The sequence below is a fragment of the Alteromonas sp. AWQ4_252 genome (genome assembly GCF_056158205.1).
Genome location: NZ_JBSWSV010000001.1, coordinates 922,744 through 980,414, shown reverse-complemented (window position 1 = coordinate 980,414; position 57,671 = coordinate 922,744). Strand labels below are relative to the sequence as shown.

Below are 57,671 nucleotides of genomic sequence, written 5' to 3'. Positions count from 1 at the left end.
AGGCAATTAATTCAGCCTTCTCCTTAAGAAAAGAGTTCAAGCCGGCAATTTTCAATAACGAGCTGTCGATAATGCCATAAGCCTGATAAATATTTCCGTGATCAAGTGCTGACCTGGCTTCTTCAATGGCATTTCGCCCCAGACCTTCATGCATCAATTGAATGCAACGTTTCTCCAGCGGCACAATTTTACTCTCAAGGCGAGGATTAAGCTTTTTCGCCTCCTCTAAAATGGGTAGAGCTGAAGCAGGATGGGTTTCAATTTCAGATTCTGCGAGTTGCAAGCGCTCAAAGCCCCGCTTGTAATCCACAATATGTTTTTTTAGTGCTAAGGCTTCTTTGTCGTCTCGGTTTAGCGCCAATGCGGCCTCAATTTTTTCCTGGGCGTCTTCGTACTTGTGTTGATCAGCCAGTAACCAGGCCTGCTCGCTAAGCTGTTTTGCTTCGCTAATTTTACCCAGCCACAACTTTTCTTCTTCGAACCATTGCTTTTGTTGTGGAACCAAAGGCGATTTTGCCTGCTTGAAATAGTCCAGCCACTGCTGTGCTTGCCCTTCGCTGGCGTACTTACCCAATACCCGACCGTGCTTTTGTCGTTGCAATAAAAAGTAAGTGCCGTAAAACAAAACAACAATGAGCAAAATTGCGGCAATGTAACCCCACAAAAACGGCAAGGTTGAACGATTGAGATCGAAGCGTCGTGCCGTCTGGGAATAACTCACATCAATGGGAATACCTTTGTCTGAAATAAAGCGCTCGATATCGTTGCGCAAGTCAGACCCGGATTGAAGCGAGACGTAACGAATATGGCGGTCCATCACCTGATGTAACAGTTGTGGGCGAGCGTTAAAATCCTTTTGCAAACTGTCGGCTATATAGCCTGGTAGTTCTTTAAGATATTGGTCTATTTGTACTACTTCAGAGGGTGTGAAAGACGAAATATGAAGGTTGTAGCGGAAGCGTCTGGGAATGGCATCCAGCTTCTCAGACAATACCGCCCCCAGGTCCTGGGCGAGATAACCGGCATTTTTTGTCAACCAGTCGGAAAAACAAACGCCCTCACAATCTATTGATGTTTCAGTAAATCGCCCTTCCGTTTCAAACCCATCCACATGTGCACCGGTTTCCAGGTCAAGTAGTCGGCCACTTAAATTAAACTGCCATTTATTAACGGCTCTTCCCGGTTGTTCAATGGCGCGAATTTGATATAGCAACGCCAGGTTGACTTCTTTACCGGAACTGCGGGCAATTTGCTGAATTTTTTGATCGGTGAGGGTGGAACAATCGTCCTGAATACAATTGGGTAAACGCAGGTTTTCTTTTGAAATAACGTCGAAATCGGCTGATGTCATGGCGTTGACCAACCGACTGCTAAGAGTATGGTGTACAGGCAGCAACTCAGAAGACGAGGTGTAGGTTGTGTCGGGTAGCACCACAATTTGCCAGCGCTCCGCCGCCAACACCCGGCTCCCGGATATCATCAATAAGACAATGAGTAGTAGCCTGCCCGAACCCAGTTTTTTTATACGCTTATTCATTTTTTATTTTTACTGCCCTGCGCAACAACGTTTCCATACACAAGCACTCGTTTCTTGCTGCTTGTTTATTCGCCATTTTTTACGATAATGTTGATAAAAGCAAACTTAACTTGTGCATTTACCACTCAACACAGGTTACGTTTCCATTTTCATCGGTAACGGCCATTCCTTTACCTTCGCAATTTGTTACCTTAGGCGCAGACGGTGCCGGTGCAGGCTGCCGTTGCCTGGGTACAGGTTCCTGTGGTTGGGGCGATACAGGGGTTGCTCGGCGTGAGCGCGAGTTGCCCTCGGCAGGTGGCGTTGCCGGCGGTTGCTGCGGTGTCTCGGCTCTGCGATCCCGTTTCGAAGCGGGCAAAAACCTGCCTATCTCAGCAAATATTCGCGCAGCAGAAATACCTTCGTTAATCATCGCCTGACCTTCCTTATTTGTGATACCCGAATGGTGCAATGCAATTATGCTATCCCCCGTGGCAGTGAATACGGGCGAACCGCTTGAACCGGGTTCTGTATCAGCAAAATAATGCACCAACCCACGGTTTAAAAATTCCTTATATAACCCAGTATTTTTGAGTACTACTTCTTTCGAGCGGCCCTTGGGATGCTGGATTATTCTTACACTGTTGGCCCTCATAGTAGCCTTGTCATTTCGTTCAAGAGCAAGCCAGCCAAGTTTTTCGCCGATGGGTTGGTCGAGTCGGAACAACGCATAGTCGAGCTGTGCATTGTAAGCAACAAGCTCGGTTGCCCGGAACAGCGGCTTGCCTGAGACATGCTTTAAGTCATCCACATAGTAGTCAAAACTAAATAAATACTTCGACAGCGGAATTTGCTTACCGCCTGAAAATGCACAATGCTCGTTGGTAAGGAAGAGATCGGGCCCGACTAAGCTTCCGCTGCACATAGGTCGACCATCCATAAATACGGCACCAATGCGCTCACTTAGTTTGTATAAATCACTGGTTTGGGGGAAGTCACGCATTTTCTCGAACTCGGCAGCACCGATAACAAGTTTAGCGCCATAGTCAAAACCCAGCTCATTTTGCTTTACCGGTTCAAAAAATTCGCTTGAGGGAAAATCTGTTGCAGGCTTAAGATCTGCGGCCTGTAGTTGCCCTGCCAGGCTTGCTACACCCAGCACAAAGAGTTTTAAACAAAGATGCATGGTACAAATCCTTTTCCTTTATCGTTTTGAAAAGCGAACAGATTCTGGCGATACAGGCTGCCAAACATCACTGCTATCGGTTTGATATTCGTAGGTCAAATGGTTAAGCCGAAAACTTTTTACCGGCGTCCACTGGCTCTTTATATAAACATCAGCCTGATAATTTTCGTCTGAGACATGGTTTGGGGCATAAATTTCATCGATAAAATACGTCGCCGACTGATCACTGTGATAGGCAGTCACGTGCATTTGCGGAGGAAAACTTTCCAGCAACGCTGTGTCGGTCGCATGAGCTGGCCAGAGAAAACCGTTTTGCTCCACCAGCATTAAATTCCCCTGAGCCAAAAGCGCAAGCTGGAAGCCGTTATAATCGGGTGTGGCTGGCTCTAGTAAAAGAGTCGGCTCAGGCTCCTCTTGTTCTGTCACGTTACACCCACCAGCACCTGTCAAACCCGCCATTAGCAATATCAGCGTACTCTTACGTAGTAAACTCATCACGTTGCCCTCCTTAGCGAGGATAAAATTTATCTTTCTGTATGCTTTCAATATGTTCGTGCTGACTCAATTCAGAAAATGCTGATTTATCTACTTCCAGCAGCATTTGCCCGGTTGCTTCAAACGAAGCCAGAACGGCAATATCTTTACTTTCCAGCCAACGCGTGAATGCTTGTTCGTCTGCTCCCATCGCCAGCGTGACGATAACGTTTACCGGAGATTGACTCTCCAGCTCAGCGCATACGTCAGGGTATTGTTCGCAGGCAGAGGGTTCATCATTACTGCAACCCACAACACTCAGGGTCAACAATAGGGCCAATCCTTTACACCATTTCGTTACCATTGGAAATTGTCTCCGTTAGTTTGACAGTCTTCTGTCGTGTCTTCGATGATGATGCCACCCACCCTTGTTTCGCACACTGGCTGCTTGTCTGGTGGGGGCGACTGTCGGGAGTCTGGCGGTGTTACTGTGCCCTGCTTTTCAAGATATTGAATAGCTGCAGGTACGAATAAAGAGACGGTTTGTAACCCGTTGCGTGGGTCTGAAAATGGCTTTCCATGTTTAACAGCACGTGAAAGCTGCTCGGCGGTGGCATTGGGAAATGCTGATTTTAACATTGCGATAGCACCTGCCACTTGTGGTGCCGCCATTGATGTGCCGGATGATACGACATAGCGCCCATTCAGCCCCGAAGACTTGATTTCGCTACCTGGTGCAACTAAATCCAGCGCTGAATAACTGTTGGAATAAGTAGAAATGTGACCCACAGGGTCGATTGCCCCAACCGTAAGCACCTCTGTTATACATGCCGGGCTGGCGACTGCATCGGTAAAGCCCTCGTTTCCAGCGGCGACAACGGTTACCACCTCTTTTTCAGCAAGCAAATCAACAAAACGTTTGATAGGCGAGTCGTTGCAGGTTTGGGTAAAACGGCCGCCTCCTAAACTCATATTCACTGCAGCAATATTGTGTTTTTCAGCATTGTCATACACCCACTCTAAGGCCTGCATAATATCTGAATCTCGTGAACCCATACGCTGTCCAGCAACAGAGAATACGTTAACTGCCAATAAGTTCGCTTGTGGAGCAACACCTGTAAACTCAGCCTGGGCGCCTGCGACAATGCCCGCCACGTGGGTGCCGTGGAAGCAGCCTGTATTGCCTATGCACGGCTGACTCGCATCCACACCAAAAGCGCGCTTTTGGTTTCCTGGGCATGAATTATTGAAAGAAAAACAGGCGCCATCAAGTACCCGGTTTTGTAGAAAGGGGTGAGAGCTTTCTACGCCTGAATCTACAATGGCTACCGCATATCCTTTCCCTTTATGAGAAAAGTTGGGAATGCGTGACAAGCCAATCAATTCATAGCTGTTTGCTAATAAAGGTGTGTTAAACCTGTCTTCATATACGGCTGCAACTAAGTTTGATTGTTGTATTTGTTTAAGCTCGACTGCTGAAACGCTTTTTGCCACAGCAGGCACGTGCTTGAATTTAACTAATTCATTGAAGTTCACCCAGCCTTGTTCTTTGGTAAATTCCTGCTGAACCTGACTGATATAGTCCTGCAGGTTAAGCCAACCTCCTTCGTTACCTCGCTCCTGGGAGGCTTCGGGGTTACTTTTAAGCAAAATGATAACGGGCACTTCACCGTTTTCTGGCTGCGCCTGAAAGTCGCTGGCTTGTATCTGTTGTGCACAAAGCGCCGTAGCACTCATCACCATGCACAACACAACCCTAAGTAAATAGTGTACTACATACATTCTGCGATGGGCCGCCACCATGTTCTTATTCCTTTAGCTGCGCGTTACCGTTATACAATGCGTGTTATGAAAACCTTTGAGACAAAAATCGATTATTGAAAAATACTTTCAATATCCAGCGGTGTTGACTCGGCTTCGGGGGTTGTTGCCGGTACGCTAACCGTCAGTACGTTACCCGTTTGCTCTACAATTAAACCTTGAGGCCACCTCGCGGCAATGCCTCTTAGTGCTTTGGTGATGTCATCTCTGCCTGTTCGTGAACTCACAATGAAACCCAGCGCTTTGTAATTTCTCAGGCTCACTACACTCTTATGGTTGGCCAGTTGCTCGGCAAAATGCTGTTTATCCGCGTCAGTGAAGCGGACTACATTAACCTGATACTTAAACGTGAAGTCAGGGCGACTTACCTCATCATCGAGGATCTCCGCCAGCACCGCACCAAGCTCGTCTGCCAGCCAGCGGGAATATTCGCCCACTGACTCAGACAGGCATACACCTTCGCAGTCGAGAGGAACCATCCAGTATTCTGACGCCTCTGTGTCAAACGCGCCCAGAGATTCTCCGGTATTAATGTAAATTAACCGCCCTGCTAAACGGGCCCGTACTGCATTGGCTGTTTTCGATGGGTTTTCTTCCAGGTAAAGATGGATGGCAAATTCAACCATGATATCAACCGGCTGGTGTTGAATAGTACGCACCAGCGCAGTGAGATCGAGCCCATGATAACCCTGCTTGCTTGTCACAGTACTTCCCAGTAATTCGGAAGCGGCATAAGTAGAAAAACCACGACCGCGCATTTGATCAACAATGGCCGTGGTGACTCGTTTATAAATTGGCGCACTGGAGGCAATCGTTCCTTCTTCTCCGCCAACGCCAATCACCACCAGACTGGGCATAGGCGCAGCGCTGCTAACTTGCGACAATACAAGGAGCAGAACTAATCCAGTGGCGCACCATCCTGACAGCTTCATATTTTCTACAGGCTCATTTCAGCAGCATCGTTTAATGCTTCCATATCTGACGGTACGTCTATGCCTTGATCCTGAGAATATTCATATACCAAAGAAGTGGTTTCATACAGGGTGTTAAGGTAGTCAGGGCTGGTACGAATGATTTCAGTCACAGCGTTTAGTTGCATCATATTGCGGTCGATCATTTTTACGTTCATGGCATTATTAGCCAGGCTTTTAGAGTAAGACGGCGCGACTTCAGTAACGTCTTTTGCCTGCTTAACCCCGATGTAATAGGGTACAAAACCCGTTGCAAATAAAATACGGTTCTCACGACTCAATTTGTCTTCTTCGGCTTTCTCTGCTGCCAATACGTCTTTAGCTTCCTGGCTCAGCGCGTTGATGCTGTCCAGCACGTCGCTGTCTAAGGTATCGCCGTTTTCCAGCGCGGTGCGCTTTTCTTCCATTTCGGCTGCCAATTCAGCTTTACCAACAGCTCTGAGCCAGATTTCCTGGGCAGTCATGATGGACATCAACGAGGTAACATAAGCCCCGAGTAACGGGTCCGCTACCGCCAGTCCCGGCGAGATAGTAAATCGCTCGGCCAGGTTGGCTTCGCTAACGTTAGTGTCACTCTCACCGGTAATAACCACCAGCGTTTCTTTAATCATGGTTTCGGTAGACTGGCAGCCCGCCAAACAGGACAAGCCCAAAACAACTGCACCTATTTTAACTTTCAACATGTTCCCTATCCTCTGAATTACAGCATTTGTAAAAAGTGACTTTTTATTTTTCCCGCTAGTTTTCTTGATGCGATATTAATTCCCGCCTGGGTCGCTATTTGTTTTGTTTCGCCTTCACCTAAAGTATTTGAAACGTTAAGTGTGGTTTTGTCATTAGTGTATGCATCGATAATGACAGCCGTGCTATTCAACTTTACCTGATGGATATCCGGCCTGAGTGTATCTATGCCGCTGAATATCAGGGTGTGAGTCACAATAGCACTGAAAGCTTTTGCGCCACCGGCCTTAGCTTTGGCTGCGGCGTTTAGAGGCGCTGCAGCCACGTTTCCCCTGTCGACATATTCTTTTTCCATTAAAGCGTAATTAAACATGCCGCCAGTGCGGTCTGATAGTTCATCATATTGTGTAGAAACCTCAATATTCCCACCTCCCAATGCTGCTGTTAGTGGGAGGGAAAAAGAGTTGGACGCGGCTGGTAAGCGTTTTTCATTCACTCCTACAAACTCCACCACAACTAAAGTGATAGCCTGTTGCGAAGACGCCAGTTTTTGTAAGCGCTTTTCAAAGTCTGATTTCTTGAAACTGGCTACCACATCTGTCACCCATTGACCTTTATCGTCATAGCCTTGGTCTACCCGATAGTCGTTTATCAGTTTTGCGATGTTCTTTTGCATCAGTGTTTTGGGAATTTTTTCCTCAATAAAAGTCAGCATATTGGGGTCAGTGTCGCCGTAATAGTCGAGCACGGCCTGATACAGCGCCTCTGCAACTTGCTGTTCCTTGTCTGCATCACTGATTTTCGAGCTAGTCAGGATAGAATACCCTTCTATACGCACTTCCCTGGCGACACTGTGAGAAGCCAGTAATACACATACTAGTAGCAGACTGAATCTTATAAACGGCACGATGCGTACGCCTCCTTGAGTTTATCGAATTGTTTGAAGAAGGCCCTTTGCTGACTGCGATCAAAACCTTGTGTTTTCATGAAATCGGTACGGTCGTCGTAAATTTCGGTGTTAGCTTTATAAATTAACGACAATAGGTTGGTGTCAAAGAAATGCCATTCCTCATGGGATAGGAAACCACTTGGTAGCTTCTCATTGGTAACGTATTTCAGTTGTTGGCGGAAGACCTCCTCATCGCCCCGCTTAAGATTCTTCACCACCGCTAATTCACTAAACACGCCATAGTAATTTGATTCTCCGGCTTTATTCTTACTATAGGGGACTTTTTTGAACCCTCGCAAGGTAAACGCAACCTTGTAATATGGCTTTGGTAGCGTGAGCTGATAGGTTTGCTCACCACCGAAAAAGCGCCCTTGCATTTGCAGTACCGACTGATCTGCCGTGAAAGGCTGCACTGCTATATTCTGTGTTTCCGACAAGGCTTTTGTTAATTGGTTGGCCACATAACGTTTGTATACATCAAGACCACTGCCCTTGAGCCGGTCAGGTAAATAAGGCAAGGCCTTGTCGCCTATCACAACGTCAGAGACAGCAAACTGAACCAAACTGGCCTTTGCTGGCGCAGGTGCCTGATGCAAGGCGTCGGCAAAGTATTGAATAAGGCCCTGATGGTCACCACACACATCAGTGGTCAGCATTGCCTTCACCTGCAGTGAAATTTCATCATCAGATGGCGGCTTGCTGGCAATGTCTGTGCACCGAAGAATAGGTAAGGTTTTGGTATACACAAGCTGAGATGCCTTAACATCAAATATCACTAATTGTGCGGATATCTGCACCCACCAAGGAAAAGCTTTTTTCTTAGATAAGACTACTTGTTCTTGTGATACAGCTTCGCTATCAATCAGCATACTGATGGCATATTTGTGGCCGTCGTCTTTGTCGAGGCTGCTGGCTGACACTGTCATGTTGCGGGGGGGCTTATTTGCAATCGCCTGATAGAGCATTGCGTTGAGATTACTGCTTTTTACTACCGAAGAGGTCAGCGGATACTGAATATCAAGATCCTGTTTTCCTCCTAAAAACGTGATGCCAGCAAATGCGACGGTATCAATGGCAGGGGGAGAAGCCGTTGTCTGCGCAACATCTGGCGCCGACCAAACGGGCAAGGTACCACCCCACATTATCATGCACGCTAACAGAAAAAGCTGCCGCAAAAACGTTTTAGCGGTTTTTGGAAACGCACTACAATAAATTGAATTCATACCACCCACGCCCAACCTGTCCTTTTGAATTTGGCTATAAGAGGATCTGCGTATTTTTTATACCAAAGTAGAGTATATTAACTTCTTTTTGCGCGCAAATTTTGATCAGATGGTGGTTTGATATTAACCAGACTTTAGGTCATATTATTGACAGGCAGTGTGCAGTAGTCAGAAAAGATAAGTAGTCATTATGGACAAAATCGGCAAGTACAAAGTAGAGAGGGAACTAGGCTCAGGGGGATTTGGTGCGGTTTACTTAGCTGAAGACCCTCGATTGAGAGAGAAAGTGGCCATCAAGGTTTTCCAGATAAAGGACGAAAACCTGGCAAATCAGGCTACCAGCACCGCCTCTGATGCCTCCGAAGTATTGCGTACCCGATTTTTAAATGAAGCAAAAGTGCTGCGCCAACTGAGCCGCAACGCTTATATTGTAGACGTCTACGATTTTGACGAAACAGAAACTGGCGTTCCGTACTATGTAATGCCTTATCTCAATAGCTCTTTGAGAAACCTGCTGGGAACAGACGATACCGACGTATCGGTTATTTCAGAACTCGACCCAGAGTCCCGCCCAAAGTCACTACCTGTACCACAAGCCCTGGTATTCCTAGAGCAGTTGCTAATTGCCTTAGAAGATGTTCACAAAGCAGGGTTAGTACACAGAGATATCAAACCGGCAAATATTCTGCTTGATACGCATAACGATGTGAAACTGTGTGATTTTGGTATTGCTAAAGCGCCTAATTCAGATATTAGTTACAGTGGTATTGGTATGGGAAGCCGAAATTACATGGCGCCAGAACAACGTCAGAGTGCTAAACACGTAGATGCCAGAAGTGACATTTACAGCGTAGGCGTGGTGGCATACCGAATGCTAACCGGAACATTACCGGAGGGTCGCTTTCAGGATCCAAAGACTTATCAGCCCAACCTTGGTGATGACATAAATGCCATCATTGTAAAAGCACTGGAGCAACGTAAGGAAAATCGCTTCGAGAATGCGGCAGACATGCTTACGGCGCTTAAATCTGCCAGTAAGTCTACTGCTGAAAACATTCAGGATGATACCACTGAAACTTTTGTGGCTGGTGACGTGAGCTTTCGGGCCGAACTTACTCCGGTTGTGGATAAAATAGAAGCCTGCTTTTTGCAACAAGGTGAAGTGTTACCTCAGGACAGAGTAATGCTCACGGCCTTAGCTGAATTGGTCGAATTATCCTCTGAAGAGCTTGAGGCTTTAATTAGTCAAATTGAAACAAAAGTAGCCAATACCTCTTCGCAGCAAAAAGCATTTCATCAGTGGATCGTCAGCCTGTCTAAATATCAGTCCAGAGAGCAAGCACTCACTCCCTCTGAGCGTCATACAATGATTGAAGCCGCTGCATTAACCACTGGCCGCGACAAGCTTACCCTGAATTCCATTATCGATGCCAAATTCCCGGACAGTAAACAAACCGAGTCACCTCAATCTGCCCCAAGGGAGGAACGACAATCACCAAGCGACAGCTTGGATATTACCTACAAGCTGGCGTATACCCTGGCCCAGTCTTTTGAGAGTCGGGAAGTCGACATCAAAGTCCCTCAGGGCGCACAACAGCGTGTGCTTCGGGTTCGAATTCCAGCAGGTGTTACTGATGGCTCACGCATAAGGCTAAAAGGAGAAGGCAAGCCCGGCATTGGCGACCAGCCGGCGGGTGATTTATATGTACATATTGATATGCCTGCTGACAATCACCATCGCATTGATGGTCTGGATCTCCATACCACCGTGCAGGTCAGCGATAAATTATGGGGTACATCAGAGAAATTTACCTACACCACCCCCGGCGAAGTGACAGTTCAATTACAGATGAAACCAGCCTACCAGGATGGACAAGTTCTTAAATTACGCGATTACGGGCTCCCTGATGTAAGAAACCCCGACAAAAAAGGTGATTTATTTCTAACCCTCACGAGCACGCAGGAAACATCAGTCAATATCAAACCTATCAAGCTGCTCATTGACAGTAATTTAGCGCTTGCATCCGATGGCACCCTTAGTGAAGCGATTGGCATAGAGACTCTGGGTGGAGTTTTTACTCCAATGGTTGATAAAGGTACCGATTTATCTACCCCTTTCAAACAGGAATTCTCGACAGCAGAAGACAATCAATCAGCTATTTCTGTACGATTGTTCAAAGGTAACGGGGAAAAAGTGAAAGATACAACTGCACTTGGGGTTTTTGAAATTGAGGGTATAAAACCAGCTAAAGCCGGCGAGCCAAGAATTGAGTTGCGTTTATACAAAGAAAATCAGAATTTGTTTTTGCAGGTAGCCGACCTCAACGGAAATGAGCTTTCCTTAATTAAACAATCCTCCTCTACAGACCCTAAACCTGAAAAACAACCTTCATCGAACGAAACAACCAAAGACGAGAATCAGGCGCAAAAAAACAAGCCTAAGGGGCGCTGGTTTGGAGTTGTCTTTTTTATCATTTCATTGGCCTTTCTCATTAAAATGTTTGTCTTCAGGTAAGGCTAATAGCTCTTGAAGAAAGGCGGCTTTCCGCCTTTCTGATTTCAGCTTGTTAGTTACGGCTGATAAGGTAGTGAAGATTGATGCAGTATAATTCTTACCTTGCCATCATCACACAGCTTAAAGACAAAGCTCTTGTTTACGAAAATATGACTGTCGTCAGAACCTATAAAGTGCACGTTACACTGCACAATAGCCAGGTTATCATTAAGAATGAAATCTTCCTTGCTGTACCATACTTTCACCCAGGGTTTTAGCTTAAAACCACCATCGTCAGGATAGTCGCTGTTACCACCTACGAAATACGACAGAGCGCCTTCTTTAGTGGTGCGGAATGTTTGCTGGCCAAAAGTCAGTGTAGGTTTAAACAGCACTTTGCCATTGTCATAATCATAATGATCAGATAGCACCTGATTGGCAACGGCTTTGGCATCACCTCCTTCTGCATGCACTTTGCCTACTTTTACCACGTTATCGCACCATGTTTGTAATGCGGTATATACCATTTCTTCGGTGAACATAATTTATCCCTTAACATTCTGTTGCAATAAGATGATTACTAATATTGTTTAAAATGTGTATTCAAAGGTTGTATATTTTCTCTCAATTAAAAAGAAATGAGATAACATCACATATTTATATTAAATGCCAGACAATGGGAAATAATTCTTCAACAATGTATAAAATCTTAGGGGTATTGGCCGGTAGTAGCTTGCGAGCGTCGATAAGTGCAGGTTTTGTGGAAATAAAAAAGGAGCAAGATTGTGCTCCTTCAAATCATTCACACTTGGGTAAAAGTTTTTTACCGTCAGAACATCAATATGCATAATCCGGAAGCGGTTCGTCAAACATGCCCCGCTGATACTGGTCAACTGTTTCTTCTGCCAGCTTCTCCCGATTCGCTTCAGCGTACCGTCTTAGTTTTCTAAATTCGCTGTTTTCTTCAATTTCCCGCAAAGCTTCGGTATATCGGGCTGAGCCAGTACTGCCGATGGCATTACTCAACCATGCAAAGGTATCAAGTTGATGCTTTTGTGCTGTGGCGTAATTCTCTAGCAAAATTTCAGCCGCTATATCAGCCAGCATTTGATCTTTAGTACGGGTGCTGACCATCTCTTTCGCAGCCTGTTTCAAGCTTTTCAAGTCACCGGCTAGCATCAGAGACTTCAACCGAACCACCAGGCTTGAAGCCGCTTCTTTTTCATAAATACCTTCAGGCAGTTGATACATGCCCGCCACATATTGCTCGCCCTCTTCTCCAGGTAGCATATCCAACGCTTTATCGGCGTGACGTTCTAACTTATCAAACTCCGTTTTATTTACTACTTCAGACAACGCACTGTAGTAACGACCATTTTCAGAGGCGCCAATAGCTCTGGATAGCCAGGCGAGAGTGTCCACATCTGACGCATATACGTCAGGATATTTTTTCAACAGTACTTCTGCTGCAATATCCAATAATGCAGGGTCGGAGATTTTGTTGTCATAAATCTTCTTTGAAGCCACTTTTAGTTGCTTCATATCACCGGATAAAATCATATCAGCCAAATCCTGATATTGACTGTCAACTGCTGCATGGGCTGAGAAAGACAGCACTAAAGCTGTCACTGCTATTAATAGGTGCTTCATGAGAAACTCCGTTTTCCAAATGTTGTAGATTAAGGGTAATTTAGTACATGCCGCCGTTTACGCTGATAACCTGGCGCGTAATATACTTGGCACTGTCAGAGATAAGAAAGCCAATGGTATTGGCCACATCATCGACGTGCCCAAAGGTGCCTAAGGGAATCATTTTCTTCGCTTCATCGGCAATAGCGCCTTCAATCATACCGGTTTCAATAACGCCGGGCGCCACACAATTAACGGTAATTTTCCGTTTTCCAAGCTCAATGGCAAGCGCTTTTGTTGCACCGATAATACCGGCTTTTGATGCGCTGTAATTTGTCTGACCGCGGTTCCCCATCAGACCGGAAACGGACGACAAGGTGACTATCCGTCCACCTTTGCGCAGGCGGATCATTGGCATAATAGTGGGATGCAGTACATTATAAAAACCATCCAGGTTTGTGTGTACCACGCCGTCCCACTCTTCACTGGTCATGGCGGGAAATGCCGTGTCACGAGTCACACCAGCATTACATACCACACCATAATAAGCACCATGTGCTTCGATATCCGCTTCAATAGCTGCCCTTGTACCGTCTCTGTCTGCAATGTCAAATTGCAGGGTACTTGCTTCGCCACCCGATTCAGCAATATCTTTAGCCACTTTCTCGGCGGCGTCTTTTCCACTGCGATAATGTACGGCTATGGCAAACCCTTGTTCGGCTAATTTGTAAGCCGTAGCCATACCAATTCCACTACTGGCACCGGTAACCAGTACTCTTTTTTTATCTGACATAGGTGTTGTCTTCCTGCTTTACTTCATCACCATTAAACAGGCTAATTGCTGCAATAAAATTAATGGTATTTCCAATAAGAATAATACTTCCAAATGCCTGGACAATGGGCATGGAACTAAACGCCAACAAACCGAATGACAGTAAACTGGTCACTGCCGATAACAGAATTGCCTGCTGTGTTGTGCGGCGCTGGTTAGCCATTTCTTTGGCGAAAATAATATAATCCATACCCAGCCCAAGGACTAAGAACAACGCCATCACGTGGAATATGGTCAGCGCCTGCCCCATTGCCAAAACCATCGCCACCGCTATCAGGCTCGCCGCTGCAGGTACCAGTAACAACATGACAGCAGACACTTTGCGATAATAGAGTAATAACAGCAATGCAATAAGCCCATAAGCCAGCACTAACAGTTTTGTCCCTGCTTCCCGCTGCTGCTGCAAGGCCTGAGATGCATTGGCCAGTGTATTGACATACGTGACATTCGTAACGCTCTGACTGGCGGTTTCAATGCTAGCAAGATTGCTGTTTTTCTTAATCAAAGCGAAGCTGTACAGGCCACCGTCATGGGCTATCCACAATGGCGGTAACGATGGCAATTGTTCCATGAGGTCAGAAAAGCTAATGACGCTATTCTCAGCATTTGTATATTGCCTTTTTACTGCATCAAAAGTGCTATCAGGCATACCGAGCTTACCGGAAAACTCATCAAGCGCGCCGCCGCTCGCGTACAAAGAGCCTTGCAAGACGTAATTTTCTCGCTGCTCTTTAGGTGAGGGCAACCAGTCAAGAATGCTCGACAAGCCTTGGCTATCGTCTTCCAATACTTCATACAGGGAAGTCAGCGCATCAAAAATATCCTGCGGAGTGTCACCGCGAACAAGTAAATATCGCCCTGGTTCATACACCTGAGTCAGTGAAGCGACATCTTGTTCCTGCTGCAATAGGCTTGGTGACACGTGGAAAAAACGGCGCGGATCATCATTCACCGCAGTATTACCGGTAAAGATAAATACACCACACCCAATTGCTACAACAACGCCACCTACAGCCAGCAAGGCTGGCCGGCGGGCAAAGATTTTTTGCATCAGGTTGATAAGACCGGATAACAAGGTTTGTCTGGCTTCAATAGGACGCTTTACTATAAATGGCCCGAAGATCATGACACTCAACCAGGCCATTACCAGGCCGGAACAGGAAAACAAAGCTATCTTTTTTAGAATAGTGAGTTCAGACAAACTCAGCGCCCCGTAACCCACCAGAGATGTAACAACACTTAATAACATTGCTCTGAATAAGGTACTCGCTTTCTCGCTGTGGGGTTGTTGATGTTCATCGCTTTGGGATAAAAAGTGGTAGAAGTAATGCAGCGAATAATCCACAACGATACCGATCAAACTTGCGCCAAAAACGATGGTAAGTATGTGCACCGAGCCAAATGCAGCAATACTGGCCAATACACCAAACCCCACACCAATGGCGATTGATGTAAGAGATAGCATTAAGGGCAACAACGACCTGAACACCAACAACATCAGAACAAGCACGCCCACACCCGAACCTATCGCAATAAGCTGAATATCTGACTTCGCTGACTGGGCAGAATCCACTGCAAAAAAGAACATACCCGAGTGCAATATATCCACATCAAATTGCGCTTCAACTTGCGCTTCGATCTCTTTGATTTGTTGATATAAAGCTTCCTGCTCTGACAAACTGGCAGGGTAGTTGTTGAACATCACTGAGAAGGTGTTAACAGAAGCCGGCAATTCCTCACCCTCTTCCCCATTCATGTCGTCCAACCCTGATAAAAGGTACTCTGAATACCAACCCAGGGGGTCATCGTTAAATGGCACTAGTCTTACGCCATTACCAAACTGATAAAGCTTACGCTGCGCTTCTTCAGCTATTTGCTGACTATTCCCCGATATGAGTGCTTCTTGCTGAGCCGGAGTAAGCAAGTTAAAGCGATAAGGCGTTAGCGCGGAAAAATAAGCACTTTGCACTTCCTCTTCCATCACCACTGTCAGTGCTGGTAACGCGTTGATACTCGACTGAATGGCTTTTGTCGCCTCCTGAGTTCGTGTTTCCAAGTCGCCAGTAATAGCAATGACAAACCGTTGACTTACGTTTTCCGTTAAGGAGTCCAGTGCATACTGCAAACCCGGGTCGTTAACTTTGTCCGGGTTGAGATCATTTAGATTGGTATCGATGTTTATTTGGTGAGTATTGACGATAAAAAACAGAACACCTGCGACAACAACAAGCACAAAAACCAGTCTGGAGAATAACGCATTCATAGTTATTTATCGCGTTCGATATCGGGCCGGAGAGCGCAACACCTGACACCATGTAGCAGTGTCGGCATACAGTGTTTGGCATTGTTCGTAAGCACTGCGTTTGCCTTCAAAAGCGTACTCATTAATATCTGTGATATTTACGCTGGTAAGCTGGCCAGTGGCGTCAGTAATAGCTATTTCCAAAGACATACCTGCTTCTGCAGTCGCCTGTTTTTTAATATGAATGTTATCCAGCCCTCTGCGCAGGATATCGCTGTGCGGACGCATCACTATAGCGTTGTTTTCAGCAGAAGAAATTGCAAACTCTTCAGTAAAATAACTGGTGTCACCTTTCAACAGACGCACAAAAATATTAGACATTATATAGCGAGTGGTGCCAGTTAGCGGAGTGAGTTCACCGGTTTCATCCGCCCTGAAGTTGTTACTGCCATTAACGTACAAGATGGCGTCTTTAAACGGTTCACTGGTGTGCCACACCAACCCGAGATCGCAGGAGTAATAGAAATCGCCAGTGGACATAAGGGGTACAGGCAGGCCTTCAAGGGCCTTTCTTTGCATAAATTCGCCAGAGAAGTGACAACCAGAGGGAAACACAGTCGCCAACAGAGCTTCGCTTTCATTTTCAGTACCGTGTGCGCCTAGCGCGCAACTTAACCCGCCAACAAAAAATATACTGTTAAGCCATTTCCCTAAGGTTTTTGTCATTCTTCACTTATCCATGCATTCACGACGTCAACCAGAAAAGGAGGAGATACGTATTGGGTCAACATTTCAGGCATTGCCACGGCGAACTGGGTGGTTTTGGCCTTTGTGTGAACTTCACCTGTGTCTCTGTCTTTAATTACATAACTAATTTTAAGACGATTTTCCCATTCTGTTAGCCAGGTTTCCACGACCACCTTTTGTTCAAACAAAAGCGGTTTGATGTATTTCACCTGAATATCCACAATTGGAAAGAAGAACCCTTGTTCTTCCATCACACTGTACGGGCAACCGATTTCTGCCAACAATGCACAACGAGCCATTTCAATGTACTTGGGATAATTGCCATGCCACACAACACGATAAGCGTCGACATCGAAGAACGGAATGTCGATATCCAGGCAAACCTTTTTCATTAGACGTTACGCTTTGGCAGAAAGTTCAGCGAAGACGTCAACCACGTCCTGAATGGTTCTGACCTGCTTGAATTGTGCAGGCGATACTTCAACACTGGTGGTTTTCTTGAGATCAACCAATAGATCAACGGCGTCAATGCTGTCGATATCCAAATCTTCGTAAAGTCTGGCTTCCGGAACAATTTCTGCTGGATCCAGTTCAAAAAGGTCTACAAGGATTTCTCTGATTTTAGCCAGAATCTGTTCTTTTTCTGTATTCATAAGTATATCACTACTGTTGCGTTCCACTTGTCCCCGGATAAGTCGAATGACCATCAGCAATCCGGTTTTTATAATACTCTTCTAAAAATTTTGTCAATTGTCTGTATTGTTTTGGTCTTGGCAGTGTTCTGTCAATACAGTCATCCAACACTAGCAGGTCGCCCGATGAAAGGGTAAATTCAGGACCACCTTCTGGGATATCATACCACTTATCCCCTTTTTTTAATGCCCTTGGATAACATTCTATAACAACTGGCATTATCGCGGCATTCACGGCTACAGCCATGTTTGCGGCCCCCCGTTTAAAACGGATGATGTTATCTTCTTTAGTTCGTGTACCCTCTGGAAAAATAAGCAGATTTTCACCTGCTTCCAGTTTTGCTGCCGCCATTGGCAACACATGTTCTGCATCGTTAGGAATAAATCCCGCTTGCTTAACCAAAGCACCAGTGAAAAAGTTATGCCATACCGCGCTTTTAACAAAACAGCACATTTGTTCGTTTACAGCTAACAGCAGTACAACGTCAATTAATGAGGGATGGTTAGCAATAACAATATGGCCCTGCCTGACACGCTTCATAGAGCTAACATCAAAGTTATAGCGAATAAGGCCAAAGAAGCGCATCATTCGAATAAACGTTAAACACCCTTTGTGAATGCTCCAGCGGATCATACGTTGTTTTTTCTCGGGGGAAATAAGCGTAATGGGGCTCATTAGTCGAAAGAAGATCCCCACTATTAATGCACCCAGTCCGAATAAGGCGTAACTGATCCCTGCACTTACTATTTGCCAGATTTTTCGCAATCGAGTGATTATCATGCCGAATGTTCGCTTTTATCTACTTACATGCAGAAACATTCGATTTCTACCAACAGCGCTTTGCGGCAGACATCAGCAAGGGTGAACACGGCCTCAACGTTTGGATAACGCTCTGCCAGCCACTGGCGGGTAAACGCTACATGTTCTGGGTGTCGGACATACACTTTAAATGATGCCAGTTGGCACCCTTGTGGATTTGCCGAGTCGAGTAAGTGGCCAATATTGCTCATGGTAACCTCCAGCTGGCGTTGGATATCACCTTCACCTAAGGTTTCGTGCCCAATAATGCTGGCTGTACCAGAAATGAACAACAAGGGAATATCTTTTAAGGTTAATGCTGTTGCACGAGCAAAAGACGGGCTGCTGATACCGTACTGGCGGGGGTATTCGTAAGCATTCACCTGGTGATTGTTTTTAAAGTGTTCTGGTTTGACATTACTGGCAAACACATAAATCACAGCACCTTCACTGTGATGCCCCAGGGCTGAAGCTGCAGGAAAAGCGTCGGGTTTAATACCTGCTGATTCAAAGGCGTTTAAACGACCGGTACAAAACTTTTTATACAGTTCTTGGTCACCTTCTCCGACGTTAATGTCTGGCAGATAGTTCCAGAATCTGAAGGGATATGCATAGCCATGCTCCGACAGCAGCGAAAGCACAGCCGTATAAGCCGCTTGTGTACTCTTCTCGATGGCTTCGCATTCGTCTTTGGTCAGCCAATGTGCAATGCACATTACATCATCAGTTTTAGCCCAGTAACAAGGTCCCGCCTGCCCTCTGCTAACCGACGTTGAAACTGTCCATACCTCGTTCATCGTGCGACCACTGGCCTCTTCCAGACCTGTCGTTATCATACCTGGGTCATAGGGCTCACACTGCTTAGCAAGAGGCATTACCGCCAATGTATTTGGTTGTGATAACAACTCGTGTACGGGTTTGGAACTAAATTGCTGTTTTAACATGATACAACTGGGCGTGGCATTATTATTATAAGAAAGAAGCAGGCAACCCACTGACAAGAGTGGACAAGCTTTCCTTTGCTTTTCGCTTGGGTATACTTTTCTTGCATGCTGTCATACGAACTAATTTGTGGGACGTCAATCCGTGACACAACATTAGTGTTTATTTCGGCAGTAGTTTAAACTAGCAGTACTTGAAAATAAAGCGAATGGAGTGCCAGTTTTCAACTGTCGCCTTAATCCACAAACACCAGTAGTAAAACCTCTCATGCCAAACACTTTCCCGCTTGTTCACCGTCAACCCGCTGATCCGATTGCTTTCTTAACCCAAGCTATTGAGGACATAGGATTATCTGAAGGTATTGTCTCTGCTGGGCATTTTGTTTCTCATGTTCAACAAGTGGCTGAGGTGCTGGATAACGACGGCTGCTACGCGATAAATTTGTGTGGGAATCGTTATTTATTTCTCGTGGGACTGTGCGCTGCTATTTTACGTGGCCACACGACCCTGCTACCACCGAACCACAATATCGCCACTCAGCAACAGTTGAGTGAAGATTATTCTCGTTGTTATGTTATTCATGACGGCTGCGACATTCATCAGGACCTGAATTCCTTAAACCTTTTATCCGTCCCTGTTCAGTCTGCTACTGATGCTGAATCGATGCATATTCCTAACATCAATGACGATTTTCTCGCATGTATCAGTTTTACGTCAGGTTCAACCGGTCGCTCTAAACCCAATTTGAAATATTGGCGAACATTGCACCGCAGCAGCAGTATCAACTACGCATTTATGACCCCAGACTGTGACACCACTTTATATCAGCTTGCCACCATGCCTGCTCAACACATGTGGGGGCTGGAGACTTCAGCGCTGCTGCCCCTGTTTAGCCCGGTGTGTATGACCGATGCCAAACCGCTGTTCCCCCAAGACATCATTGATACGTTTTCATTGCTGCCTGAGCCCAGACAGCTGGTGTCGACTCCGGTTCATTTACGGGCACTGTGTGCCAGTATGCAATCATCGCTTAGTGCACACTCAGTGCTTTGCGCCACCTCGCCTCTTACAGTGGAGCTGGCCAAAACGGTTGAAAAAAAATTCTCAGCGCCGCTCAGAGAGGTTTATGGCTGCAGCGAAGTGGGGTCAATGGCGGTTAGACGCACCGCAACCGAAAAGGCCTGGCTCAGGTTTTCCGGTATCGATTTCCATCAAAGCGGCGAAGTAACTACCGCAACTGCTGAGCATTTGCCAGGCCCGACCGCATTACAGGATTTCATCGAATTACGGGGCGATAATCATTTTGTCCTCGCAGGTCGCGCAACCGACCTCGTCAAAATTGCGGGAAAGCGTGGCTCGCTTTTTGACATAAACCAAACACTGCTAACGTTCGATGGCCTGGAAGATGGCATTGTGATTCATCCAACTACCGCAGGCCAGACAACCAGGCTTGTAGCCATCGTTGCTCTTAAAACAGGCGTAGAAAAGGCCGAATTAATAACATTCTTAAAGCAGCGCTTAGACAGCGCATTCGTACCAAGACCTGTTTATGTTGTTGATGCGCTGCCAAGAGAGCCCAATGGCAAGTTGCTCAGAAAGCACATTGACGCGTTACATGCCTCGTTAAAGAAGAAAAGGTAACACTTACAGCCATTAAAAAAGCGAGGACGTATCCTCGCTTTTTTCAACAAAATCTAAATCATTCTTCTGGGTTGTACATCACATTAATCACTTTCGCCTGGCCGCTATAGCGATTAATAGAAAATACCACACGGCCCTCGCCGTAATATAACCAGTCTGTTCTGGCTACGTCAGTACCATAATAAAATGGGATCCAGGCTTTACCTGTTTGATAGGAAGTGGAGTCGTCAGGCTCTCCAATTAACTTTCTCACCCGGGTGTCTGTCATACCGAGTTCAATTTGAGACAGTTTGGAGCTTTCAGGAATTTTTGCCATTTCAGCTTTGATATCTGCTTCAGCTTTCGCTCTTGCTTCGGCATTAGCGGCTTCATCGTCAGCTGAGTTGCCAGTAGACATACAACCACTCAGACCAAGTGTGGCAGTCATAAGTATTAAGAGGGTAGCTTGTGATAGTTTTTTTGCGAACGTCATTAATTCACTCCTTGTTTATCACTTTTTTAAAATTATCTTTCCGTGTGCTACATCACTGTAGCTAACCACAACTATATGACAAACAAAACTAAAGAGGAACAAGAATTCAGCAACGCCCCCACCTGAGGGCGATATCAATTACACCCGTTTGATAACCAATGATGTATTGATGCCACCAAAGGCGAGGTTATTACTAATAAAATGATCGGTATTTATATCCCGGCAATCGTGCTGAATAAAATCTAAGGGGGCGCACTCCGGGTCAATATTGTCCAGGTTCAGCGTGGGAGCGAACCAGTTTTCTTCCATCATATTCAGCGTAGCCCACACTTCAAAAGAGCCACATGCACCTAACGTATGCCCGGTGTAACTTTTCAGTGAGCTAACCGGCTTTGCGCCCAACACTTGATAGGTTGCCTGACTTTCTACAATATCACCATGCTGAGTGGCAGTACCGTGAGCCGATACATAGCCAATATCGTCTGCACTAACGCCCGCATCCTTCATCGCGTCTGACATAACGCGTTGAACCGTTTCAAGGTTTGGCTTAACCAAATAGGTACCGTCAGTATTAGTAGCGTAACCCACCACTTCCGCCAGAATATTTGCTCCTCTGGCTTTCGCATGATCATAAGACTCAAGAACAAGGGTGCAGGCACCTTCTCCAAGCACCAGACCATCCCGATCTTTGTCGTAAGGACGCGGTGTGGCTTCCGGTGTAGTATTTTTCGTACTGGCCGCGAATAACGTGTCGAAAACAGCAGCCTGTGAAGGGCACAACTCCTCCGCACCACCAGCAATCATCACATCCTGCATGCCATACTTAATTGCCTCGTAGGCATATCCAATAGCTTGACTGCCCGCAGTACAGGCACTTGACGTTGTATGCATGCGACCTTGTGTACCAAAGTAAACACTGATGTTCACTGCCGCGGTGTGGCTCATCATGCGTAAATATGTGCTGCTGTTAATTCGTGAAGTAGACAAATTTTCCAGCATGGGGGCAAACTCAAGCGCGGCCTGACTACTACCTGTTGCAGAACCATAGGCAACCCCGGTAGCGTGAGAACGAACAACCGGATGATCAGTAAGATTGGCATCGGCTAACGCGCGCTCAGTAGCTAGTACGCCCATTTGAGCTACCCGCCCCATGCTGCGCTTTTTCTTTTTGGTGAAATGAGCTGGCATTTCAAAGTTGTGAACGGGTGCAGCGAGGTGCGTGCCCAGTCCTTCGTACTTCTGCCAATCTTCCATAAAGCAAACAGCCGATTTTTTTGACTGAAAGCTGGCCTTCACTTGTGCCCAATCATCGCCAAGTGCCGATACAACACCTGCGCCGGTAATCACTACACGTCTGTAATTATTATTATTCAAAGTCTATCCTATTCGTTTATCGGGCGACGAAACACCGACAGGCTCGCCGTTGCCAGACAGTTCATTTCTTGTGTGTCCTGAGCGTAATTTTCAATGAAGCAACTAAAGGTTGCAAGCCCTTCACCGACCAATGCGGTTTCTTCACAACGCACTTTGTAGGTCCCCGGTGAAAAATAGTCACATTCAGTTTTAAACGCTCTTGTACCTAGCAAGAAGCCTAAGTGAGGGCCAACTAACCCTTGCTCTAACTGATGCCCGGCGATAAGTGCAGCGGTTTGGCCCATATATTCAAGACCAATCCAGGCAGGCACACCTTTACCAGTCTCAAAAAAAGATGCATGTTCATCTACAATGACCAGGGATGAAGAGGAACGGGCATCAACGTCCAGCACCTTGTTGATCAGCAACATGGGCGGGCGATGAGGGATCAATGCAAACAATCGCTCGTCGAACTGAGATTCAGACACCACTACCCCCTCTCCTGTTTAGTACCGTTAAGGGCGATATAATCTTCGCCAGGCTGCCAAAAATCGTAAAAATTAAACCACTGATACGGTGAATTGAGGCAATGTCCTTGCAGTGCATCAGCGAACTGCTGGGCGTAGCTCTGTAAGTCCTGCTCACGGGTTTTTCTGCTAATAGTGAGTTTTTCACACAGTGGAACCACATCAAACAACACTTTGTTATCACAAGCGCGGCTGCGGTATGCAAACATGAGTTTTACCGGGCACGCCAGCGCTTTCGCAAGCATGTAGGGGCCTATTGGCAGCGGCGCTGCATCGCCTAAAAAATTTACACTGATGGTGCGCTGCAAACCACTCAAGGGGATGCGATCGCCAGCAATAAACACCCACTCTCCGGCATCGATCTTTTCTTTAAGCATCATAATGGTGGTAACGTCAAATTCATCCACCTGAAACACATTGAGCCGGGAAGCGCCGTTTTGCTTTTGCATCATTTTGACAAAATTACCGGCGTGCTTGTCGTATAGAAGAATATTGATAACCTTACTTCGATAGCGGTGCATGAAGCCACGGCAAAACTCTAAATTACCGAAGTGAGAACCAATAATGAGCTGACCGCGCTCGTCATTCATCAGCGCCTCAACCCGTTCGGGGGATGCCAGTGCAAAATCACTTTCTTGAATGTCGTTAAGCCAACCCAGCATTTTGTCCAGAATCACATCTGCGAAGGATTTAAAGTGTAATAACACATGCCAATAACCCGGTTTACGGCGCCAGGCTTCTGGCTTAAATTCATAATGCGCTCTGAGGTATTGCAGTGACGCACGGCGCTGTGCAGGTCGCGCTAACATAAAATAAAGTGCCACCGGGTACATAACCAGTGAAAACACCCAGCGCCCAAACACACGATAAATAAAGAAAACCAGTTGCATGGCAGCCATTGTGCCAGCCTCTTTGGTTTGCGACCAATGAGCCTGCTCGCCTGTGGCTTTGTTATTCTCTACCACCGCCATAATTAACTAAATAACCCTTTTACTCGTGCGTATAACAAACGCGGTAAACGCACCACCATGCCAAACATCAGCCGCACATGCAGTCTGATAAGCATTAAATTGTCTTTTAGGTAGTGGAAATGGGATACGGTGTCGTCATGATAAATGACCTTTGTAGGAATGAAGTGCAAATCGATCCCCGCCCATACGGCTTTAACCAGTAACTCTGGGTCGAAATCCATACGGGGGCCGAGATAATAGTTATCAAACACGTGTTCGATTTGCTTTACAGGGTAAACCCTAAAGCCGCACAAGCCGTCTTTGATTTTTAATGACAAAGTTTCCAATGCCACCCAGAAATCTGTGATTTTGCGACCATACTTTCGGGCGAATGGCGCTGTCTCATCGAAATAAGGCTGGCCAGAAATGAATGCAGTCGGATGCTCTTTACTGTAATCAAGGAGTTTTTGCGCATCGTCGATGTTGTGTTGGCCATCTGCATCGAGTTGTAGCACATGGCTAAAACCCATGGCACTGGCATGGTAACAACCTGTGATTACTGAGGCCCCTTTTCCACGATTAGACTGATGCAAAACCAAATGAAAATTCGGATAGGGAGCTAACAACTGTTTCAGTTTTTCTACGCTTGTGTCACCACTGCCGTCGTCTACCACAATGCAGGGGAGCTGTAACGAAGCCAGCGACGGTAAAAACTTTTCAAACAACACTTCGTGTTTGTAATGAGGAACGATGATGCAGTATTTCATGATGCGATAAACTTAAAGCTTCCCTGAGAAAATGAGTCAGTGTCATTGAAAAAGTGAAAAGCGACGATACCCTTTGCCGCCTTATGTGTTAGTTTGAGCTGCATCGCCGTATCCGGCAACACCATGGTTTTAAACTTAATGTTTGTTAGTTGTGTAAAATTCCCACCTTCGACAAACAAGGCTTTTGCCAGCTTTCCGGCCCAGTCAATTTGTACTACACCAGGTAACACTTTTTGCTGGGGAAAGTGACCGTCGAACCAACGCAAGTCAGACGCTACGGTAAGGCTTAATAAAGCCTCATCCTGCTCTGTTTCCAATTGGGAAATCTGCGGCCCTTCCAAAGGGTTAAACAGTCCGTTTAATGCACTTGTTGTATTAGTCATCGATAATATTGTGTTTCTTTTTATAAAAGTGTCGGTAAACCAGTTCCAGTGCGATAAATACACCAAAAATCAAATAAGACAGCAATCCGTTGTACCAGGTCCAGGTAGCCAAACTGCCATACCATGATGTCCATGCCGCTACTAAGCCATTAACCATTAACAACACCCCCCAGATTAAGGTCAGGGCGCGTAAATATCCCTTCGCTTGAGCGGGGGGCTGCTTACCACCAGCACGGGCGAACCGCTCTATTAATGTCTGTTCATCGAGTAAAGACGACAAAAACAAGACGCCCATACCGGCACTCATCAGAACGGGGTAGCAGCGCAACAATATCGCACTTTCAAGGAGTATGATACCTGAGCAAAACAATACGATGACAGCAGTCATTACCCAATCACTTTTACGTCTTTCTTGCCCGGTTACACCAAGCCGTATAAGCGCAACTACCAATAAAACCACGCCAAACCAGCGCGGATTTACCGTATCAATATGAAAGTAAACAACAAAGGGGTAAGCCAGGGTTAACAACACAAGGACTAATGGAAACAAATCCTTTAGCCCTCGTGGTTTGCTCGTGTTCATCAGGCCAGAACACTTAACCTGTAATCGCCAAGAATAGCGCGCTCTTCTTCATCAATATGCAAAGAAGCGTCATCCTGTAGCATATCTTCAAAGTAAGGCACAATTTTCTGCATGATGGCGATGTTCTTTTCCAGCGCTTGTTCCACGTCGATACCGGGGTTTTTCAGCACTTCATTTAACTCACATAAGCACGGCACCAGGAATTGATCCATAAACCCACCTTTTGCAGGCAACACCTGGCGCTTCTGCGCACGCTCGCTCAGTAACATCTGCATTTTCTTATTGAGCTTTTGGGTTTTAAGTAAATTTGGCGTGATTTTACGCATGGTGTCTAAATCACCGATAGCATCAGTAAAGAATAACAGTGCAAACACACCCCAGTAATAGGTGTAATCCCATACCAACTTTACTGACATCATTTTACGATCGCCGAAGCCACCGTATTGATCTTTGTAAATCGACAAGGTATTTTCGAAAAACGAATCGTAGAATTTGTGAAACAGCGCCGCTTCGAACCGGATGTCCTGACCTTTCATATCTCTTTCAATCAAGTGAGTAATGAAAGTGTTATTGAGCGCAATAAAATCGCTACCTGGCGAGTAGAATGGGTCGGCAAAAGCGCCGGCTTCGCCGGTCATGGCCCAGCCACTGTCAGAAAACATCTGTTTACAGCCATAGGAGTAATCACGCATCACTTTAAAGTCGAGCAACTCGGCTTCTTCAATGGACTTAGCACAAAGTGGATGCTCTTTTGCCAGCCATGCCATGGTGTCTTCGAAGGTCTCAATGCCACTGTCAGCAAGGGCTTTGTTGTCCATAACAATACCGAAACTGGTTGCACCGGACGCAAGTGGGATAATCCATACCCAGTAACCCGGCCCCATAAGGTGATTGGTGCTCAGCCAGCGTTTCCCCGGCTCTTTTACCCGGTTCTGCCATGCTGTGTTTTCTGACCACTCATCAATGATAATTCGCTTTTTCACCCGGAAAAAAACAGCGTTACCTTTATGACCCGTTTCTGTTTGCAAGCTCAACTTGTTGCGCAATAGCGCCTGTCTGCCCGCGGCATCCACTAACCAGCGCCCTGTTATTTGGGTTTCACCGTCTTTGTGGTGGCAAAGTACTGTTTGTTTTTTGTCACCTAAATCAATGTCGGCTGGCACTGCGCCATCGAAAAAAGTAACACCTTTTTCAGTCAGCAAGGTGTACAGGTAGTTCTCCAGTGTACCGCGTTCAATTTGATAGGCAGGAATGCCAAACAACTCGCTCACACCTAATTCGTCATAATCGCTGTAGTCACCGTCTACGTTGCCAAAAAACAAACGCAGGCCGTATTTACGCAGATGCTTTTCTTTAAAATGTGCATCAAGACCAAGTACATCAGTGAAGTAATGGGCACCAATTTCAACTGTGGACTCGCCCACTTTTGCTGTGGTGTCGTCTACCGGAAAAGTGTTTTTCTCAATGATGGTAATCTTCAGGCCGTCGTTTCTGTTCAATAATTGCAAAGCCAGGCTCATACCAGCCAGTCCGCCACCTGCAATAATGATATCCGTATTGATCTGATTCATAGCATTCCTACGCGAAAGAAAAAGTCATTGAAGTGCCTGTGCTCAATGGCACGGTGACAGCTTTACCCTGAGAGTCTGACGAGACTATCATCTCTGCCAGACAAAGGACTTTAGCGCTGGGGTTCTCTGCATACACTTTCCCCATGTATTCATTTTGGCTTTGTAGCGCAGGCCAATCTGAAACAGGTGAATTTTGCACATTTGCACAAAGTACCGGGCCTGAAACAGGTGCATCTTTTGGATAAATAACCAAAGAAAAAGCAAACGTTTCCTGATTTTGCAAAATAGGCGACAACACCTCAGCAACCGGCGCATCGTAAAAGGTGAGCAACATCGGCTTGCTTTCCGCATCACACTGGATCATTGCTTCAAGTAACGTGAGCGATACAGATTGCTCGTACCCGGCCACAGAATTTGCTGCACTCATGGTACCCGTGCTAATAGTCCAGTACCCCGCAGGGGCATTGTGAACAGAGTTGTGAAACTTGGTCGGCGACAGAGCTTTGTTGTCTGACGCCAGGGTTTTACACATGTAATCCGTGAGGTCAGTATCACCTAAACCCGATACAAATACGCAAGTCAGGGTGTTAGCTTCGACACCGGCATCCTGGGTGGCTTGCCAGGAGCTTTCCACTGCCAAGCGCACGGGAAGGGGTGCACGACGGCGTTCGTTGGCCGGAATGATAGTCGGTTTTGGGCCTTTGTTTTTTGTTTCTGGTATATCGTTACCCGACAACAGTGCTTGTAACGCCTGCCAATTGTCGAAGTAACTCCCCCAGGCACCAACACCTGCAATTTTACATTTTAGTTCTTTCGCTTGCATATTACCCTGCCCTGCTAAACAACAGCGTGCAGTTATTACCACCAAAACCAAACGAGTTGGTCATTACATGCTGGCATGTTCTGTGTTCGTCCTCGGCCTGAATCGTCAGTGTTAACGCCTCATCCAGCGTTTCGAGATTCTTTGACCCAGGAATAACGTGAGTATTTAGTGTGTCCATTGCGATAATGGCTTCTGTGATCCCGGCGGCGCCTAAAGTATGCCCCATCCAGGCTTTGGTAGAAGAGCAACGGGTAGTCGCTGGGAAAAGCTCGGAAATTAACTGCCCCTCAATGAGGTCATTGGCTCGGCTCGATGTGCCGTGCAAGTTGACATAATCGATTTCTTCGGCACGCAAACCAGCTCGCTCTAGTGCCTGTGTCATCGACACCTTAGCGCCAAGACCATCAGGGTGAGGGTGTGACATGTGATGGGCATCAGAGCTTTCACCGTAGCCTGCCAAGCGAATACCGCTGCTATTTGTGTTTTCGCCGGCGCGTTGTAGTACAGCAAATCCCGATGCTTCACCTAAATTGATACCATCGCGGTGCTTATCGAAAGGCTTACAGGGGTTTGCAGACAAAAGTTGCAAGGAATTAAAACCGTGTAACACGCTCAAACATAATGTGTCGACGCCACCAACTAATACGGCATCAACGATACCAGCTTCGAGCCAACGTGCGCCGGTGGCAAACACTTTGGCTGAAGAAGAACAGGCAGTATTAATAGTGAGTGACGGACCTGCAATACCCGTAAGATGCGCAGCAAACAAGCTTGGAGCGTGAGGGTTATGCACGAAAGGCTGCTTAAAAGCGTCAGCAAGACTGTTGTCACTGAGCTTGCTATATGCTTCTTCAGTGCGGTCGATGCTCGATGTACTCGACCCCATCACCAGGCCGATACGTGCGGCACCGTATTTTTTTATCAATCCTGACACGGTTTGCTTTATTGTGCCCTGCTCATAGCCTAGTGCAGCCAAGGCATTGTTGCGGCTCTGCCATTGCCCGAGGTCATTTACAGTTGCAAGCTCGCCTACCGCACCTATCCAGGTATCTAAATCAGAACCTGGCAGGTTGTTTTTTATCAAGCCGCTTTTGTGCTGTTTTAATGATTCCCGCAAGGTTTTAAGATTAATACCTGCTGCCGAGCAAGAGTCGTAATCGATGATTTCTATATTCATTGTCTTTCTAACCAGCTCATTGAGTGCGCGATAAAAGGAGATGATTAATATCTACGCGCACTGATAGAGGGGAGCTGAATTGCTATTTATTTTGTTCAACAAATGCGGTTAAGCTGCGCAGGGTTTCAAACGCCTCACGGGTGCCTTCGTCTTCTGCTTTGATCTGCACACCGTATTCTTTCGAAATTGCTAACGAAATCTCCAGTGCATCAATGGAATCAAGACCCAGACCGTCGCCGAACAATTGCTCTTCAGGGTCGATCTCTTCTGCTTCCATGTCTTCAAGGTTGAGAGCTTCAACCATCAGCTGCGCCATTTTTAATTCTGATTCTGTTTGTGTAGCCATAGCTAATTATGTCCTTACTGCGAACGCTTTTTACTTAAGAGCGGTAGTGTAAACTAATGTCACAATAAAAACTATTTCTCCGATTTTAATGCCCGTATATTTAATTTTTACCCGACATTTCCAGCTATTTCACGTTAAATCATAAACGAACAGCCTAATAATTGTACTATTCAGCCCTATCAAACAGAAAATCATGTGCCAAACAAAAGAAAATCCGCTAATTTAGCGCAGTTTTATTGAGCCAATATTAAAGGGACGTTATTTGTGAAACACATTCTTCGCTTGTTACGCGCAGCATCCAAAAAAGCTAACACAGACCTGCTAGTGTCCTGGTTTCACGAACGCCACCCCATTGAGTTGCCATCTATTAGTTCAACGCGCACATTCAGTGCCGGGGAACTCCAGGTAAAACGTCGTCAGTTTGATAAGCTTCACCAGTGGTCGCAGGTACAGTTACACCCGTGCTTTCCACTTTTTCTAGGTATCACACAGCACATTGATACCCTTACTGATGAGAAATCACCTTTTTCGTTGATGGGGCTGGTACACACCGATAACCTGATAACCCAGTATGCTGCGCTTTCAAACGACGGGATCCATGCCCACTGCTACTTTGATGCTATTCGTTTGCATCCACGGGGCATAGTGGTGGACATTGTTATCGACTTCAGTCAGGCAGGCCAGGTGTGTCAAACTACTCGTAGCACGTATTTGTACAGACAAACGTCTGACCGTGTCACGCAATCCGGTAATCATGAAAACGCGAAAGTCGTTTTAAATGACACGTCGTCTGCCGTCATCGATGAAGCCATCACGTTTGAGGGGAACGCAGGAAGGCGATACGCAAGACTCAGTGGTGACTATAACCCAATTCATCTATTTAACTGGAGCGCGAAATTATTTGGGTTTAAATCTGTGATGGCCCACGGAACACACGTGCTCGCCAGAACGTTGTCGGCAATGCATAACCATAGAGCGCTCCCTGAAGACGCATTCACTCTGCAAAATCAGTTTCACTACCCTGTGCCTCTGCCATCAAAGTTAGCGCTTACTTTCAACAAGGTTACTGATGAAAATGAAAGTGTGAGTTTTTCTCTTAAAAACCTTAACACACCAAAGAGAAAGCAAGAAGTGATGTGGGGTAGTTTGACCGAGAGTAGCTAGATGTATACACGTTTCACAATGCCGTGCAGCACTTACATGATGAGCCCTTTTCTCACCTCATTCCATCACGGGAAAAGGATAACCCATAGGGGGCTATTGCAATAGCGAACTATATCATTCCAGCCATATAAAATTGCTCAGCCCAGCGTTGGATTTTCGCTGCTCGGGTTAAAATGAAAGTTAAGCTTATTGCTGTCCAAATCTCTAACGTAAGCACAATAAAAACCACCTGACCTCATCCCAGGTGCCCCCTCATCGGGTGCGCCCAACTCAATGGCTTTGCCATAAAGTTCATCTACTTTAGCTTTAGACTCAGCGCATAGCGCAATCATGGTTCCGTTCCCACTTGTGGCAGACATCTCGTTGACTGGTAGCGTCAATACAAAAATAACTGATTCGCCTTCTTTAGCCCACGCAATACTTTTGCTGTCCTCGTGTATTCTGCGGGCACCCAGGAGATCAAAAATCTGATCATAAAACACAGACGATTTGGCAAGGTCATTCGTGCCATACATAACATACCCAACCACTTCACTCTCCTTTTGTACCGACCTAATGAAGGATAACCCTTTTGCAAATTTAGCTTATAACAAAGATTGTTAATATTTTGATAGTATTTTTATCAATTCTGCGTTTATCATTGCTATAAGCTCAAAAAATGAGACTGACATTCAGACATCACCCTGGAGGCACTTGCCTTCATTGTTGACGGAACATTTAGCTTTCATCTTGAAGAGCTATTTTTTTAGTTAAGAATGAAACCGGTTACAACAATAATTTAAAATTAATTAAACAGATAACAGTAAGCTAAACCTGTGTATAACTCGGTTCTCACGTTTTATCAAAACAGGCTTGCATATGAACTTGATGCCTATTGTTTTTGACAACCACGGTCACTTATTATGTTAAAAAGACTGCTCTTACTCTGTGCCATATGCACAGGTTGCGCTGACAACAGCGCCCATCATGACGAGGCACGAGGTGTTGAATCCCGGCCTAACGTTATTTTATTTCTCACCGACGATCAGGGGTGGGGAGATGTCGGTTTCAATGGCAATAGCACCATTTCCACGCCTCACATTGACAACATCGCACAACAAGGCGTTAGCCTGGACAGATTTTATGTAAACCCGGTGTGTTCTCCTACACGAGCAGCTTTGCTTACCGGTCGCCAACCTTTAAAAACGGGCGTTTTTAGTGTTACCCGAGGTGGAGAGAAGATGCGAGCCGATGAAGTCACCCTCGCTGAGGCACTGAAAGCAGAACATTATGCCACCGGCCTGTTTGGCAAGTGGCACAATGGTGCCCAATTTCCTCACGACCCCAACGGCCAGGGCTTTGATGAGTATCTTGGCTTTGTGGATGGTCACCAAACCTTATACTTCGATGCCGAACTATTACACAACGGCGAACCGGTGAAAACCGAAGGTTATATTGCCGATGTGACCACAGACGCGGCCATCGAATTTATTCGCAGCAACCATAAAAAACCTTTTTTCGCTTACGTGCCGTTTAATACACCCCATGGCCCATTTGAAGTACCCCAACAGTATTTTTCGAAATACAAAAACAAGGGGCTAAGTGATTTAGATGCCGCCATCTACGGCATGGTTGAAAACATCGACGACAACATTGGCCGGGTTATGGATACCCTGGATGAGTTAGCCCTGACAGACAATACCATTGTCATCTTTTTATCTGACAACGGGCCAGCTTTTCCTCATGGTAATCGTCGCTATAACGGTGGCATGAAGGGCAGCAAAGGGCGAGTTGACGAAGGTGGTGTTCGCGTACCCTTTTTCATCCATTGGCCAGAGCACATCGAAGGTGGACGGACTGTTCAATCAATTGCTCAGCACATGGATCTCTTTCCCACACTGATGAACCTGCTTGATATTGATACACCACCGGTAAACCCGCTCGATGGAGACGATATTTCTCCTTTACTATTAGATGAGAGCGCCGAAAAAACCTGGCCTGATCGTACCATTTATACTAACCATTTCCGCAATACTCAGCGAGAGAACCAACAGGCTGTAGCGCCAAACCCAGGCTCTATTCGCACGCAGCAATGGCTTGGCGTGTATGACTATGACGGGGAATGGTATTTGTACGACCTTATTGCAGATCCTGAACAGAAGCAAAACTTAGCGACCATCAACGCAGACACTCTTGCAACCTTAAAAAGCGACTATATGAAGTGGCATAGCTCACTCATTAACGAACCGGTAAAACCTATTGCCATTGAAATCGGACATCAGGAACGTCCCGATGTCACCTTGTCTGCCCACGAGGCCTACATTTCAGGCGACGCTGCTGACTATGCGTTTAAGGCCGGTTGGGCTCACGACTGGGTAGTAGTAAAAGGCAATGGACAAGCTGAACTGAAGTGGCCGCTGAAGAATGTTGCAGAAGGAAATTATAAGGTAGTAATGGAATATGCCTCTCCCGCAGGCGACATAAAGCTCGATGGTTCACTTTCCGTTGCCGATCACAGTCTTACACTAAACCAAGGCTTGACGGCGTATTCTGCCAGGGAAATTCCCGGTAACCGTTTGTACTATACCGACGAAGCCCCCGAGTTAGTTTGGCAAACAGTAGATCTGGACACCATACAACTGGATGCTATTGAAGACGCGCTGCGCCTCCAGCCTCAGTTGTCTGGAGATAACCTGGAACTACATATCAAATCGCTGAGATTTGAAAGAAACGAGAAAAATACAGGCTATTAACTTGCCACTCCCACTGAATTCTAAATTTCTTTGCGCGCGTTTCTGACAAGAGGAGCTCGCTCCATCAAATCGCGCTAAGTCTTTTATATCCGGCACGGTAAGAACGTCAGCAGTTGTGACTAATCGAGCCCGTGCTCAGGTATCTTATTTAGCGCGGCGCACTTCTATCTTTCTCATGATCAACATTCTACAGGGTAAGAGACAATGGCAGACAGACAGAGAATTCGCGGCGTGAAAGCGTCAAGACAAAAGTTAGAGTCAGCAATGGCTGCAAAAGGATTTGAAACTCAAATAGAACTAGCCCGCCATATTGCTGAAATAGAGCAGCGGGCTACGCCTCCTAAAGATTTAGTTAACAAGGTATTTCGAGAGCAACCAGTGGCTTTTCACAATATTTCGCGTATTGCTATAGCACTGGACGTTGAGGCGCACACACTATTTCTTACTGCCAGTGATACGCCCATGTGCGATTTGTTGTCACAGCAAGCGCCCATAAAACATCAACATTCATTTACGGCGCAACTTTTAAACAGAATAAGGGGCTGCTAGTGCAGCCTCTTCGCTAAAATTCAGGGTAAAGGACTGCTTTTACCGCCCTGCCTCCTCCTAAAGCCCAAATAGCTATTTCTGCTGAATCATCGAGCAACTGAACTTGTGCACCGTCGTTGATAACATAGTCGCTGTTTACCAAATCATACTCTTCCACGCCTAGTTGCTTGTGCAAATACACATGACTTTTGACAATGGGATACCCCTGATCATCGTAGAACCACACTTTTTGGGCCGAATCGTCGAGTACTAATTGGACACCAGTAGTATTAGTAAACGCCAGGCGAATTCCGGGTGAACCATCGACGTACAGCCATTCCATAAAATCAGGCGTGAGCGTTTTGTATGTTACGTTATTGGCAACAGCGTTGTACTCAGCCTCAAGGAATAACGCTATTTCTGTTACCGTTGGAAACAGTATTTCCTGCTCTTCTTTCACCATAAACTGGTTAAGCGAGAGATGTACCGTAGCAGATGCACTGGGAGGCAAACACTTTACACCCGGCACATCAAAGTCATGAAGCCCACTAAATTCCATAGTGTAAGTGGTATCGTTAAATTGATAAGACACATTCACAGATTTCGTCAGCGCGGTGCCATCAGCTTGAACCAGTTGCCAATCGTCGTAGTCCGATAAACACAGTTCATGACTGCTGGTATTGGTGATGTCAAAAGCCCCTTCAACAATGGCCTCGAATACTGGCTGACCTGATTCGTCAGTATAATCAACGCCTCTGTCTATAAGACGAGTATATATCTTTACTGCACTATCGATAGCCAAACTACCGGAAGAAGCGCTGTCGCCCTCGTTGACGACAACCGCGGTGAGGGGTTTTGTGAAGGTGTTGTGAGTCACATTGGCTAAACCAATACAGTTTCCTGACTCGGTGGTATAAGCAAGGCCACCATTTGCCAGGGCAACTGCCGACGTACTCAGGTTCGATTCGCAAAACGTACTGTCGGAGGGCAACTCGGAGCCGACCCAGTCGCTAGTATCAACGTACTCGTCACTGGCAATCCACGGTACCGTGCCGTTTATTTCGATAGATTCGTTACCGTCGTCCCAAATAAATTCAGCGCCGATAAAGCTAATTTCCCTGTTAGTAATATCAACACTGACTTCACAGTTAATTGTGCACTCAAAAGTAAATTCCTCACCACCAAAGTTGGCAAGAAGAGACGCACCGGTAAATTGCGTACCATCTGCGAAGGCCGCTACTAATGCAAAGCCATTCTGCGGTTCTTCGTCTAAGTTACTCAGGGTTTCTACAGAATCAATATCTGCACCTCCCACCAGCAACACAGATTCTTCCACACCGGTAAATGCTGTATAGCCAATGGCGATGTCACGTACTTCTAATTCAGATTCAACCTTACTTAACGGGCCGTCATTTCCGGTTACCTGCAAAACGTACGATACTGAACCGCCGTCAGAATCACCATCGCTACCACCGTCGTTTCCGCCATCAGAGCCATCATCGCTGCCACCGTCGTCGCCGCCATCAGAGCCATCATCGCTGCCACCGTCGTCTCCACCATCAGAGCCATCATCGCTGCCTCCGTCGTCTCCACCATCAGAGCCATCACCGCTGCCACCGTCGTCTCCGTCATCAGAGCCATCATCGCTACTACCGTCATCACCGCCATCAGATCCGTTGTCAGAACCACTATCTGAATCACTATCACCAGAAAGGGTGGCATCCAGATGCGCCATAGCGTCGTTAATGGATTTTACCCGTTGAAAGTTATAGGAAAGATGCGCACCTAGCTGAGTGAAAGCAGCAGCCACTGCGCTGTCTTCGGCAAAGGTTTCCGCAGACTGATCTAACAACATCGTCAGGTTTTCCGCTTCCAGGCGAATAGCTTCAGTGATCAGTATGCCGTTTTCAGGGTTACCGTCTTCATCCAGGGTTTGCAGCAAGCGTGCAATGTTAATCACTATGTCTGTTGCTTTATCACCACCCGTAACAGAAAAAGAATAAGGGGTAATGAGTGCGTCTCCAGCTACCGTCCCAAGCTCAATACCACCGATGAAAAACGAAACGGAATCGCCCTCTTTATACCTGAACGTACCTTCAGCATCGGTGATGCCGGTCTCGCCCGATATTCTGTATTCAACCCCCTCCACCGCGCTATCAATAAAATTACCTGTTAACCACGTATCGTCATCACTGCTACTGCCACCGCAACCACCGAGCAGTGAAATAAATGTAGCGACCGCTACTGTACTACCCACTTTTTTACCATTGAACATTGCCCTTTCTCCCTAACAAAACAACTGCTCTAGCGTTTTAAATTCCGCACCGAAAGGCGCGTAACCCTGTTCAGGTTGATACCAGGCGTTTGTTTTTTCAATGAAATACAGGTGTAGGCATTCTTAACTGGCGCTAAGTAACGCTAAATGCCAAGCGGGTTTTGAAACACGTGACTAAACGATAACGAATCCGCATAAATTAAGATGTAGCTGGTAGTGAACGGCAGTACATTCCGGCTTCTGTCAGTGATAAACTAAGATCTTTACCGGCGCTGTGCCTTACTGCAATTTCCATGTGAGACAGTCACGTGAAGAACAACAATTATGGTGTAAAACAATGCTTTTTTCCGATTTAGGTCTTCACCCTTCCTTACTAGCGGTACTTAAAGCACTGGGTTACTCAACACCAACTCCAGTACAACAAGCCGCTATTCCACCAGTGTTGGCGGGCCAGGATGTAATGGCCGGCGCACAAACAGGAACAGGAAAAACTGCAGCGTTTGCACTTCCACTCATACAGCGCTTGCTTGCTCAGTCCTCAGCTGAGAAATCACTCAGTGTGCTAGTACTTACTCCAACGAGAGAGCTTGCCCAGCAGGTATATCAAAGCTTTATAAAATACAGTGAAGGCATGCCGATTAACAGTGTAGTGGCATACGGTGGTGTAAGCATAAACCCTCAGATAGCCGCTCTTGAACAGGGTTGTGATGTGCTGATTGCCACTCCTGGCCGATTGCTTGAACTGGCAATAAAAGAGATTATCCATCTCGACACGATAAATACGCTGGTGCTTGACGAGGCCGACCGCATGCTTGACATGGGTTTTATCACAGACATTAACCGCATTCTCAAAAGATTGCCGGCAAAACGACAAACCCTGTTTTTCTCAGCCACATTTAACGATGAGGTTTACCGGCTCAAGGATGCCTTATTAACGAGTCCTGTCATGGTTGAAGTTGCTCCCCGCAATGCCACGGCGGAAAAAGTTGAGCAGCGCTTCTACGAAGTGGATAAAAAACGGAAAGCCAGTTTAATTGCCTATATGATTGGGGCTAAGAACTGGCATCAGGTGCTCATTTTTACGCGTACCAAACAAGCGGTCGATGAGCTCGTCGCTGAATTGGAAAAAGATGGAATAAGTGCTGCGGGCGTGCACGGGGATAAATCACAAGGTGCCAGAGAGCGCGGCCTGGAAGCATTTAAAGCAGCGCAGGTTCGGGCACTGGTGGCAACAGATGTTGCAGCCCGAGGGCTGGACATCCCATCGCTGCAATACGTTTTCAATTATGAGTTGCCCTACAATGCTGAGGATTACATACACCGTATAGGGCGCACCGGACGCGCAGGAAAAGCAGGCACTGCAGTATCCTTATTGTCAGAAAGCGAAAAGTATTTGCTACAAGACATTGAAAAGCTTACCGGTGAACCCGCTCTACTTCAGTGGGCAGAGGGGTTTGAGCCCAATGCTTTAGCAAGAACTACCCCGGCGACCACCACCCGCCCGCTTTCTAAAAAAGCTCTGAGGGCCAAGGCGCTGGGGCAGGAAAGTAAAAACAACAAACGATCTGGAAAGCCACGCAGACGACGTTAGCTGACAAGGTAATGGGAACTCGCGTGTAAATAATATAAAGGATGAAAATAATGTCTAACATTGATAGTGAGTTACACAAGGCAGCGGGTTTATATAATGATGGAGACTACGAGGCCTGTATTACCCTTTTTGAAGAGATGGCCAGCCGCCACAAGAGTGAAGCGGAAACCATTGCCTATCTCGACATGTTCAGCGCCATTAAGTACCGATGCTACTACGAGCTTAACCAGCACGAAAAGCTATATCAGGAACTGGGCGTCTTACTGAACAAATACCAAGATAACCACCGTCAGTCAGCATCTATTGTCGCGGGGCTGGGTCAGTTCAATCTGGACAGTGTTCTATTAGAGGTACCAGCCACACACCGTTTTATTGCAGGTCAACATTATCGCGTCGCGTTCGCCCAACAACGCTTCGGACAACTACCGGTAGCCTTAGAGGCGTTTCAATCTTTCCCCCCTTTGCCTTTTGAATTTAATATGGCACTTAAGTTATCAGGGGTGGGTGACGTTCTGTTCACACCACAGCACATCAAACACTTCACATCAAAAGCGTTACCAAACAACAATGCCTACTTCGAATTTGAAGCGCAAAGCGACAAACTAAAAATAGCTGGCTCCATTCCCTTGCCGGGCAACGACGCCATCTGTGAATCAGGTACGATTACCCTGACCACTGACACTGGCAAGCGACAAATCGAGATCAATAGGGCGCACGTCGAAGAAGTCCCACCTTTTGGGCCATATGCTTTGAAAGTGACCATGCCTGAAGGTAAGTTAGATATTTATAATTCCCGTTTAGCTGGCAGTAAACCTGACGAAGGCAAAGATTCAGCCGGAGCATAAACCTTGGGGCTTAAATGAAATATAAAAGAAAACTCAATATTCTTGTACCTTGGCTGTGGAGCATTACGCTTTGCCTAATACTTTCATCGCAAGCAGTTGCGCAAACCACTTATCAGCTCGATAAACAGCTGGAAACGTCAATTAAGTGGTACATAGGGGCCAACGGCAAAGTCGATGATAACAAGGCAAAAGAACTCCTCGACACTGCTGTATCCACTGGCGACCCTTTGGCCGTAATGTGGATGGCAAGGGTCTATTCAACGGGAAGAATGGGCTACCCGGCAGACAAAGCCAAGGCGAAGGACATTGCACAAAGCGTGATCCACAAAGTGGAAGCATTAGCAGAGCAGAACGTGCCAGAGGCAGTGTTTTTAATGGGTACCGCTTATGCAGAAGAGATAGGTAAGAATAAAAATTCTCAGGAAGCAGTTAAGTGGTACAGGCGTGCGGCTGAACTGGGACATACTCTGGCACAACATAACTTGGGGAACGCGTACGCATTTGCACAAGGCATTGAACAAAATTATGAGCTAGCAGTGACATGGTGGCGCAAGGCAGCTGAGCAAGGCGATGCCATTCCTCAATACCAGCTAGGGCTCAGCTACGAAAAGGGAAATGGAGTGAAAAAAGATCTCGAGAAAGCAAGGTATTGGTATCGACAGTCAGCAGAGAGAGGCTACGCCAAGGCGACAGCCGCTCTTGCCCGATTGAATAGACTAGAGCGGTTAAACAGATGAAAGCCCTGTTCGAACTCGGATATCACGACTTTCTCCGCCCTCGCCCCCGCGGCATTATTATCAGCAGACATTACTGTCTGGCTGACTAACATCCTGGAAAGGAGAAAAATACCAATCCGTTGAATGATACAAATCCTGCCATTCGATCAGGAGATGATGATGCGCTTGTAGGCCAGCAGGGAGCCGTCGTCATTTTGTTCGAGGTTGAACACATACTCATTGTAATCACTGCCGAATACCGTGTCATTAGTCAGGTATGTGTCTGGCGCACCGTGATTAATATAATCAGAATGGCTGGTACAGATATCTGTGCAGAAATCATCATCAAAGCCAAACTGGGAAATCAGTTCGTCGTTGTTATTATTCTTCACTCTGAAGTGAATGTGGATGGCACGGCTGGCATACCAACCGGGGAAGCAGGTCTTAAAGTTCACACGGCCACTGCTGTCTGTTACAGCAATCCCCCTGAACCAACGCGATTGCAGTGCTTCACTGTCGTTCCCTGTACAAAAAGAAGAGCTGAAACCGTTAGTGTCACTGCTTCCTGTCGTGTCGCCGGAATAAATACCTGCCACATCACAATGCCACACTTCAATTTCATAGCCTGACAGCGGGTTACATTGTTCGTCTATGAGTTGCAGGCATAACTGCATCGGGAGGCCGGTTTGACCTTCTGAGATGTCATCAAGATAGTCAGAATCGAAATAGCATGGACCTTCCGTTTGCTGTCCGGTCAATTCAACAGAGCAGGTATTACTGTTTTCAAAAATGCTGTCAGCGGGGAAATCCGCAGTCATTGAATCTGTACCGCCGCTCAGCCAACTGCCGTTGTCAGCCACAGGCGTTGTCGTTGAGCCTGTGCCGCTGCTGCCGGAGGAAGAACCGGTTGATGTGCTGCCTGTTGACGTGCTGGTTGAAGACGAGCCACTACCGCCGCTGCCACCGCAACCGGTGAGCAGGATCACTGGTGTTGCTACTGCCAGTGAAGCCAGAGATTTAAGGGTTTTGCGCCGCCCGTCAAAAAGGATTGGTTTGGTCATTTTTTGCCTGCCTGAATAAAATGCATGAAATATAATGTGTATCTCTGACATCAATGACCCGTAAACGTCATCATCTTTACTAATAATTTACACAACAAAACGATTCAACCAGCCGGACAAACCAGTTCTTCCGGTACATCCATCATACCGGCAAAAACATCACACAAAGAAAGTTACTGCCAACAAAAAAGAAGCATTGAAAGGCGAAAAAAGCAGACTGTCTTTGAGCCGCAGGTTACTGCGGCTCTTTTCAGTAAAGCCGGACTAGTTCAGATCAATATCGCTGCGAGAGGGCAACGCATCAAACGCACCGTACTTTGATACCGCATGGGCGCCGCAGCGGGTAGCAAAACGCAGAGAAGACATAATGCTTTCAAAATTGCCTGCCCAGGCCACAAAAGACGCTTTATCCTGCACTTCTTCTGCTAACATGAATAAGAACCCGCCCACAAAGGCATCACCGGCCGCTGTGGTGTCTACTGCACTGACAGGTGGCGTGGGATAAATACCATTAGTGTCATGACTGTAAAAGGCTACCGGATTTGCGCCATCCGTAACCAACACTAGCGACACACCGCAGTCCATCCAGCTTTGAATTTGCCCGTCGATATTCGACTCGCCATACAGCTCAATGAGTTCCTCTTTACTGGCCTTTATCACATCCACTTGTTTAGCCGTTTCATCAATAAAATACGGTGCCAGGGAAGGCTCTGCCCAGAATGCCGGACGTAAATTAATATCCAGACACAGAATGCTACCTGCCGCTTTGAACCTGTCGATAGCAGACAAGGTGACTTTACGTAAATCGGGCGTGCTCACTGAGCCCGAGCAGAAACTGACAATGCGGGGTCTGTCAAATAATGCAGGCACCAGATCCGCTTCTGAGATATCAGTATGGGCCGCATTGTCAATATAGAAATCGAAAGATCTTTCACCGTCAGCGTCAAGGCCGACAAAAGCCAGAGCGGTTTTCCCTTTTTCAGAATATGTGGTGAAAGCGGTATTCACCTCAAGGGCTTCCAGTGTACGGTGCAGATAATGACCAAACTGATCTTTCCCCAGCTTACCGAACAGATAACTTTCGCCACCCAGTTTGGCAACCGCAACAGCCACATTCGCAGGTGCGCCACCGGCAAATTTTCTGAAGCTTTCCGTTGCGTCTGTAATTCCGGGCTGCCCCTTGTCAGACAGCATGTCGATTAAGGCTTCTCCCATGCATAACACTTGCATTTGCAATCTCCTTACTGATTGTGCAGCAGATAAAACCGGCTTACTGGAAAAGCAAACCTGCGAGATTGATATCAAAGCGCAGCCCCAGCACCACGGCATCACTTAAGTCTTCCTGTCTGGCTTTGTCGCCAAACTGATCGGGATTAACGATGTAATGGATGTTGGGCTGAATGCGGATGTTGTTGTTCACATGAATGCCGTAACTCAGCTCCATCATCGCCTGCATACTGGCGGGACGGCCCGAACCTTCGTTAAGATTGCGCAAAATAAACTGGTCTTCAATAGCATCATGGCTGTAATGTTGTTCTGTATAAACAAAAGCGACCGTATCTTTATCGCGGCCCGAGAATGTCCCCCGCTTCACAAAACCGGCCTTAAAATAAAAATCTTCAATCAATTCACCCGAGGTGCCGGTCAGCACAGCACCAAACAGGGTGACGCTGCGCTGAGAGTTCAGATCGGGTCTCAACACGGTTTGTTCAAATCTTGCAAAAACACCGGAACGACCATTGCGGGTGGCGTAATCATTTCCGCTCAATGCGGCATAGTCACCGTTCTCGTCCTTTGACGGGTCGGTATAATCAGCACCGTCATACCAGCCGCCCACTTCATAGCGGCGCGGATAGTCATCATTGTCCCATGTAGTCTGATACCCCAGCGTGACAGGTACCACCACCCCGGTAGAGTCTTCAGTCCCCCAGTCCAGACCATGATCGTCTGACGCCTGGTGAGGAGTATTTTCTTCGTAAACACCGGCATGGAAATAGGTTTTGTCGTTCAGCCAGAATTTAGCATGACCGCCCCAGCTGGACACCGGCCACCAGGTAAAGTTACTGGTACGAAACACGAATGTGGGATTGCCGCACGCAGAGTTGGTCTGAAAATACTGACACAGCTCCGAACCCAGAAAACTGATATTGGCTACAGTGCGGCCGGCTTCAACCTGAAGTTGCCCGTCAAGAAAGTGTTTTTCTACGGTAAACCGGGCCAGACGGCTGTTCTGTCCGCCATAGATTTCCTGCACTGACGTACTGTTACCAATATATTTTGGCGCAAGGTTTTGTCCGTGACGGTTAGTCACTGCCACATGGATTGTGGTGTCTTCCCAGCCAGATGCCTTCTCCATGTCGAAATCTGCACCCAAAAAAAGCTGTCCTGCGTAGGCGCTGCCCCGCTGTTCCCCGCCATTTACATTCGCTGCCGCTTCGCCGGTATAGCTGGCCTGAAAATTAACGTAATCAGGCATATCCTGTGCACTTACCTGCCCGGTGGTAAGAAGCAGAGCGACGGTTGCACCACAGGTTGAGCCTGCCTGAGACACCGCTGTCTTCAGCGGTTTATGGGCGAAAATTTCAGATATCGATGAAGGAAAAAAACGCATGCAGTATCCCCTGGTAGAGTGTTATTTAAATACACAACACGATCACACCGCGTTAACAGTGACTTCAAGGAGATGCAATTTAATGCAGCTGAATTATTAAATCAACTATATTTATTTAATAATTATTGACGAATTATTAAAGACTGTACTGTGCGAGCAAGGGCAAATTGGCGCTGCCAAATGATTGGGCATCCGCCCCAACAGAGCCTCCGCGCAGGATTAACGAAGATAATCCCCGGAAATCAGCCGACTGCAATAGTAGCCCGCAGCGACTAAGCAATTCTGATTTAATGTTATCGGGAAGAGCGCCTTCAATGATCACCGCATCAAGATCCAGGAAGGCATGGGCACTCATGGCACTGTGTACAATGCCGGTAGCCACAGAGTCCAGCCATTCGCTGATCCCGGGCACATCTTCAGGCCATACCTGTTGCCTACCATGCAGGAACGCCGTGTCTTGCCCCGACTCTTTCAGGGTTTTCTCCAGCAGGTATATTGATGCCACATCGAGAAGCTGGCCACCAACAAGACTGCCGGGATAAGGCAGAGAGCCCACTGCGCCGGCATTACCGTGACGACCGGTATGTAACTGACGGTTCAGTACCATACCGCCACCGATGAAGGTGCCGACAAAGCAATACAGGTAATCGTTGAGATCCCGGTGTTCGCCAAACCAGAGTTCGGCGGCACAGGCTGCGGTGTCATCGTTGCACAGATAAACAGGCAAATCGGTGATCTTCTGAATGGCTGCAGGCACATCAAAGTCCTGCCACTCTGACAATGCCTCTTCCGGCGCGCCGGCCTGCTCACTCCACCGCCAGATTTCAAATGGCATGGCGACACCCACGCCGCTCACACGCTGTTTTTCCCCGTCACTTAAAGTAGATAACATGGCCCGTATTCCCTTTTCTGCGAAGCGGATCATGGCTTCCACTGCCGGATAATCCCACTGTTCCCGAAGTGACGAGCGCACTTTGCCGCAAAAATCGATGAGGGTGATCTGAATACTCCGGCGACCAATTTTGATACCAATCCCGAAAGCCCCGTCTGCCTTAAGGGAGAAGGGTACGGTGGGTTGTCCACGCTTGCCTCTTTGAGGTTCTCCTCGCAACAAAAGCCCATCTTCTTCCAATTTGTTGATTATGACGGTGGCGGCCTGGGCTGACAGGCCTGTTTCATTGGCAATACGGGCTTTGGGCAATTCCTGATGCTGACGGATCAGTGTCAGAATGCGGCGTTCATTCAGTGCCCGCAGACCAGACTGGCCTTTCAGCGGGGTACTTTTTTGCCAGAATCCGTGGGGTTCAACTTGCTGGCCGGAAGAATTTGCAGGCATATGGGACATCTTATTTTCATTAAATCAACAACGTATAGTAGTCCTTCCATTCCCTGCTGCCTAGTCCCCTGGCAAAATGCCTCCTGAAAGTCATCCCGGAAAAAGAAAATCGATTAAATAAATTATGTTGATTTATTGACACGTAAATTTTTTGTTGCTTAAATTGCTTAACTAATTATTTACATGCTGAGGAATGACCGTGCAAAAACGCGCGCCACTGGTTTCTAAAGAAACGCTTGTCCCATTCATTTTACTCACCGTCTGCTTTGCAGCCTGGGGCGTTGCCGCCAACATGACGGACCCGCTGGTAAAGGTCTTCAGTAAAATTTTTACCATGTCGTCATTACAGTCTGCACTGGTGCAGTTCGCCTATTACGGCGCTTACTTTTGTCTGGCAATTCCCGCAGCATTCATTAACAAACGTTTTTCCTACAAAACAGGTGTGTTAACAGGCCTTGGCTGTGCTGCCACCGGCGCATTTCTGTTCTACCCCGCCAGCCAGACCATGACTTACGGTTTCTTTCTGGCGGCGCTGTTTGTTCTCGCCGGCGGTCTGTCGATTCTGGAAACCTCTGCCAACCCTTATGTTATGGCCATGGGATGCGAAAAAAGCGCAACCCGACGCTTAAACCTGGCCCAGGCATTTAACCCTGTGGGCACAAACTTAGGGGTTTTCCTGGCGGCAACCCTAATCTTACCCAACCTTAATCAGGCCTCAGCGGAAGAGCGGGCGGCCATGTCAGTTGCAGAATTGAAATCAGTCATTGGTGCTGAACTAGACGCCGTTATGTTGCCTTACGTAGGCATGGCCTGCGTGCTGGTGCTGGTATGGATTGCCATTGCATGTATTAAAACGCCGGTAAACGAGTCCACTGAATCCCGCAGCGAAAATGTACAGCTGGGCGCGTCACTGAAACGTTTGCTGGGTAACCGCCACTATCGTTTAGGTGTGCTGGCGCAGTTCTTTAATGTAGGCGCGCAAACTTGCGTATGGACTTTTACTATCCAGTACGCCATGAAGGCCGTGGGCGGTAATGAAGTGGATGGCGGTCAAATTCTGCAGTACAGCATGATTGTGTTTCTGATCTCCCGGTTTGTCATGACCTGGCTGATGCAGTTCCTTTACCCTGCCCGCCTGCTGATGATCATGTCATTAGTTGCTGCAGGGCTGTGTATCATCATGACTCAGTCACCGGATTTCATCGGCGTCATATCACTGGTATCAATCTCTGCCTGTTTATCTTTGATGTTCCCGACGATTTACGGCATCGCACTGGACGGACTGGGCGAAGACACCAAACTGGGCGCGGCTGGTCTGGTCATGGCTATCCTGGGCGGTGCAATTCTGCCACTTTTCCAGGCCGCACTTATCGATTCATCCGGCATCGTTGTGTCATATATCGTTCCTGCCATCTGCTTCCTGCTGGTCGCCGGCTATGGATTGTTCGACATCAAATCTCACTCTACAAGGGTCACCCACTCCGACGGTTCTGAAAAAGTAGCGTCAGAAGACCAGTTGATGGCGAAGTGATGGGCTAGGGCGATTGATAAAAGTTTGTAGCATACACCTGCGCCTTATCCCACAGCGTGCTCGTGACAATCTGCCACTTCCACCTTTTTATTCATGTTCGCTACTGCATGGCCTGTAAACTCGGCAACAATGCCGGCTTGCCCGGTCTAACAAACCTCAGCTTTGGCTTTCTCGGCTTGGTGTAGATCAGCATTTATTTCGTCGACAACTTGAGGATAGATGGCGTTCACTTCACCATTTTGAATACGAATAGTAGCGACATTATCTAAATGCTGCAATTTACAACTTCACTCACGATTTTCTCCTAAAGGTTTTCATTCGATCCACTGAAAACCTTTAAACATAAAAAAGCGCGACTTTTTATGTATTGGATGTCCCGCCATCTGTTGCTGGGGCCGTGCCTCCAGATGCAGGCGGTGTCTGAGTTTGGTTGGGGGTTTGTGGAGTTTCAGCGCTTTCTAACTGTTCTTCTGCCGGCGCATCACTAAGGCTTCTATCATTAACGTGATCTTCTTTTGACATGCGTACTCTCCAAATAGCTAGACATTTAGGTGCAATAAAATTAAGGGCTTACTGCGCTGCTACGACTACTCTGATTGAACTACAAATCCCCAAAAGTGAACACTACACTGTGGTGATGAATCGGCAAGGTATACTTCTCGCTAAGCGTTTACAGTTGTACTATATTTGTACACACAATACAAAAACTATTTAACAACGAACAAACATTTAGGAATGACTCACACTGGAATTATGCCCGGGATAGGGAACCCAATACGACTTTTTGCTAACACATTTTATTATGCGGTTTTGGTTATCGTGTTGCTATTTTTATTCTTAGGTGTGATTGGTACGGCAAGTCTCAATAACAAAGAAAGCACCGCAATTCACGAATACGACGTCGCCATATTCAAATACCCCATGCTCAATCGCTACCTACTCTTTTCTCATGAGGGTTCGAGCTTGCGCCAGCAGCGATTTGTCAGCGGACGACTACTGGAAGTCAACGGCTGTGACGTTTCCAAGTATGAAAATATCAAGAGTCTATTCACTTGTGCGAAAATAGGTACGGCTGACACCTTGGTTTTGTCCTTAGAAAAGTATAATAGGCCACAAAGTTATACCGCCGCTAAAACGCCTGTTTCCGAGAAAGACACTACTCAGAGTAAAAACACGAAGAAAAAGACCGACAATGACATGCAGCACAACGTGCCTTATATGTTACTTGATAGCATCCTCCTATCCCTGTGTCTGGCTCTTTCCTTAGTTTTGTTTAATAAAGCGCGTCGTTTTCTATCCGGTTACCTTATCGGCTTGACCCTATTACTCGCAGTTGGAGAAAGTAAATTCTTTTATATTGGCTCAAATGTCATCGATGCAGGAGTTTTTGAATCATTGCGAATTAGTATCGCCTTGTTAGTCGGTTCTATTGGGCTATATTGCTTTCCTCAAGCTGACCATCAAGATTTTTGGCGCAAACCTCTATTCTACCTTGTGATGTTCTGTGCTCTACTCATGCTAGTGAGTTTTCAATTGATTGATGCTGGCTGGTATTCAAACGCTTTCTCTGTATATCTCGCGAGCATTTCTCTTTCCCTGTTTGTTCTTTTACTGCACTTCATTTTTAAATTTAAAAGAGTATTGAATACGAAAGAACGCAAGCAAGTACTCACAATGGTTTACTGCCTTTGCATAGGATTAGCGTTGTATTTTCCGTTGATGACTTGGGGGGGTAAATATGGCCTGTTAGCTGGCCGTTATATCATTGTATTGAGTGTTGGTTTTGGTATTTTTTTTGCCTTAATGCGCTACGGATTATGGCAAGTCAATTCTTTAATTTCCAAGTCTGCCACTTTGAGTTTGCTCTCAATCGTCGCGTTTTCCGCCTGGGCGGGTTTAGATCAAGGCATGCAAGTTTTGCTGAATCAAACCCTCGGATTGAGCAACAAAACCTTTTCAGCGTTTGTCGCCGCGGCAATTAGTTCACTGTTCGCCATCCCCGCTTATCAATATATTTCAAAATCCTGCGATGCTTTTTTCAATAAAGATCTCCACCTCCTAAAGCGATTTCTCTCAAAAGATATCTTAGTGTTAGCTGAAACACAGAAACTCAACATATTCGTTAACCAATTAGGCACACGTCTACTGGAACTGAGTGGCGCTCAAAAAATAGAATTGAGCTTTATTGACCATAATCGTTTATCAGAACCAGTTAGCTTTGAGAGTAATCAAGAAGAAAAAGTCGCAGATTATTTTACCAAGGATGAAGTATTTGAGTACGAACTTACCGACCTCCTGTCTTTGAACTTTACCCTGCACTTCGTTGATAGACGGATTAACAATGAAATTAAGCAAGAGTTGAATGAAGGTACTGACGAAATCGCTCGCGCCTTGGCGTCTTGCACTCGCTGGAATCATTTAGAAGCTCTTTAGTGTTGGAAGGTGAAAAGTGATGCCTTATTTTGAAAAACCTGTTAGATTGATTAAAAATTAAACAGGAAGAATAATAGCAATAAGCGAAATTCCCTATGCCTAGTCATACAGAAAGTAGTCAGGTAGTCAGCGATACATCTATCAAATTAGTCACCGTTCATGGCACTGGAGCAGGTGATGTTACTAGTTCTGGAGATAAGTGGTGGCAATTGGGCAGTGTCTTCATGGGTGAACTACAGCAACGCCTACAGCTAGACCCCGAGACTGTTGAAATTGTGCCGTTTCAATGGGAAGAAGGCCCCAATAGTGAAGATAAGCGCCGTGCCGCAGGCTTCTCATTGGCCAAACTATTGCTCGAATATGACGCAGCAAATCACGATTATTACGTGATTGGTCATAGCCATGGTGGCTCAGTTATCTATAACGCCTTACTAAAATCCGTCGCCGATAAGACCCCTTTCGAGAAGCTCAAAATTTGGTGCACCGTAGGCACTCCCTTTTTAGATTACCGTCCCAATACTTTTTTGTTTCAACGCTTGCGCAGTCTAGGGTTAACCATTTGTACAACAGGTATCGTATTATTTATTTTGGGTTTATGGATTGCTGCCATTGGCTTTTTCAGTGAAACCTTAGATGAAACAGTTTTAGATATGGGTTATGCAATGATGTTGTATGGTGTGATCAATTACGGGGCATTGTGGTTGTATGAACATCGCAAAAAAAGCTGGTTCACGCTGAAACAAAAGAAACAAGTAGAAAAGCAATATTGTAAACGGTGGTGCGGTTTATGGCACAAGGAAGACGAGGCAATCAGCGCACTAAGTAATATCCGTCAGATCAATGCACCTATCATCCCAAGTAATTTTTTGTATCCCATAGTATCTAGCTTGCAGTTTATCTCCGTTATCTTCGTAGGCTTATACTTCGCGGTGGATATTGCTTTTGATGACAGCGAAAAAATACTCAGCATCGCGCACTTTTTCTTAGAAGATATGGAAGATGATGGTTTGGGTGTCAGCTTTTTTACATGGATGATAATGGTCATGATCTTAGCTTTCTGTCTCCCAATTATTTGGGGATTTACCAAAATACTTAGCTTTCTTGCTGGCATTGTGGGCAGGCCTTTATCATCCTTACTCAACAATATTGTGTGGACGTCAATCAAGCAAAGAGCTTGGGGCGATGACCTGCTAAAAGAAGATGTACATTCGGTAGGTTCGCACCCCCCTTTATTTCAACATCAGTGTGATTTTCTCAGCGAAGATATTGCAGCGCCTTTGCGCAAACACAGTGAAAAGAATGCAATTAAAACCTTACATAAAGTCCGAGTGGTGTTGGGAATGACAGAACAAGCGGGTGCTAGCCCCGATATTCGCAGCGAATTGAGCGAAAGCCTGAACTGGCAGGAACTCATACATACTTCCTATTTCGATGTTCCTGAATTTATCGATTTACTGGCAGTGAGTTTACACAAAAATGGCTTAGGTGCTGCTCCTCAAAAGAAGGGCTAGCGCGTTTCGCAGTTAGCTCTTGAGTTTGTATTCATAAACCTCAGCCTCTTTTGGCTTTTCGTTTACTTTGTACTTCTCTTCACTTCTCGCATCGCACGTTCACGAGCTGGTATGATTTTGTGCTTGCAGCAAAATCGAAGTCGTATTGGGCGGTATAGTCTTAGCTGTATGTCGGATTACGTACTGAATAATCCACATAATGTAAAAAAGAGCCGCTTGTGCGGCTCTTAGTAATGTTAGTTATTACTCTTCTGAACTGTCTTCAATACTACCTTCTGACATACGCTGATAACGGGTATACTCCATCCGTGTAATTAGCTCATCGTCGTTAGCGTCGATTTTATCAAAATCGTCTGTCACGCCACTTCGCGATGCTTCCGCCTTGGTAAGTTCTCCGTCACTGTTGGCGTCCATCATTTCAAATTCACCTTTAGCGACCATGGAATCTTCACTGGTGTCGCTCATGTCTTTTTGAGTGACAGTCTCGTTTACACGTGTTTCAGTTTCGGTGTACAGCTCTTGAGACTGCGACTTGTCGTGCAGGGTAGCTACCTGCTCATCAATAGCGCTATCAACGTCCACGTCGCTCTTCATCATGTCATCATCTAACATGCCCTTTCCACTCATACTGTCTTTCATAGACTGCGCAGAAGCGAGTACATCGTCGTCGAAGTGTTGTGGGTATTTCATCACATGTGTATTAAATTCTTTCATCGACAACTGCATGTCGGAATTCGCATCTATTTTGGAAAAGTGCTCAGAAATCTCATCGTCATCGGCTTCTTCGCGAGAAATATAACCATTGTCATCGTTATCCAAATCAGCAAATGTTGTATCAATCTTGTCCATGTCATCACCTGCAAACGCACTTGTTGACAGGGCAGCACTAATTAATGTCGCAATTGTTAACTTTTTCATATCAGACTCCTTGGTTTTTGGCCTCCATACAGCTTTAAAACGGAGGAGAGAATTCATAGTGATTCATTCACAAGGTATGCCACACGAAAAAACATTTTAGATCATGTATTTAATGAAAATCGCGTTCTATTTCTATTCACCAGAATTGTGAGATCTATAGAACGCCCTGCAAAAGTTACTCAATATCGTTAACAAAAATTCTACACTTGGTTGCGTTACCGTGAGCGATCCTGAGTGCAAAGTGATGCGTTAGAAGTACGGTAACCATTATCACGTGCGGGCGTGCTGGAAAAACACTATACCCGCGCGAAACCTTAAAAGGAGAAATACCTGTGAAGGCAAAAACTATCAGCCGGTCAGATCTAACCATGTTGTTAGGTGGGCTTATTTTAGCTGGGTGCCTTTGGGCATTTATCGAAATCGCTGGCATGGTGATGAGTGGCGGAACAGGCGCCGTCGACGAGAAACTACTGTTGTTATTCAGAACGGCAGACGACTTGACTGACCCAATAGGTGCACACTGGGTTGAAGAGCTAATGCGTGATATTACGGGGCTGGGAGGCGTCGGCATTCTAACCTTCTTCACTCTGGTATCGGCTGCCTACATGTTACTTATCAAGAAGCCTAAAATGGCACTTTTTATTGTTGTCGCTATCGTTTCAGGCACCTTACTGAGTTTTGCTCTTAAATACGGGTTTGACCGACCCCGCCCCGACTTAGTGCCTCACGGCAGTTATGTTTACACCCACAGTTTCCCCAGTGGCCACTCGCTGATGTCTGCATTGGTATATTTCACCCTAGGTACTTTACTTTCCCGTATTGAAAGCCGAAAAAGAGTTAAAGTATTTTTATTAGCTATTGCAACACTTCTCACAGTCAGCATTGGCATTAGTCGTGTTTATCTTGGTGTACACTGGCCTTCAGATGTATTAGCAGGCTGGACAGTAGGAATTTTTTGGTCGATCTTATCACTGATGGTAGCCGCCTCATTGCAATCCTCCGGGAATATTGAACAAGAAGACAGACAAGGAAATTGAAAATGTCATTGAGCCTTTCCCTTACGGGATTATTGCTAGCCACACAAAGTGCAACCTTTAACCCTGAAGAAGTCATTAACGCACTAAAGTACGAGACTGATCCTGTGTTTATCCTTACTTCTTTACAACAACTTGCCACAGACAATGAGGCCTATATTAACCAGCTTCAGCAAGAGGACAGTTATCGTCCTGATGATTTGTATTATGCGATGAATTTAAAATATTATTTACGGCCAGTACGAGAAAACATGCGTTGTGATAGCTATCAACTTTTGGTTTCGGATTACTTTAAATCTTCATTTGATGAGCTTGAACCACCAATTGAAGACGTTTGGCAGGTAGTAAAAAAAATATGTCGATAAGAAACTTGTTGAAATGATTGATACTTAAACTCGTCAGCGATCGCTCTTAGCGCAAGGAAGCCCACCAGCATTTACGGGCAGCATTAACACATGAAAAATAACGGGCAAAATGAACCTCAAAGCGGCAACAAGCGACATGGGTTTTCAATAGGCGCATTGATGCTAACAACGCTGCTCTACAGTGAACTAATAACAGCAAACCTAATAGCAAAGGGCGATGCCGCGAGCACCAACATCAAACGCTTAATGGGCGCCTGGCAATGTCACTCGAAACTATCGGACGGCATCTATCTGGAAATTAACACCACTGATGCGTTTATGGATAATGGGCTGTATGTTTCAGTGGGAAGCATGGTGATGATGCCAACACAAGGCTTTACCACCCTTGATTATACCGTAACGCAGTATTTCACATGGAAAGACACCCAAGATGGCATATTGCTCACCGTTAGCCACTCAGACATCAAGAACTTATCTGGCAGCGGGCACGATGATATTTTTCCAATACAGACATTGTTTTATGAAACAGGAGATAGCTTTGTGCTACCTATTAGTTGGCAAGGCGATGAACTTATTCTACAAAAATTAAACGGCAAACTGCCCTCAATCTGCACCGAAATTCAGCCCTGAAGCTGCTGACGCACTTGCATAAGGGCAAAACCCAGTAGGTTCTCGCCTGGCCATTGGCGGGGGTCAATGGCGCGTGTATCGGTTTCGCTTAGCCCAATACCCCAAACCGCATCTGACGGACTAGCTTCTACCAGCACCATATTATTAGTCCTTAACAGAAATTGCTTAAGCGCTGTATTCTGTGCAAACTTGGCAAGATTACCCGCCACCACAATGTCGAATTTGTGTTTATCCCACACCCGGCTTTTGAAGCCTTGCACCTCTCTGCCCAACTGTTTGGCAGCTTTCACGGAAGGATTCTTCACAATGGCCTTAAAGTGCTTTTTATCGCCAAACAACAACGCTTTCTGCGCCATCATATAGTGCTCAGCACTGCTGTACCACACGTCATCCACCTGAAAACTGACGTCGAACCACTGACTTAAGCAACTTTTGTCGACATCCTTACCCTTAGGTTTGTGATGTTGGCAGAACAGCAGAAACGCGGGCGAATAGCCATGCTGAAGTTGTTGTATCAGCGCAGCCTTATCAGTGGGTAGCTTCCCGTTATGACGCATTCCCTCGTCTCCGATTTCTTATCAAATTCAATGCTGCACGATAAACTTATGTCTAAGTGCCGGACAGTGATAGCCGTCAAGCCGTTCGCGATTCTTATCATTGTTTGTCTTGCTTATACTCACTTAGCGACTGCTTCTCTTTATTTCCTCATAGGTTGAGCAGCAATCACTATAGTCACAACTTAGTCGTTTCGCGTAATCACCTGATAATCTATCAATAACGACCTCAGTGAATAATACACCGACAAAACATCACTGCGTCCCGTGCTGTATTCACCCTGCTGGTTTTGTTTGTCGGCCATCGCTTCAACGCCTGTAAAATGCGCTGCCAGCGGGTACACCACGGCAGCAGTGACATTTGTCTTCGCACTAAATCACACGCTGCGCCACGGGCAACAATACCAATTTTTCGGTCGTATTGTGCGCGCTCAGCCTGCTTATGTTGTTGCAACAACATCGCTTTTAGTTCGCGCTGCACGACCCAAGGTAATACTATGCGCTGAAGCAGTGTTAAGCGATGAGGCATAGTTGTGTGTGTCTTACGGTTTATGGCAAAGTGAGAATGAATATGAAACAAAATGCACATTTTGTAAACGAAGGGCGTTTTTATTATCGTGGCGTTCGTGTAATCATGCCTGCGCGAATTTATACTGCTAAAAGCGTTAATTATGGATAATCATTACATCGCTAGCGTCTTGAAACCTCAACTCCTCGCGGTTGGTTTAGACGCGTCTTATATTACCCGATTCACTAACGCACTCTCGCCTGTAGGACTGCAATCGCTATGTGATGAACACACCGCGTCGCCGAAACAGCCAAACACCTTGTTATTAGACTTATTGATTGTGTATTTCTCGCGGAGCGGTTTCGTTAGTACCTGGATACCCATTTTGTGTTACGCCCAGTCGCATGATCACAATTTCAGGCTAACAAAAGCGCGAGTGCAAGACTGTTTAGCTTTTTTCGAACCACCAGAAGACCCGCGAACGACGGATGTTTTGCTAAACCAGTATTTTGAGCATCTATGCCATCCTATGGTAACGCTGGTGTTAGGTGGCGCTGCACGGCGTACCACTCCGTTAACTATGCGCCGGGGGATCATGACCGAGAGTAGTCTGAGCATCGAAGATTTAACTGAAGGACAAAGTATTACAGGCAGTTATTATGAACCTTTGATTTACCCGAACTTCAACAGGGTAAAAACACGGTGCTGGCACACCGCTACCCGATATCAGGATGAGTTTCGTTTACTGTACCTCAGTGTTGAATATATTGATGCCAGCATGGTAAAGACATCACCCATGCATTCTGAACAACCAGTAATTGCGTTGTCAGAGGAAGTGGGTATTGCGCGATCACGATGGCCTGAAAACGCAAGCGTGTATTTGCAAATAAGTAACGATGACGATGGGACTTTATACAGTGGGAGCATTCAGCCAAACCAAGAAGAGTTTGGCTTTACGTCTTTCCAACTGACTTCAAACGCAGCAACAAGGCTCAATTTGTACAATACGTTGCTAGCCGAAGCACCCTTGAACTTTACCTTTAAAGTTGGCAACAAAACCATACTGGATTTTTGGTTCTGCTACCCTTAGGTAGAAATGCAATGACAAGGCTCTGAAAAAAATCGCCACAGAACAAAAAAATTGCATCTTCTAAAGGAAAAGCAACTATTCTATTTTGTAGGAACGGAGCCCTGTACTCTCCGCTGTCTTCAGTTCTTCCCATGCTGTTGCTAGAATGCGGAAAACACTTTTGCCAGGCCATCTTGTGAATATACACGTTATACCGGTTACGCCCTTTGCACAAAATTGCTCTTTAATCTGGGATCCTGACACCATGAAAGGGGCATTTGTTGACCCCGGTGGCGACAGCAACAAGCTTTACGAAGCTGCGGCGCAAAACGGGGTAACTATCGAAAAAATTATCCTTACCCACGGACACCTTGACCACGTGGGTGCTACCACTGAAGTGGCATCACATTATGACGTCCCCGTAGTTGGCCCACACCTTGGGGATAAATTTTGGCTTGACGCATTGGCGCAGCAAAGTCAGATGTTCGGTTTCCCGCCGGCAACGCCTTTTACGCCTGATCAGTGGCTAAACGACAACGATACGATAACAGTGGGCAAGTTAACCCTTGAGGTTCTGCACTGCCCGGGCCATACACCCGGCCATGTGGCTTTGGTGGAGAAAACCTCGAATACCGTTATAGTTGGCGATATTTTGTTTGCCGGTTCCATCGGCCGCACTGATTTTCCACAAGGTAATCATCAGCAACTTATCGACAGCATTCGCAGCAAACTGTTTACCCTACCCGATGAAATGAAAATCTATCCCGGCCACGGCCCTACCAGCACAATTGGTCATGAACGCAAGACGAACCCATTTGTGGCAGACAGTAAGTTTGGTTAGTACGCCCACATGGCCAACAAAAACGGTTTAGAGAAAACCCATAATTAAGTCGATTTTTTACACCTAACGGAGCCTTTATGAACAAAAGATCAGCATACCAGCTGTTAGTTGTTTTGGTTTGCATCACTATCGCAGGATGCAGCACACTTGCTTCCATTGCCTCTTATAGCGTCACCAGCGCCGACTTGCAGCGGGAGATCGATAAACAGGTTTCAAGCCTTCAGGAACGCACATCCATCGTTGGTATTCCAATATTACTGGACGTTAACGACATACAGGTAAATGTGGGGCCGGATAACCGCCAGTCTATACAGTTAATCGCTGACGCAACCGCAAGTATATCTGTGCTCGGGTTAACTTACCCCGTTAAGGTAAAGTTAGATGTTGAAGGCATGCCACACTACGACGCAAACAAAAAGGCGGTATTTATTCACTCTCTGGCACTCAACGACACCACGGTAGATGCAATGGGCTATCGCGGTAACCTTGCGCCAGTGAGCAGTGAAGTAATGGCGCTACTGAATCAGTTTTTAATGAACCAGCCGGTATATGAAGTGAAAAACGTACCCGCCAGCTATGCATGGCTCACAGACATACCGCTAACGATGTCCGTTGAATCGGGCAAGATTGTGTTTCGGCCACAAAATACGCGATGAGGTGGGTGGTGATGTGAGGGATTTGGCAGGCTTGCAATTTGAAGCCTGCTTTTTGCTAAGTTCTACTTTCTAAATTTGTCGGGATGTCACAGCAATTACATTTAAGTTAAACCCCTATCACTCCACCGTCACCGATTTTGCCAAATTACGGGGTTGGTCCACGTCAGTACCTTTAATCAGTGCCACATAGTACGACAACAGCTGTAACGGCAAGGTGTACACGATAGGTGCGATAGGTGCTTCGCAGTGAGGTACGTTAATGACCCGCATGGTGTCGTCGCTGGCAAAGTTCGCGTCGCGGTCGGCGAATACATACATGATACCGCCTCGTGCACGCACTTCTTCCACGTTAGACTTAAGCTTCTCCAGCAGTTCGTTGTTGGGGGCAACCACAATCACCGGCATTTCATCATCAATCAGGGCCAGTGGGCCGTGCTTTAACTCCCCCGATGCGTAGGCTTCAGCATGAATGTAGGAGATTTCTTTGAGCTTTAATGCCCCTTCCATGGCGATGGGATATTGATCCCCTCGTCCTAAGAACAGCGAATGGTTTTTATCGGCAAATTCTTCCGCTAAATCTTCGATGCCCTGGGTAATGGCCAGGGTTTCTTCCAGTTTGGCTGGCAGGCTGTGCAAGGCTTTTACAATGCTGGCGCTGTCATTTTCAGACATACCATGGTGTTTACCAAGGGCTAGTGTGAGCATTAAAAATGCCGTTAACTGTGTGGTAAACGCTTTGGTAGAGGCAACGCCGATTTCTGCGCCTGCCCGTGTCATAAAGGCTAAATCTGATTCCCGTACTAACGACGAACCGGGCACGTTACAAATGGTGAGGCTGGACATATACCCAAGTTCTTTCGCCAATCGAAGCGCAGCTAAGGTGTCAGCGGTTTCCCCCGATTGGGAAATGGTTACTAGCAGGCTATTTTCGTGAACAACGGATTTGCGGTAACGAAACTCCGATGCAATTT

Annotated in this window: 58 protein-coding genes (2 of these 58 only partly in view); 17 read left to right on the top strand and 41 right to left on the bottom strand. The window is 46.4% G+C overall.

Annotated features, from left to right (window positions below; genetic code table 11):
* From ACXACM_RS04370 to ACXACM_RS04330, 9 genes are all read right to left on the bottom strand, one after another.
* Positions 1–1,537, bottom strand: the 5' portion of a protein-coding gene (locus ACXACM_RS04370; RefSeq protein WP_474820046.1) for an FHA domain-containing protein. Its footprint begins 734 nt before the window's first position; the window shows 1,537 of its 2,271 coding nt (coding positions 1–1,537); the start codon lies at positions 1,535–1,537; the stop codon falls past the left edge of the window.
* Between the two features lie 118 nt (positions 1,538–1,655).
* Positions 1,656–2,702: a trypsin-like serine peptidase gene (locus ACXACM_RS04365; RefSeq protein WP_474820045.1), complete on the bottom strand. Its 1,047-nt coding sequence runs from the start codon at positions 2,700–2,702 to the stop codon at positions 1,656–1,658.
* Positions 2,703–2,720: 18 nt separating this feature from the next.
* Positions 2,721–3,197: a hypothetical protein gene (locus ACXACM_RS04360; RefSeq protein ID WP_474820044.1), complete on the bottom strand. Its 477-nt coding sequence runs from the start codon at positions 3,195–3,197 to the stop codon at positions 2,721–2,723.
* Between the two features lie 13 nt (positions 3,198–3,210).
* On the bottom strand, positions 3,211–3,507 hold the full coding sequence (locus tag ACXACM_RS04355; RefSeq protein ID WP_474820043.1) for a hypothetical protein: 297 nt from the start codon (positions 3,505–3,507) through the stop codon (positions 3,211–3,213).
* Between the two features lie 26 nt (positions 3,508–3,533).
* Complete coding sequence (locus ACXACM_RS04350) at positions 3,534–4,979, bottom strand: S8 family peptidase (RefSeq protein ID WP_474820041.1); 1,446 nt, start codon at positions 4,977–4,979, stop codon at positions 3,534–3,536.
* 71 nt (positions 4,980–5,050) lie between these two features.
* A complete protein-coding gene (locus ACXACM_RS04345) occupies positions 5,051–5,929 on the bottom strand; it encodes a hypothetical protein (RefSeq protein WP_474820040.1) in 879 nt (292 codons plus the stop codon).
* Positions 5,930–5,934: 5 nt separating this feature from the next.
* The gene (locus ACXACM_RS04340) at positions 5,935–6,651 is read right to left on the bottom strand and encodes a hypothetical protein (protein ID WP_474820039.1); all 717 of its coding nucleotides are present in this window, start codon (positions 6,649–6,651) and stop codon (positions 5,935–5,937) included.
* A 17-nt stretch (positions 6,652–6,668) separates the two neighbouring features.
* Entirely contained in the window at positions 6,669–7,556 is an 888-nt protein-coding gene (locus ACXACM_RS04335; protein WP_474820037.1) for a hypothetical protein, read from the bottom strand.
* Positions 7,544–8,821, bottom strand: coding sequence for a hypothetical protein (locus tag ACXACM_RS04330; RefSeq protein ID WP_474820036.1), 1,278 nt, complete (start codon positions 8,819–8,821; stop codon positions 7,544–7,546). The genes ACXACM_RS04335 and ACXACM_RS04330 overlap by 13 nt, the downstream gene beginning before the upstream one ends.
* Positions 8,822–9,011: 190 nt before the next feature.
* Between ACXACM_RS04330 and ACXACM_RS04325 the strand changes: the two genes are divergently transcribed.
* Entirely contained in the window at positions 9,012–11,336 is a 2,325-nt protein-coding gene (locus tag ACXACM_RS04325; protein WP_474820035.1) for a protein kinase domain-containing protein, read from the top strand.
* 56 nt (positions 11,337–11,392) lie between these two features.
* Here the strand turns inward: ACXACM_RS04325 and ACXACM_RS04320 are convergent, their stop codons facing one another.
* The 9 genes from ACXACM_RS04320 to ACXACM_RS04280 all read right to left on the bottom strand — a co-directional run bounded on the left by ACXACM_RS04320 (position 11,393) and on the right by ACXACM_RS04280 (position 19,200).
* Positions 11,393–11,857, bottom strand: coding sequence for a hypothetical protein (locus ACXACM_RS04320; RefSeq protein ID WP_474820033.1), 465 nt, complete (start codon positions 11,855–11,857; stop codon positions 11,393–11,395).
* Between the two features lie 295 nt (positions 11,858–12,152).
* Positions 12,153–12,965 carry a hypothetical protein gene (locus tag ACXACM_RS04315; protein WP_474820032.1) on the bottom strand — a complete coding sequence of 271 codons (813 nt, stop codon included), beginning with the start codon at positions 12,963–12,965 and terminating at the stop codon, positions 12,153–12,155.
* Between the two features lie 40 nt (positions 12,966–13,005).
* Positions 13,006–13,737, bottom strand: a complete 732-nt coding sequence (gene fabG / locus ACXACM_RS04310) for a 3-oxoacyl-ACP reductase FabG (protein ID WP_474820030.1) — start codon at positions 13,735–13,737, stop codon at positions 13,006–13,008.
* Positions 13,727–16,039, bottom strand: a complete 2,313-nt coding sequence (locus tag ACXACM_RS04305) for an MMPL family transporter (protein ID WP_474820029.1) — start codon at positions 16,037–16,039, stop codon at positions 13,727–13,729. The genes fabG and ACXACM_RS04305 overlap by 11 nt, the downstream gene beginning before the upstream one ends.
* Before the next feature lie 6 nt (positions 16,040–16,045).
* A complete protein-coding gene (locus ACXACM_RS04300; protein ID WP_474820028.1) occupies positions 16,046–16,744 on the bottom strand; it encodes an outer membrane lipoprotein carrier protein LolA in 699 nt (232 codons plus the stop codon).
* The gene (locus tag ACXACM_RS04295) at positions 16,741–17,157 is read right to left on the bottom strand and encodes an acyl-CoA thioesterase (RefSeq protein ID WP_474820026.1); all 417 of its coding nucleotides are present in this window, start codon (positions 17,155–17,157) and stop codon (positions 16,741–16,743) included. Before ACXACM_RS04295 ends, ACXACM_RS04300 begins: the two co-directional genes overlap by 4 nt.
* A 6-nt stretch (positions 17,158–17,163) precedes the next feature.
* Entirely contained in the window at positions 17,164–17,418 is a 255-nt protein-coding gene (locus tag ACXACM_RS04290; RefSeq protein WP_474820025.1) for an acyl carrier protein, read from the bottom strand.
* A gap of 10 nt (positions 17,419–17,428) precedes the next feature.
* A complete protein-coding gene (locus tag ACXACM_RS04285) occupies positions 17,429–18,238 on the bottom strand; it encodes a lysophospholipid acyltransferase family protein (RefSeq protein ID WP_474820024.1) in 810 nt (269 codons plus the stop codon).
* Between the two features lie 23 nt (positions 18,239–18,261).
* Positions 18,262–19,200, bottom strand: a complete 939-nt coding sequence (locus tag ACXACM_RS04280; RefSeq protein WP_474820023.1) for a chorismate transformation FkbO/Hyg5 family protein — start codon at positions 19,198–19,200, stop codon at positions 18,262–18,264.
* A gap of 265 nt (positions 19,201–19,465) precedes the next feature.
* Between ACXACM_RS04280 and ACXACM_RS04275 the strand changes: the two genes are divergently transcribed.
* Positions 19,466–20,839, top strand: a complete 1,374-nt coding sequence (locus tag ACXACM_RS04275; RefSeq protein WP_474820021.1) for an AMP-binding protein — start codon at positions 19,466–19,468, stop codon at positions 20,837–20,839.
* 58 nt (positions 20,840–20,897) lie between these two features.
* Here ACXACM_RS04275 and ACXACM_RS04270 read toward each other — a convergent pair whose 3' ends face one another.
* From ACXACM_RS04270 to ACXACM_RS04220, 11 genes are all read right to left on the bottom strand, one after another.
* Entirely contained in the window at positions 20,898–21,311 is a 414-nt protein-coding gene (locus tag ACXACM_RS04270; RefSeq protein ID WP_474820020.1) for a hypothetical protein, read from the bottom strand.
* 138 nt (positions 21,312–21,449) lie between these two features.
* The gene (locus ACXACM_RS04265; RefSeq protein ID WP_474820019.1) at positions 21,450–22,685 is read right to left on the bottom strand and encodes a beta-ketoacyl-ACP synthase; all 1,236 of its coding nucleotides are present in this window, start codon (positions 22,683–22,685) and stop codon (positions 21,450–21,452) included.
* Between the two features lie 8 nt (positions 22,686–22,693).
* Entirely contained in the window at positions 22,694–23,152 is a 459-nt protein-coding gene (locus ACXACM_RS04260; RefSeq protein ID WP_474820018.1) for a hotdog family protein, read from the bottom strand.
* 2 nt (positions 23,153–23,154) lie between these two features.
* Positions 23,155–24,162: an LpxL/LpxP family acyltransferase gene (locus ACXACM_RS04255; protein WP_474820016.1), complete on the bottom strand. Its 1,008-nt coding sequence runs from the start codon at positions 24,160–24,162 to the stop codon at positions 23,155–23,157.
* Positions 24,163–24,164: 2 nt separating this feature from the next.
* Entirely contained in the window at positions 24,165–24,908 is a 744-nt protein-coding gene (locus ACXACM_RS04250; protein ID WP_474820015.1) for a glycosyltransferase family 2 protein, read from the bottom strand.
* Entirely contained in the window at positions 24,905–25,291 is a 387-nt protein-coding gene (locus tag ACXACM_RS04245) for an ApeI family dehydratase (protein ID WP_474820014.1), read from the bottom strand. Before ACXACM_RS04245 ends, ACXACM_RS04250 begins: the two co-directional genes overlap by 4 nt.
* The gene (locus ACXACM_RS04240) at positions 25,284–25,874 is read right to left on the bottom strand and encodes a COG4648 family protein (RefSeq protein ID WP_474820012.1); all 591 of its coding nucleotides are present in this window, start codon (positions 25,872–25,874) and stop codon (positions 25,284–25,286) included. Before ACXACM_RS04240 ends, ACXACM_RS04245 begins: the two co-directional genes overlap by 8 nt.
* On the bottom strand, positions 25,874–27,445 hold the full coding sequence (locus ACXACM_RS04235) for an NAD(P)/FAD-dependent oxidoreductase (protein ID WP_474820011.1): 1,572 nt from the start codon (positions 27,443–27,445) through the stop codon (positions 25,874–25,876). The genes ACXACM_RS04240 and ACXACM_RS04235 overlap by 1 nt, the downstream gene beginning before the upstream one ends.
* Positions 27,446–27,452: 7 nt before the next feature.
* Complete coding sequence (locus tag ACXACM_RS04230; protein ID WP_474820010.1) at positions 27,453–28,268, bottom strand: beta-ketoacyl synthase chain length factor; 816 nt, start codon at positions 28,266–28,268, stop codon at positions 27,453–27,455.
* A gap of 1 nt (position 28,269) precedes the next feature.
* The gene (locus ACXACM_RS04225; RefSeq protein WP_474820009.1) at positions 28,270–29,445 is read right to left on the bottom strand and encodes a beta-ketoacyl-ACP synthase; all 1,176 of its coding nucleotides are present in this window, start codon (positions 29,443–29,445) and stop codon (positions 28,270–28,272) included.
* Between the two features lie 82 nt (positions 29,446–29,527).
* Positions 29,528–29,791 carry a phosphopantetheine-binding protein gene (locus ACXACM_RS04220; protein ID WP_216024026.1) on the bottom strand — a complete coding sequence of 88 codons (264 nt, stop codon included), beginning with the start codon at positions 29,789–29,791 and terminating at the stop codon, positions 29,528–29,530.
* Between the two features lie 264 nt (positions 29,792–30,055).
* On the opposite strand from ACXACM_RS04220, the gene ACXACM_RS04215 reads away from it, so the two are divergent.
* Positions 30,056–30,955, top strand: a complete 900-nt coding sequence (locus ACXACM_RS04215; protein WP_474820007.1) for a MaoC family dehydratase — start codon at positions 30,056–30,058, stop codon at positions 30,953–30,955.
* A gap of 137 nt (positions 30,956–31,092) precedes the next feature.
* Here ACXACM_RS04215 and ACXACM_RS04210 read toward each other — a convergent pair whose 3' ends face one another.
* Entirely contained in the window at positions 31,093–31,485 is a 393-nt protein-coding gene (locus tag ACXACM_RS04210) for a VOC family protein (protein ID WP_474820006.1), read from the bottom strand.
* A gap of 372 nt (positions 31,486–31,857) precedes the next feature.
* On the opposite strand from ACXACM_RS04210, the gene ACXACM_RS04205 reads away from it, so the two are divergent.
* Both ACXACM_RS04205 and ACXACM_RS04200 read left to right on the top strand, forming a co-directional pair.
* Positions 31,858–33,687, top strand: coding sequence for an arylsulfatase (locus tag ACXACM_RS04205; protein WP_474820005.1), 1,830 nt, complete (start codon positions 31,858–31,860; stop codon positions 33,685–33,687).
* A 204-nt stretch (positions 33,688–33,891) separates the two neighbouring features.
* A complete protein-coding gene (locus tag ACXACM_RS04200) occupies positions 33,892–34,236 on the top strand; it encodes a hypothetical protein (RefSeq protein WP_474820003.1) in 345 nt (114 codons plus the stop codon).
* Between the two features lie 13 nt (positions 34,237–34,249).
* On the opposite strand, the gene ACXACM_RS04195 is transcribed toward ACXACM_RS04200, so the two are convergent.
* Entirely contained in the window at positions 34,250–36,490 is a 2,241-nt protein-coding gene (locus ACXACM_RS04195) for a hypothetical protein (protein ID WP_474820002.1), read from the bottom strand.
* A 337-nt stretch (positions 36,491–36,827) separates the two neighbouring features.
* On the opposite strand from ACXACM_RS04195, the gene ACXACM_RS04190 reads away from it, so the two are divergent.
* Genes ACXACM_RS04190 through ACXACM_RS04180 form a run of 3 tightly spaced genes read left to right on the top strand, consistent with a single transcriptional unit; the run spans position 36,828 to position 39,663 of the window.
* The gene (locus tag ACXACM_RS04190; protein ID WP_474820000.1) at positions 36,828–38,081 is read left to right on the top strand and encodes a DEAD/DEAH box helicase; all 1,254 of its coding nucleotides are present in this window, start codon (positions 36,828–36,830) and stop codon (positions 38,079–38,081) included.
* Positions 38,082–38,131: 50 nt separating this feature from the next.
* Positions 38,132–38,926, top strand: a complete 795-nt coding sequence (locus tag ACXACM_RS04185) for a hypothetical protein (protein WP_474819999.1) — start codon at positions 38,132–38,134, stop codon at positions 38,924–38,926.
* Positions 38,927–38,940: 14 nt separating this feature from the next.
* Positions 38,941–39,663 carry a tetratricopeptide repeat protein gene (locus ACXACM_RS04180; protein WP_474819997.1) on the top strand — a complete coding sequence of 241 codons (723 nt, stop codon included), beginning with the start codon at positions 38,941–38,943 and terminating at the stop codon, positions 39,661–39,663.
* A 146-nt stretch (positions 39,664–39,809) separates the two neighbouring features.
* Here ACXACM_RS04180 and ACXACM_RS04175 read toward each other — a convergent pair whose 3' ends face one another.
* From ACXACM_RS04175 to ACXACM_RS04160, 4 genes are all read right to left on the bottom strand, one after another.
* Entirely contained in the window at positions 39,810–40,703 is an 894-nt protein-coding gene (locus tag ACXACM_RS04175; RefSeq protein WP_474819995.1) for a dioxygenase family protein, read from the bottom strand.
* Between the two features lie 264 nt (positions 40,704–40,967).
* Positions 40,968–41,933, bottom strand: a complete 966-nt coding sequence (locus tag ACXACM_RS04170) for a carbohydrate kinase family protein (protein WP_474819994.1) — start codon at positions 41,931–41,933, stop codon at positions 40,968–40,970.
* Between the two features lie 40 nt (positions 41,934–41,973).
* Positions 41,974–43,314, bottom strand: coding sequence for a carbohydrate porin (locus tag ACXACM_RS04165; protein ID WP_474819993.1), 1,341 nt, complete (start codon positions 43,312–43,314; stop codon positions 41,974–41,976).
* Positions 43,315–43,450: 136 nt separating this feature from the next.
* A complete protein-coding gene (locus tag ACXACM_RS04160) occupies positions 43,451–44,650 on the bottom strand; it encodes an ROK family transcriptional regulator (protein WP_474819992.1) in 1,200 nt (399 codons plus the stop codon).
* 199 nt (positions 44,651–44,849) lie between these two features.
* On the opposite strand from ACXACM_RS04160, the gene fucP reads away from it, so the two are divergent.
* Positions 44,850–46,181, top strand: a complete 1,332-nt coding sequence (gene fucP, locus ACXACM_RS04155; RefSeq protein ID WP_474819990.1) for an L-fucose:H+ symporter permease — start codon at positions 44,850–44,852, stop codon at positions 46,179–46,181.
* Between the two features lie 146 nt (positions 46,182–46,327).
* Here fucP and ACXACM_RS04150 read toward each other — a convergent pair whose 3' ends face one another.
* Positions 46,328–46,459 (bottom strand): hypothetical protein, encoded by a 132-nt coding sequence (locus ACXACM_RS04150; RefSeq protein ID WP_474819989.1) that lies wholly within the window; start codon positions 46,457–46,459, stop codon positions 46,328–46,330.
* 82 nt (positions 46,460–46,541) lie between these two features.
* Positions 46,542–46,703, bottom strand: a complete 162-nt coding sequence (locus tag ACXACM_RS04145) for a hypothetical protein (protein WP_474819988.1) — start codon at positions 46,701–46,703, stop codon at positions 46,542–46,544.
* Positions 46,704–46,916: 213 nt separating this feature from the next.
* Between ACXACM_RS04145 and ACXACM_RS04140 the strand changes: the two genes are divergently transcribed.
* Both ACXACM_RS04140 and ACXACM_RS04135 read left to right on the top strand, forming a co-directional pair.
* Positions 46,917–48,614 (top strand): hypothetical protein, encoded by a 1,698-nt coding sequence (locus ACXACM_RS04140; protein WP_474819986.1) that lies wholly within the window; start codon positions 46,917–46,919, stop codon positions 48,612–48,614.
* 95 nt (positions 48,615–48,709) lie between these two features.
* Positions 48,710–50,125: a hypothetical protein gene (locus ACXACM_RS04135; protein WP_474819984.1), complete on the top strand. Its 1,416-nt coding sequence runs from the start codon at positions 48,710–48,712 to the stop codon at positions 50,123–50,125.
* Between the two features lie 243 nt (positions 50,126–50,368).
* On the opposite strand, the gene ACXACM_RS04130 is transcribed toward ACXACM_RS04135, so the two are convergent.
* The gene (locus tag ACXACM_RS04130) at positions 50,369–51,043 is read right to left on the bottom strand and encodes an EF-hand domain-containing protein (RefSeq protein WP_474819983.1); all 675 of its coding nucleotides are present in this window, start codon (positions 51,041–51,043) and stop codon (positions 50,369–50,371) included.
* Positions 51,044–51,375: 332 nt separating this feature from the next.
* Between ACXACM_RS04130 and ACXACM_RS04125 the strand changes: the two genes are divergently transcribed.
* From ACXACM_RS04125 to ACXACM_RS04115, 3 genes are all read left to right on the top strand, one after another.
* On the top strand, positions 51,376–52,080 hold the full coding sequence (locus tag ACXACM_RS04125) for a phosphatase PAP2 family protein (protein ID WP_474819982.1): 705 nt from the start codon (positions 51,376–51,378) through the stop codon (positions 52,078–52,080).
* A 2-nt stretch (positions 52,081–52,082) separates the two neighbouring features.
* Entirely contained in the window at positions 52,083–52,442 is a 360-nt protein-coding gene (locus tag ACXACM_RS04120) for a hypothetical protein (RefSeq protein ID WP_474819981.1), read from the top strand.
* A gap of 90 nt (positions 52,443–52,532) precedes the next feature.
* Positions 52,533–53,072, top strand: coding sequence for a hypothetical protein (locus tag ACXACM_RS04115; protein ID WP_474819980.1), 540 nt, complete (start codon positions 52,533–52,535; stop codon positions 53,070–53,072).
* Here the strand turns inward: ACXACM_RS04115 and ACXACM_RS04110 are convergent.
* Positions 53,063–53,629 (bottom strand): NADAR family protein, encoded by a 567-nt coding sequence (locus tag ACXACM_RS04110; protein ID WP_474819979.1) that lies wholly within the window; start codon positions 53,627–53,629, stop codon positions 53,063–53,065. The two genes, ACXACM_RS04115 and ACXACM_RS04110, sit on opposite strands and share 10 nt — an antisense overlap.
* A 226-nt stretch (positions 53,630–53,855) precedes the next feature.
* Complete coding sequence (locus ACXACM_RS04105; RefSeq protein WP_474819977.1) at positions 53,856–54,155, bottom strand: hypothetical protein; 300 nt, start codon at positions 54,153–54,155, stop codon at positions 53,856–53,858.
* A 142-nt stretch (positions 54,156–54,297) separates the two neighbouring features.
* Here ACXACM_RS04105 and ACXACM_RS04100 point away from each other — a divergent pair, with 142 nt between their 5' ends.
* The 3 genes from ACXACM_RS04100 to ACXACM_RS04090 all read left to right on the top strand — a co-directional run bounded on the left by ACXACM_RS04100 (position 54,298) and on the right by ACXACM_RS04090 (position 56,700).
* Entirely contained in the window at positions 54,298–55,224 is a 927-nt protein-coding gene (locus tag ACXACM_RS04100) for a hypothetical protein (RefSeq protein ID WP_474819976.1), read from the top strand.
* Between the two features lie 175 nt (positions 55,225–55,399).
* A complete protein-coding gene (locus ACXACM_RS04095) occupies positions 55,400–56,044 on the top strand; it encodes an MBL fold metallo-hydrolase (RefSeq protein WP_474819975.1) in 645 nt (214 codons plus the stop codon).
* 77 nt (positions 56,045–56,121) lie between these two features.
* Positions 56,122–56,700 carry a YceB family lipoprotein gene (locus tag ACXACM_RS04090; protein ID WP_474819974.1) on the top strand — a complete coding sequence of 193 codons (579 nt, stop codon included), beginning with the start codon at positions 56,122–56,124 and terminating at the stop codon, positions 56,698–56,700.
* A 117-nt stretch (positions 56,701–56,817) separates the two neighbouring features.
* Here ACXACM_RS04090 and glmS read toward each other — a convergent pair whose 3' ends face one another.
* Positions 56,818–57,671, bottom strand: partial view of a glutamine--fructose-6-phosphate transaminase (isomerizing) gene (gene glmS, locus ACXACM_RS04085; protein WP_474819972.1) — the end only. 979 nt of this gene lie beyond the right edge of the window; 854 of the gene's 1,833 nt are visible here — the last part of the coding sequence; its start codon lies beyond the right edge, outside the window; the stop codon is at positions 56,818–56,820.

What these genes read in the sequence shown, in the direction of transcription:
- ACXACM_RS04365 (WP_474820045.1), bottom strand. Translation starts at nt 2,702, where the DNA reads ATGCATCTTTGTTTAAAACTCTTTGTGCTGGGTGTAGCAAGCCTGGCA.
- ACXACM_RS04360 (WP_474820044.1), bottom strand. Translation starts at nt 3,197, where the DNA reads ATGAGTTTACTACGTAAGAGTACGCTGATATTGCTAATGGCGGGTTTG.
- ACXACM_RS04350 (WP_474820041.1), bottom strand. Translation starts at nt 4,979, where the DNA reads ATGGTGGCGGCCCATCGCAGAATGTATGTAGTACACTATTTACTTAGG.
- ACXACM_RS04345 (WP_474820040.1), bottom strand. Translation starts at nt 5,929, where the DNA reads ATGAAGCTGTCAGGATGGTGCGCCACTGGATTAGTTCTGCTCCTTGTA.
- ACXACM_RS04340 (WP_474820039.1), bottom strand. Translation starts at nt 6,651, where the DNA reads ATGTTGAAAGTTAAAATAGGTGCAGTTGTTTTGGGCTTGTCCTGTTTG.
- ACXACM_RS04330 (WP_474820036.1), bottom strand. Translation starts at nt 8,821, where the DNA reads ATGAATTCAATTTATTGTAGTGCGTTTCCAAAAACCGCTAAAACGTTT.
- ACXACM_RS04325 (WP_474820035.1), top strand. Translation starts at nt 9,012, where the DNA reads ATGGACAAAATCGGCAAGTACAAAGTAGAGAGGGAACTAGGCTCAGGG.
- ACXACM_RS04320 (WP_474820033.1), bottom strand. Translation starts at nt 11,857, where the DNA reads ATGTTCACCGAAGAAATGGTATATACCGCATTACAAACATGGTGCGAT.
- ACXACM_RS04315 (WP_474820032.1), bottom strand. Translation starts at nt 12,965, where the DNA reads ATGAAGCACCTATTAATAGCAGTGACAGCTTTAGTGCTGTCTTTCTCA.
- fabG (WP_474820030.1), bottom strand. Translation starts at nt 13,737, where the DNA reads ATGTCAGATAAAAAAAGAGTACTGGTTACCGGTGCCAGTAGTGGAATT.
- ACXACM_RS04305 (WP_474820029.1), bottom strand. Translation starts at nt 16,039, where the DNA reads ATGAATGCGTTATTCTCCAGACTGGTTTTTGTGCTTGTTGTTGTCGCA.
- ACXACM_RS04300 (WP_474820028.1), bottom strand. Translation starts at nt 16,744, where the DNA reads ATGACAAAAACCTTAGGGAAATGGCTTAACAGTATATTTTTTGTTGGC.
- ACXACM_RS04295 (WP_474820026.1), bottom strand. Translation starts at nt 17,157, where the DNA reads ATGAAAAAGGTTTGCCTGGATATCGACATTCCGTTCTTCGATGTCGAC.
- ACXACM_RS04290 (WP_474820025.1), bottom strand. Translation starts at nt 17,418, where the DNA reads ATGAATACAGAAAAAGAACAGATTCTGGCTAAAATCAGAGAAATCCTT.
- ACXACM_RS04285 (WP_474820024.1), bottom strand. Translation starts at nt 18,238, where the DNA reads ATGATAATCACTCGATTGCGAAAAATCTGGCAAATAGTAAGTGCAGGG.
- ACXACM_RS04280 (WP_474820023.1), bottom strand. Translation starts at nt 19,200, where the DNA reads ATGTTAAAACAGCAATTTAGTTCCAAACCCGTACACGAGTTGTTATCA.
- ACXACM_RS04275 (WP_474820021.1), top strand. Translation starts at nt 19,466, where the DNA reads ATGCCAAACACTTTCCCGCTTGTTCACCGTCAACCCGCTGATCCGATT.
- ACXACM_RS04270 (WP_474820020.1), bottom strand. Translation starts at nt 21,311, where the DNA reads ATGACGTTCGCAAAAAAACTATCACAAGCTACCCTCTTAATACTTATG.
- ACXACM_RS04255 (WP_474820016.1), bottom strand. Translation starts at nt 24,162, where the DNA reads ATGGCGGTGGTAGAGAATAACAAAGCCACAGGCGAGCAGGCTCATTGG.
- ACXACM_RS04250 (WP_474820015.1), bottom strand. Translation starts at nt 24,908, where the DNA reads ATGAAATACTGCATCATCGTTCCTCATTACAAACACGAAGTGTTGTTT.
- ACXACM_RS04245 (WP_474820014.1), bottom strand. Translation starts at nt 25,291, where the DNA reads ATGACTAATACAACAAGTGCATTAAACGGACTGTTTAACCCTTTGGAA.
- ACXACM_RS04240 (WP_474820012.1), bottom strand. Translation starts at nt 25,874, where the DNA reads ATGAACACGAGCAAACCACGAGGGCTAAAGGATTTGTTTCCATTAGTC.
- ACXACM_RS04235 (WP_474820011.1), bottom strand. Translation starts at nt 27,445, where the DNA reads ATGAATCAGATCAATACGGATATCATTATTGCAGGTGGCGGACTGGCT.
- ACXACM_RS04230 (WP_474820010.1), bottom strand. Translation starts at nt 28,268, where the DNA reads ATGCAAGCGAAAGAACTAAAATGTAAAATTGCAGGTGTTGGTGCCTGG.
- ACXACM_RS04225 (WP_474820009.1), bottom strand. Translation starts at nt 29,445, where the DNA reads ATGAATATAGAAATCATCGATTACGACTCTTGCTCGGCAGCAGGTATT.
- ACXACM_RS04220 (WP_216024026.1), bottom strand. Translation starts at nt 29,791, where the DNA reads ATGGCTACACAAACAGAATCAGAATTAAAAATGGCGCAGCTGATGGTT.
- ACXACM_RS04205 (WP_474820005.1), top strand. Translation starts at nt 31,858, where the DNA reads ATGTTAAAAAGACTGCTCTTACTCTGTGCCATATGCACAGGTTGCGCT.
- ACXACM_RS04200 (WP_474820003.1), top strand. Translation starts at nt 33,892, where the DNA reads ATGGCAGACAGACAGAGAATTCGCGGCGTGAAAGCGTCAAGACAAAAG.
- ACXACM_RS04195 (WP_474820002.1), bottom strand. Translation starts at nt 36,490, where the DNA reads ATGTTCAATGGTAAAAAAGTGGGTAGTACAGTAGCGGTCGCTACATTT.
- ACXACM_RS04190 (WP_474820000.1), top strand. Translation starts at nt 36,828, where the DNA reads ATGCTTTTTTCCGATTTAGGTCTTCACCCTTCCTTACTAGCGGTACTT.
- ACXACM_RS04185 (WP_474819999.1), top strand. Translation starts at nt 38,132, where the DNA reads ATGTCTAACATTGATAGTGAGTTACACAAGGCAGCGGGTTTATATAAT.
- ACXACM_RS04180 (WP_474819997.1), top strand. Translation starts at nt 38,941, where the DNA reads ATGAAATATAAAAGAAAACTCAATATTCTTGTACCTTGGCTGTGGAGC.
- ACXACM_RS04175 (WP_474819995.1), bottom strand. Translation starts at nt 40,703, where the DNA reads ATGACCAAACCAATCCTTTTTGACGGGCGGCGCAAAACCCTTAAATCT.
- ACXACM_RS04170 (WP_474819994.1), bottom strand. Translation starts at nt 41,933, where the DNA reads ATGCAAGTGTTATGCATGGGAGAAGCCTTAATCGACATGCTGTCTGAC.
- ACXACM_RS04165 (WP_474819993.1), bottom strand. Translation starts at nt 43,314, where the DNA reads ATGCGTTTTTTTCCTTCATCGATATCTGAAATTTTCGCCCATAAACCG.
- ACXACM_RS04160 (WP_474819992.1), bottom strand. Translation starts at nt 44,650, where the DNA reads ATGCCTGCAAATTCTTCCGGCCAGCAAGTTGAACCCCACGGATTCTGG.
- ACXACM_RS04145 (WP_474819988.1), bottom strand. Translation starts at nt 46,703, where the DNA reads ATGTCAAAAGAAGATCACGTTAATGATAGAAGCCTTAGTGATGCGCCG.
- ACXACM_RS04140 (WP_474819986.1), top strand. Translation starts at nt 46,917, where the DNA reads ATGACTCACACTGGAATTATGCCCGGGATAGGGAACCCAATACGACTT.
- ACXACM_RS04135 (WP_474819984.1), top strand. Translation starts at nt 48,710, where the DNA reads ATGCCTAGTCATACAGAAAGTAGTCAGGTAGTCAGCGATACATCTATC.
- ACXACM_RS04130 (WP_474819983.1), bottom strand. Translation starts at nt 51,043, where the DNA reads ATGAAAAAGTTAACAATTGCGACATTAATTAGTGCTGCCCTGTCAACA.
- ACXACM_RS04120 (WP_474819981.1), top strand. Translation starts at nt 52,083, where the DNA reads ATGTCATTGAGCCTTTCCCTTACGGGATTATTGCTAGCCACACAAAGT.
- ACXACM_RS04115 (WP_474819980.1), top strand. Translation starts at nt 52,533, where the DNA reads ATGAAAAATAACGGGCAAAATGAACCTCAAAGCGGCAACAAGCGACAT.
- ACXACM_RS04110 (WP_474819979.1), bottom strand. Translation starts at nt 53,629, where the DNA reads ATGCGTCATAACGGGAAGCTACCCACTGATAAGGCTGCGCTGATACAA.
- ACXACM_RS04105 (WP_474819977.1), bottom strand. Translation starts at nt 54,155, where the DNA reads ATGCCTCATCGCTTAACACTGCTTCAGCGCATAGTATTACCTTGGGTC.
- ACXACM_RS04100 (WP_474819976.1), top strand. Translation starts at nt 54,298, where the DNA reads ATGGATAATCATTACATCGCTAGCGTCTTGAAACCTCAACTCCTCGCG.
- ACXACM_RS04090 (WP_474819974.1), top strand. Translation starts at nt 56,122, where the DNA reads ATGAACAAAAGATCAGCATACCAGCTGTTAGTTGTTTTGGTTTGCATC.